The organism is Gordonia phthalatica (assembly GCF_001305675.1).
Taxonomy (GTDB): domain Bacteria; phylum Actinomycetota; class Actinomycetes; order Mycobacteriales; family Mycobacteriaceae; genus Gordonia; species Gordonia phthalatica.
Window position 1 is genome coordinate 57672 of the sequence record NZ_CP011853.1, and the last position, 57148, is coordinate 114819.

The 57148-nt window shown below is 65.6% G+C and carries 53 protein-coding genes, 1 tRNA gene and 4 pseudogenes (2 of these 58 only partly in view); 31 read left to right on the forward strand and 27 right to left on the reverse strand.

The features are described 5' to 3' along the window. Positions 1-236, forward strand: the final stretch of a protein-coding gene (locus ACH46_RS00255; RefSeq protein WP_051317669.1) for a helix-turn-helix transcriptional regulator. 496 nt of this gene lie to the left of the window's left edge; only the last 236 of its 732 coding nucleotides appear in the window; its start codon lies beyond the left edge, outside the window; it ends in the stop codon at positions 234-236. Between the two features lie 682 nt (positions 237-918). Beyond that, positions 919-1887: an IS481 family transposase gene (locus ACH46_RS00260; RefSeq protein WP_101852925.1), complete on the forward strand. Its 969-nt coding sequence runs from the start codon at positions 919-921 to the stop codon at positions 1885-1887. A gap of 230 nt (positions 1888-2117) precedes the next feature. Here ACH46_RS00260 and ACH46_RS00265 read toward each other — a convergent pair whose 3' ends face one another. After that, positions 2118-3725: a recombinase family protein gene (locus tag ACH46_RS00265; protein ID WP_024476692.1), complete on the reverse strand. Its 1608-nt coding sequence runs from the start codon at positions 3723-3725 to the stop codon at positions 2118-2120. A gap of 37 nt (positions 3726-3762) precedes the next feature. Here ACH46_RS00265 and ACH46_RS00270 point away from each other — a divergent pair, with 37 nt between their 5' ends. Both ACH46_RS00270 and ACH46_RS00275 read left to right on the forward strand, forming a co-directional pair. Beyond that, the gene (locus ACH46_RS00270; RefSeq protein ID WP_062391171.1) at positions 3763-4782 is read left to right on the forward strand and encodes a C-terminal helicase domain-containing protein; all 1020 of its coding nucleotides are present in this window, start codon (positions 3763-3765) and stop codon (positions 4780-4782) included. Positions 4783-5190: 408 nt separating this feature from the next. After that, positions 5191-6582, forward strand: a complete 1392-nt coding sequence (locus tag ACH46_RS00275) for an IS1380 family transposase (RefSeq protein WP_062391172.1) — start codon at positions 5191-5193, stop codon at positions 6580-6582. 139 nt (positions 6583-6721) lie between these two features. On the opposite strand, the gene ACH46_RS00280 is transcribed toward ACH46_RS00275, so the two are convergent. From ACH46_RS00280 to ACH46_RS00295, 4 genes are all read right to left on the reverse strand, one after another. Then, on the reverse strand, positions 6722-6967 hold the full coding sequence (locus ACH46_RS00280; protein WP_062391173.1) for a hypothetical protein: 246 nt from the start codon (positions 6965-6967) through the stop codon (positions 6722-6724). A gap of 310 nt (positions 6968-7277) precedes the next feature. Continuing rightward, complete coding sequence (locus ACH46_RS00285; RefSeq protein ID WP_062391174.1) at positions 7278-8621, reverse strand: DUF1214 domain-containing protein; 1344 nt, start codon at positions 8619-8621, stop codon at positions 7278-7280. Positions 8622-8836: 215 nt separating this feature from the next. After that, on the reverse strand, positions 8837-9778 hold the full coding sequence (locus ACH46_RS00290; RefSeq protein ID WP_062391175.1) for a TauD/TfdA dioxygenase family protein: 942 nt from the start codon (positions 9776-9778) through the stop codon (positions 8837-8839). Positions 9779-9967: 189 nt separating this feature from the next. Continuing rightward, positions 9968-10783 carry a helix-turn-helix domain-containing protein gene (locus ACH46_RS00295; protein WP_236995110.1) on the reverse strand — a complete coding sequence of 272 codons (816 nt, stop codon included), beginning with the start codon at positions 10781-10783 and terminating at the stop codon, positions 9968-9970. A 479-nt stretch (positions 10784-11262) separates the two neighbouring features. Between ACH46_RS00295 and ACH46_RS00300 the strand changes: the two genes are divergently transcribed. From ACH46_RS00300 to ACH46_RS00330, 8 genes are all read left to right on the forward strand, one after another. Next, positions 11263-12375, forward strand: coding sequence for an NDMA-dependent alcohol dehydrogenase (locus ACH46_RS00300; RefSeq protein WP_062391177.1), 1113 nt, complete (start codon positions 11263-11265; stop codon positions 12373-12375). A 39-nt stretch (positions 12376-12414) separates the two neighbouring features. Continuing rightward, complete coding sequence (locus ACH46_RS00305; RefSeq protein ID WP_062391178.1) at positions 12415-13866, forward strand: aldehyde dehydrogenase; 1452 nt, start codon at positions 12415-12417, stop codon at positions 13864-13866. A gap of 30 nt (positions 13867-13896) precedes the next feature. Then, on the forward strand, positions 13897-15132 hold the full coding sequence (locus tag ACH46_RS00310) for a thiolase family protein (RefSeq protein WP_226995707.1): 1236 nt from the start codon (positions 13897-13899) through the stop codon (positions 15130-15132). A gap of 64 nt (positions 15133-15196) precedes the next feature. Then, positions 15197-15448, forward strand: coding sequence for an AMP-binding protein (locus tag ACH46_RS20715; RefSeq protein WP_236995142.1), 252 nt, complete (start codon positions 15197-15199; stop codon positions 15446-15448). An 81-nt stretch (positions 15449-15529) separates the two neighbouring features. Continuing rightward, positions 15530-16921, forward strand: coding sequence for an IS1380 family transposase (locus ACH46_RS00315; RefSeq protein WP_062391172.1), 1392 nt, complete (start codon positions 15530-15532; stop codon positions 16919-16921). A 51-nt stretch (positions 16922-16972) separates the two neighbouring features. Further along, positions 16973-18430 (forward strand): SIR2 family NAD-dependent protein deacylase, encoded by a 1458-nt coding sequence (locus ACH46_RS00320; RefSeq protein WP_157850971.1) that lies wholly within the window; start codon positions 16973-16975, stop codon positions 18428-18430. Next, the gene (locus ACH46_RS00325; protein ID WP_157850972.1) at positions 18427-19296 is read left to right on the forward strand and encodes a sce7726 family protein; all 870 of its coding nucleotides are present in this window, start codon (positions 18427-18429) and stop codon (positions 19294-19296) included. Before ACH46_RS00320 ends, ACH46_RS00325 begins: the two co-directional genes overlap by 4 nt. Beyond that, complete coding sequence (locus ACH46_RS00330) at positions 19289-20221, forward strand: sce7725 family protein (RefSeq protein WP_226995896.1); 933 nt, start codon at positions 19289-19291, stop codon at positions 20219-20221. Before ACH46_RS00325 ends, ACH46_RS00330 begins: the two co-directional genes overlap by 8 nt. A gap of 100 nt (positions 20222-20321) precedes the next feature. On the opposite strand, the gene ACH46_RS21170 is transcribed toward ACH46_RS00330, so the two are convergent. From ACH46_RS21170 to ACH46_RS00345, 3 genes are all read right to left on the reverse strand, one after another. After that, positions 20322-20675, reverse strand: coding sequence for a hypothetical protein (locus ACH46_RS21170; protein ID WP_157850974.1), 354 nt, complete (start codon positions 20673-20675; stop codon positions 20322-20324). A gap of 95 nt (positions 20676-20770) precedes the next feature. Beyond that, a complete protein-coding gene (locus ACH46_RS00340) occupies positions 20771-21796 on the reverse strand; it encodes a PDDEXK family nuclease (protein WP_062391184.1) in 1026 nt (341 codons plus the stop codon). Positions 21797-22237: 441 nt separating this feature from the next. Next, complete coding sequence (locus ACH46_RS00345) at positions 22238-22726, reverse strand: LppP/LprE family lipoprotein (RefSeq protein WP_157850975.1); 489 nt, start codon at positions 22724-22726, stop codon at positions 22238-22240. Between the two features lie 174 nt (positions 22727-22900). Here ACH46_RS00345 and ACH46_RS00350 point away from each other — a divergent pair, with 174 nt between their 5' ends. Beyond that, positions 22901-23302, forward strand: coding sequence for a nuclear transport factor 2 family protein (locus ACH46_RS00350; RefSeq protein ID WP_062391186.1), 402 nt, complete (start codon positions 22901-22903; stop codon positions 23300-23302). 84 nt (positions 23303-23386) lie between these two features. Here ACH46_RS00350 and ACH46_RS00355 read toward each other — a convergent pair whose 3' ends face one another. The 3 genes from ACH46_RS00355 to ACH46_RS00365 are packed head-to-tail and all read right to left on the reverse strand — an operon-like array spanning position 23387 to position 27505. Beyond that, complete coding sequence (locus ACH46_RS00355) at positions 23387-25249, reverse strand: DUF3556 domain-containing protein (RefSeq protein ID WP_062391187.1); 1863 nt, start codon at positions 25247-25249, stop codon at positions 23387-23389. A 9-nt stretch (positions 25250-25258) separates the two neighbouring features. Then, positions 25259-26722, reverse strand: coding sequence for a class I adenylate-forming enzyme family protein (locus ACH46_RS00360; RefSeq protein WP_062391188.1), 1464 nt, complete (start codon positions 26720-26722; stop codon positions 25259-25261). Between the two features lie 12 nt (positions 26723-26734). Further along, on the reverse strand, positions 26735-27505 hold the full coding sequence (locus ACH46_RS00365; RefSeq protein ID WP_062391189.1) for an SDR family NAD(P)-dependent oxidoreductase: 771 nt from the start codon (positions 27503-27505) through the stop codon (positions 26735-26737). 214 nt (positions 27506-27719) lie between these two features. Here ACH46_RS00365 and ACH46_RS00370 point away from each other — a divergent pair, with 214 nt between their 5' ends. Continuing rightward, positions 27720-29012, forward strand: coding sequence for a PucR family transcriptional regulator (locus ACH46_RS00370; RefSeq protein ID WP_193392927.1), 1293 nt, complete (start codon positions 27720-27722; stop codon positions 29010-29012). A gap of 23 nt (positions 29013-29035) precedes the next feature. Here the strand turns inward: ACH46_RS00370 and ACH46_RS00375 are convergent, their stop codons facing one another. Next, complete coding sequence (locus ACH46_RS00375) at positions 29036-29404, reverse strand: PLD nuclease N-terminal domain-containing protein (protein WP_062391190.1); 369 nt, start codon at positions 29402-29404, stop codon at positions 29036-29038. A 161-nt stretch (positions 29405-29565) separates the two neighbouring features. Here ACH46_RS00375 and ACH46_RS00380 point away from each other — a divergent pair, with 161 nt between their 5' ends. Together ACH46_RS00380 and ACH46_RS00385 are read left to right on the forward strand one after the other, a co-directional pair. Next, a complete protein-coding gene (locus ACH46_RS00380; protein ID WP_062391191.1) occupies positions 29566-30567 on the forward strand; it encodes a diaminopimelate dehydrogenase in 1002 nt (333 codons plus the stop codon). 100 nt (positions 30568-30667) lie between these two features. Then, positions 30668-31537 (forward strand): universal stress protein, encoded by an 870-nt coding sequence (locus ACH46_RS00385; RefSeq protein WP_062394784.1) that lies wholly within the window; start codon positions 30668-30670, stop codon positions 31535-31537. 107 nt (positions 31538-31644) lie between these two features. Here the strand turns inward: ACH46_RS00385 and ACH46_RS00390 are convergent, their stop codons facing one another. The 3 genes from ACH46_RS00390 to ACH46_RS21430 form a co-directional block, all read right to left on the reverse strand. Next, positions 31645-33072 (reverse strand): aldehyde dehydrogenase family protein, encoded by a 1428-nt coding sequence (locus tag ACH46_RS00390; RefSeq protein WP_062391192.1) that lies wholly within the window; start codon positions 33070-33072, stop codon positions 31645-31647. A gap of 130 nt (positions 33073-33202) precedes the next feature. Beyond that, positions 33203-34024: a DUF4190 domain-containing protein gene (locus ACH46_RS21030; RefSeq protein ID WP_157850976.1), complete on the reverse strand. Its 822-nt coding sequence runs from the start codon at positions 34022-34024 to the stop codon at positions 33203-33205. Between the two features lie 23 nt (positions 34025-34047). Continuing rightward, on the reverse strand, positions 34048-34200 hold the full coding sequence (locus tag ACH46_RS21430) for a hypothetical protein (RefSeq protein WP_193392928.1): 153 nt from the start codon (positions 34198-34200) through the stop codon (positions 34048-34050). A 68-nt stretch (positions 34201-34268) separates the two neighbouring features. Here ACH46_RS21430 and ACH46_RS00400 point away from each other — a divergent pair, with 68 nt between their 5' ends. After that, entirely contained in the window at positions 34269-34799 is a 531-nt protein-coding gene (locus ACH46_RS00400; RefSeq protein WP_062391194.1) for a peptidylprolyl isomerase, read from the forward strand. Positions 34800-34950: 151 nt separating this feature from the next. After that, positions 34951-35670, forward strand: coding sequence for a rhomboid family intramembrane serine protease (locus ACH46_RS00405; RefSeq protein ID WP_062391195.1), 720 nt, complete (start codon positions 34951-34953; stop codon positions 35668-35670). 39 nt (positions 35671-35709) lie between these two features. Here the strand turns inward: ACH46_RS00405 and ACH46_RS00410 are convergent, their stop codons facing one another. Continuing rightward, positions 35710-36150: a PH domain-containing protein gene (locus ACH46_RS00410; protein ID WP_226995708.1), complete on the reverse strand. Its 441-nt coding sequence runs from the start codon at positions 36148-36150 to the stop codon at positions 35710-35712. Between the two features lie 74 nt (positions 36151-36224). Beyond that, complete coding sequence (gene crgA / locus ACH46_RS00415; RefSeq protein WP_062391197.1) at positions 36225-36503, reverse strand: cell division protein CrgA; 279 nt, start codon at positions 36501-36503, stop codon at positions 36225-36227. 55 nt (positions 36504-36558) lie between these two features. Between crgA and ACH46_RS00420 the strand changes: the two genes are divergently transcribed. Continuing rightward, positions 36559-37212, forward strand: a complete 654-nt coding sequence (locus tag ACH46_RS00420; RefSeq protein WP_062391198.1) for an aminodeoxychorismate/anthranilate synthase component II — start codon at positions 36559-36561, stop codon at positions 37210-37212. Positions 37213-37224: 12 nt separating this feature from the next. Here ACH46_RS00420 and pknB read toward each other — a convergent pair whose 3' ends face one another. The 7 genes from pknB to ACH46_RS00455 all read right to left on the reverse strand — a co-directional run bounded on the left by pknB (position 37225) and on the right by ACH46_RS00455 (position 46801). Further along, positions 37225-39081 carry a Stk1 family PASTA domain-containing Ser/Thr kinase gene (gene pknB, locus ACH46_RS00425; RefSeq protein WP_236995143.1) on the reverse strand — a complete coding sequence of 619 codons (1857 nt, stop codon included), beginning with the start codon at positions 39079-39081 and terminating at the stop codon, positions 37225-37227. A 72-nt stretch (positions 39082-39153) separates the two neighbouring features. Continuing rightward, positions 39154-40512, reverse strand: a complete 1359-nt coding sequence (locus tag ACH46_RS00430) for a serine/threonine-protein kinase (protein ID WP_062391200.1) — start codon at positions 40510-40512, stop codon at positions 39154-39156. Next, positions 40509-42011: a peptidoglycan D,D-transpeptidase FtsI family protein gene (locus tag ACH46_RS00435; protein WP_062391201.1), complete on the reverse strand. Its 1503-nt coding sequence runs from the start codon at positions 42009-42011 to the stop codon at positions 40509-40511. The genes ACH46_RS00430 and ACH46_RS00435 overlap by 4 nt, the downstream gene beginning before the upstream one ends. Further along, positions 42008-43432, reverse strand: coding sequence for an FtsW/RodA/SpoVE family cell cycle protein (locus ACH46_RS00440; RefSeq protein WP_062391202.1), 1425 nt, complete (start codon positions 43430-43432; stop codon positions 42008-42010). The genes ACH46_RS00435 and ACH46_RS00440 overlap by 4 nt, the downstream gene beginning before the upstream one ends. Continuing rightward, complete coding sequence (locus tag ACH46_RS00445; RefSeq protein WP_062391203.1) at positions 43429-44859, reverse strand: PP2C family protein-serine/threonine phosphatase; 1431 nt, start codon at positions 44857-44859, stop codon at positions 43429-43431. Before ACH46_RS00445 ends, ACH46_RS00440 begins: the two co-directional genes overlap by 4 nt. After that, positions 44856-45320, reverse strand: coding sequence for an FHA domain-containing protein FhaB/FipA (locus tag ACH46_RS00450; protein WP_062391204.1), 465 nt, complete (start codon positions 45318-45320; stop codon positions 44856-44858). Before ACH46_RS00450 ends, ACH46_RS00445 begins: the two co-directional genes overlap by 4 nt. 101 nt (positions 45321-45421) lie before the next feature. Further along, complete coding sequence (locus ACH46_RS00455; RefSeq protein ID WP_062391205.1) at positions 45422-46801, reverse strand: DUF3662 and FHA domain-containing protein; 1380 nt, start codon at positions 46799-46801, stop codon at positions 45422-45424. Positions 46802-47063: 262 nt separating this feature from the next. On the opposite strand from ACH46_RS00455, the gene ACH46_RS00460 reads away from it, so the two are divergent. Both ACH46_RS00460 and ACH46_RS00465 read left to right on the forward strand, forming a co-directional pair. Continuing rightward, positions 47064-47146: transfer RNA gene (locus tag ACH46_RS00460), tRNA-Leu, on the forward strand. Between the two features lie 903 nt (positions 47147-48049). Next, positions 48050-48907: pseudogene (locus tag ACH46_RS00465) on the forward strand (IS30 family transposase); the annotation flags it as partial. 122 nt (positions 48908-49029) lie between these two features. On the opposite strand, the gene ACH46_RS00470 reads toward ACH46_RS00465, so the two are convergent. Together ACH46_RS00470 and istA are read right to left on the reverse strand one after the other, a co-directional pair. Then, positions 49030-49782, reverse strand: a complete 753-nt coding sequence (locus tag ACH46_RS00470) for an ATP-binding protein (RefSeq protein WP_062391206.1) — start codon at positions 49780-49782, stop codon at positions 49030-49032. Beyond that, positions 49782-51368: an IS21 family transposase gene (gene istA / locus ACH46_RS00475; protein WP_062391207.1), complete on the reverse strand. Its 1587-nt coding sequence runs from the start codon at positions 51366-51368 to the stop codon at positions 49782-49784. The genes ACH46_RS00470 and istA overlap by 1 nt, the downstream gene beginning before the upstream one ends. A 150-nt stretch (positions 51369-51518) precedes the next feature. On the opposite strand from istA, the pseudogene ACH46_RS00480 reads away from it, so the two are divergent. The 5 genes and pseudogenes from ACH46_RS00480 to ACH46_RS00500 all read left to right on the forward strand — a co-directional run. Next, positions 51519-51704, forward strand: a pseudogene (locus tag ACH46_RS00480) (IS30 family transposase); the annotation flags it as partial. 53 nt (positions 51705-51757) lie between these two features. Then, on the forward strand, positions 51758-52489 hold the full coding sequence (locus ACH46_RS00485) for an IS3 family transposase (protein WP_062391209.1): 732 nt from the start codon (positions 51758-51760) through the stop codon (positions 52487-52489). Positions 52490-52542: 53 nt separating this feature from the next. Then, positions 52543-52636: pseudogene (locus ACH46_RS21540) on the forward strand (hypothetical protein); the annotation flags it as partial. 154 nt (positions 52637-52790) lie between these two features. Beyond that, positions 52791-53021 (forward strand): annotated as a pseudogene (locus tag ACH46_RS00495) (transposase); the annotation flags it as partial. An 84-nt stretch (positions 53022-53105) separates the two neighbouring features. Further along, positions 53106-53390 carry a hypothetical protein gene (locus ACH46_RS00500; protein ID WP_062391210.1) on the forward strand — a complete coding sequence of 95 codons (285 nt, stop codon included), beginning with the start codon at positions 53106-53108 and terminating at the stop codon, positions 53388-53390. A 4-nt stretch (positions 53391-53394) separates the two neighbouring features. Here the strand turns inward: ACH46_RS00500 and ACH46_RS00505 are convergent, their stop codons facing one another. Beyond that, a complete protein-coding gene (locus tag ACH46_RS00505; RefSeq protein ID WP_062394787.1) occupies positions 53395-53745 on the reverse strand; it encodes a MerR family transcriptional regulator in 351 nt (116 codons plus the stop codon). A gap of 59 nt (positions 53746-53804) precedes the next feature. On the opposite strand from ACH46_RS00505, the gene ACH46_RS00510 reads away from it, so the two are divergent. The 5 genes in view from ACH46_RS00510 to ACH46_RS00530 are tightly spaced (at most 32 nt apart) and all read left to right on the forward strand, a layout consistent with a single transcriptional unit that may run on beyond the window. Then, positions 53805-54407, forward strand: a complete 603-nt coding sequence (locus ACH46_RS00510; RefSeq protein ID WP_226995710.1) for an RBBP9/YdeN family alpha/beta hydrolase — start codon at positions 53805-53807, stop codon at positions 54405-54407. A 22-nt stretch (positions 54408-54429) separates the two neighbouring features. Then, positions 54430-55536: a DUF6670 family protein gene (locus tag ACH46_RS00515; protein WP_417935310.1), complete on the forward strand. Its 1107-nt coding sequence runs from the start codon at positions 54430-54432 to the stop codon at positions 55534-55536. After that, on the forward strand, positions 55529-56179 hold the full coding sequence (locus ACH46_RS00520) for a TetR/AcrR family transcriptional regulator (protein WP_226995711.1): 651 nt from the start codon (positions 55529-55531) through the stop codon (positions 56177-56179). The genes ACH46_RS00515 and ACH46_RS00520 overlap by 8 nt, the downstream gene beginning before the upstream one ends. Positions 56180-56211: 32 nt before the next feature. Then, on the forward strand, positions 56212-56670 hold the full coding sequence (locus ACH46_RS00525; protein WP_062391213.1) for an SRPBCC family protein: 459 nt from the start codon (positions 56212-56214) through the stop codon (positions 56668-56670). Next, positions 56667-57148: the 5' portion of a hypothetical protein gene (locus ACH46_RS00530; protein ID WP_062391214.1), read on the forward strand. Its footprint extends 142 nt past the window's final position; 482 of the gene's 624 nt are visible here — the first part of the coding sequence; its start codon is at positions 56667-56669; its stop codon lies beyond the right edge, outside the window. Before ACH46_RS00525 ends, ACH46_RS00530 begins: the two co-directional genes overlap by 4 nt.

Consider the following 57148-nt stretch of genomic DNA (forward strand, 5'->3'; position numbering starts at 1 on the left):
AGATGGCGCGCCTGATCCGCGAAACCGATCTGCTCATCGGCACGATCACCGAACGGGTCGGCTGGTGCCACCACTGCGGGCAAGCCTCGCGCATCTTCCGCCGCTACATGGGCGTGACCCCCATCGAGTACCGGCGCTACGGCCCACCGTCCGCGAGCCGGGCGGGGCCGGGCGTCGGCATCGCCACCGCACGCGCCGACGACTCCCGTGGGAACGGGTGCGCACCTACCTACTGACACCTGCCCACACGACCGGAGGAACCCGACGATGAGCACCGCCACCACGCGACCGCGATACGCTCCGGCGCGCCTGCATGTCGGGGTGGGGGTGACGGTTCCGGCAAATTGCCGGAACCGTGCGACCAGGGCTTTTACTCCCGGCCGGGGTGGTTCCGTCGAATCGGCGGCACCACACTCGCGGGGCGACGGTCGGGGAAAATTTCCCACACCGTCCAGCCTGCGACCTCGGCCCGCTGTGCTGCTCGTTGTGGTTCTCGTGACGGTGGTGGCAAATTGGCACCACCGTCCGACCAGGAGTTTCGCCGTTGCCCCCGCGAACCAAGCCGCATCCGCTGCGACCTCACCGCGACCGTTCACGGTGGTGTCGAATCGCCACCACCGTCGGACCTGCGCTTTCGCTCCGCTCGGCTGGCCGTCACGGGCGCGAACGGTGCCGCAAAATTTGCGGCACCGTTGAGCCGGTTCACGAGGGTACCGAATCGGCACCCCCGTGACATACCCCGTTTGGGGTCGGTCGCAGGTAGCTCCCTGTGGATAAGTCTGCATATAGTACCTCAACTCGATGCCAGGTACTAGATGTACCCGGCCATGAGGTTGGTGGCGTTTCCGGTCTTGTGAAAGGGGAGAACCTCCGGGCTTAGTGGAGATGTCTGACGTCTTCACGAACTCGGAGGTTCTCGTGTCCCACCGTAATGCCCGCTTGACCGTGCACGGCAGGCTGCTCATCGTCCATCGTGCCGGTGCCGGGTGGAAGCAGGCGCATATCGCCGCGGCAATGGGCGTGTCCCGACGCTGCGTGAAGCGGTGGCTGGACCGCTACCGCGCCGAGGGTGAAGCCGGTCTCTACGATCGCTCCTCGCGGCCTCACCACGTCGCCAACCGCACCCCCGATGCCAGGGCCGCGGCGGTGGTCGCGATCCGGAAGAAGGAACGAGTCGGCCGTGACGAGGTCGCGGCCCGCACCGGGGTGCCGGCGCGGACGGTGTCGCGCATCATCGCCCGGTCCGGGCTGCCTCGTCTGGTCGATCTGGACCCGATGACCGGGGAGCGGATCCGCGCGTCGAAGACCACAGCGGTCCGCTATGAACGCGAGCAGCCCGGCGAGCTGGTGCACATGGACGTGAAGAAGCTCGGTCGCATCCCCGACGGCGGCGGGTGGAAGGCGCACGGCAGAGCGATGGGCTCCACAGCCGCCCGGAAACAGACCGTCGTCGGCTACGACTACGTGCACTCCGTCGTCGACGACCACTCCCGGCTCGCATACTCCGAGGTCCTCCCCGACGAGAAGGGCCCGACCTGCGCCGCGTTCCTCGAACGCGCCATCGGCTACTTCGCCGCGCACGGCATCCCCCGCATCGAGCGGCTGATCACCGACAACGCCTGGGCCTACCGATGGTCGCTGCGCGGCGTCTGCGGCGCGCACGGCATCCGGCAGAAGTTCATCAAACCGCACTGCCCGTGGCAGAACGGCAAGGTGGAGAGGTTCAACCGGACCCTGCAAACCGAATGGGCCTACCGGCAACCGTTCACCTCGAACGACGACCGCACCGCAGCACTTGACCCCTGGCTCGAGCACTACAACACTGGACGACGCCACTCAGCCCTCGGAGGCAACCCCCCGATCAGCCGACTGCAACCAACGTCCTGACCCCGTACAACTAGATGTTGTGGTTTGCCTGTCGTACCTGTCTACATGGATACCTCGACGCAGACCACCACAACCACGCCCGAACCAGCCTCGACCGATGCCCCCGAACCACTCGGCGCACGCCTCGCGCGGGAGAGCCGCGCAGCGCAGGGCCTGCCTCCGGTCATCGCTGACCCACGGGTGCGTGAGCAACTGCAAGCCCTCTGCGGCCTGCCGAAGGCGCGGGGGCGTTAGGCGCGCCAGACGAACTCGACCCGATGTGCGAGAATCCCCGCCCGGTACACCTCACGGCGGGCATGAAACGCTTCGACGGTCTCATTGCGCCGCCTCGCCGGTGTCGCGCCGTTCATCCCCCTGGGCAGGGCGTGAACGAGGACGGCTTCAAGGACGAGACTGGCGGCCTGGTGCTGCCACATCGGGGTACGGTCGGCCCACTCCTGTGCGACGGTCGTCATATCAATCGACGGGCCAGTGTGCTCCGGCACCGTGGCGGCGTACTCGCGGCGGGTGCGTTCGATGCGTTCGGCGATCCGTGAGCGTTGCCGCACCCACATCGACTTGTCGATCAACCCGTCGTAGTAGTCATCATCGAGCCGGGCGAGGCGTTCCCGGTCGGCATCGAGCGTCGCGGCAAGCCCCACTCGTGCGGCCTGATCCGCGCCCGGAGACTGGCGCTTGGCGGGGTTGAGGGTGATCTGCTCGAACGTCGCGAGCACGGCTTCCTCCACGAGTTTGGTGAGGTCGCCGGAACGGATCGAGCGGTTGCACCCGCCCGGCACCTGTTGCACACACTGATACACCTGGCCGCGATGCAGCATGGCGCGTCCGCAGGTCGAGCAGCGGATCAGACCCGAGAACGGATACAGCCGTTTCGCCGCCCCACTGCCGGGCTGATGGAAGTTTCGGGCCTGCTTGCGGGCATCGAGCACATCGGAGACCTGCTGCCAGGTGTCCTCGTCCAAGATCGCGGGCCACGCGGCGGTCGTCTGCATCAGGGAGGTTTTCGACCGGGTGCCGTCCGGCAACAACGGTCGATACTCCCGTACCCCCTTGATCGAGGGGTTGCGCAGCACCAGTTTGAGTGTCCGATCCGACCACCGGCACCCGTGCGTCGTACGGATACCCCGCCGGTTCCAGTCGGTGAGAATCCGGTACAACGTCTCTCCGGCCAGCACCCGCCGCGCGGCTTCCCGCACCAACTCGGCAGCCTCGGGGTCGATCACGAGCGTGTGGTTCTCGGCGCGGTAGCCGAACGGCACCTGCCCACCATGCCAAGTGCCCTCGATGGCCTGCTGCTTCGCCGCCCGAGCGACACGGCGGGCGGTGTCGGCTGAGGACTTGTTCGCCATCGCGACCAGCACCCGCGCCATCGCCACATCAGAATCCGTATCCAACCTCAGCGAGCCGGTCACGGAGCGGACGCTGAAGCCGTTGAGTACCTTGGCGTCGATCAGGTCTTCCAAGTCTCTCGGGTCGCGCACCGCCCGATCCAGGTCGTAGGCGATCATCACCCCGGCGCGCTGCTCGCTGAGGTGCTTCAACATCGCGCGGAACTCCGGGCGCACCACGCGCCGCACCCGCTCACCCGTCGGGAGTGTGATCGTGCGCTGCTTGAACGCCGACGTGTCGTTCTCCCGGTACACCTGGGCGACTTCCCACCCGTGCGCTGCCGCATACGCCCGGCAGTCAGCTTCCTGCCGGTCAACACCGCGCTCGGTGCCCTCGGGATCATCACTGATCCGCACATACACCACCGCCCGCAACGACGGCGACGCCTGCGCCGTCGCCTGGTCGTTCGGCTCATTGCCTGCGGTTCGTTCCTGCTGATCGTGGCTCATCTCAGCCACCGCCTTCCTAGCTCTCATCGAGAGGTAGGTGCGTTTACAGAACCTCGGCTACGCCTCCACCGTCCACCGCGCCCAAGGAGCCAGCGTCGATACCGCACACGCGCTGGTCGATCCCGAAACGTCGTCGCGGGAGCTGTTCTACGTGGCGATGACGCGCGGCAAGCACCGCAACCACGCCTACGTGATCGTGCCCGACCCGCACGAGATCGAGCCGCATCTCGACCAACCCGAGCCGCTGACCCTGACAGACCGGCTCGCCAAGGTGCTTGCGCGCAGCGACGCCGACCTCTCCGCGACCGAGACGCTGACGCGCGAGGTAGACCGTCACGCCTCGCTGTCCACGCTGCTCGCCGAGTACGACGTGCTCTCCCGAGAAGCACAGACCGACCGCTGGGCCGCCCTGCTCGACATCGCGCCGTTCCCCGAGAACGTGGCCGACGACGTGTTCACCAGCCCCTACTACGAGCACTTGGAGAGCGCACTCGCACGTCACGAGGCAGCCGGCCACCTTGCAGCCGTCGCGCTCACCGCGCTCGCACCGAGACTCACGCCCGGCGAAGACCAGGCCGACCCCGCCGCGCAGCTGGCCAACATGCTCGACCAAGCAACCCAGAAACTCCGGCCCGGCAAACGAACCAGAGCGCGGGTCATTGGACTCATCCCCACGCCTGCCGAGCCGATCGCAGATGACATGCAGACCGCGCTCAACGAGCGGCAGGCGCTGATCGAGGCTGCTGCGCGAAAACTGCTGCACGACGCCCGAGAAGCGGGAGCCGCATGGGTGGCGCGGCTCGGGCAGCTGAGTTCACGACCCGAAGCGCGAGAGCGGTGGGAGGCACACGCCGCCACTGTCGCGCTATACCGCTACCGCTACGAGATCACCGGCCCGGCACCGCTGGGCGACCCGAACATCGTGCGTGGCCCTGACCAAGCGGCCGAGTACCGAGCAGGCCAGGCTGCGTTGCGGCACATCAAGGCGAGTGTTCGACGCGATGATGAGAGAGGATCCCAGTCGACCGTCCGCAGCACACTACGACGTGGGCTCTGACCCTCGACCTCATCAGGCGCGCGACGACACGCCACGCGTAGAACCACTCGGTGACGACGTTGTGGCAGGTGGAAAACTGCTCCGCCGGGCGTGTCACCACGGAACCGACGACGCGGGACGATGCCGGAGGATACCCTATGTAGCATGGGTACCGCGTACGACTTCCTCAGCTCTCATCTGAAGACGATGGCTGCGCCGTACCTGTTTATCGGCTCCGGGATTTCAAGACGGTACGCTGATCTGCCCGATTGGGAAGGTCTCCTTAGACACTTTGCTGCATTTACTAGCCTCCGCCTTTCATCGGTGAATTCGACTCGCCCGGCCTGAAGCATGAAGAAAGGTGCTCTCACCTGCGATAATCGTTCTTGCGACAGTCCGATTACGTCAGAGCGAAGGAGCACCTTCCTGGTGAGCAACTCTACCGTGTTCTACCCACAGATCCTTGCCGCCGGGGACGGCAAGAACCTCGTGTCCCACGCCGGAACCATCCTGCTGACCCGCACAGTCGAGGTCAGCGGCCTGGCAACAGAGTTGTCGACAGCGTTGGCGCCGTGGCGCAAACCTTTGGCCTGGCACGATCCGGGCAAGATCGTCGCCGATCTCGCGGTGGCGTTGGTCGCCGGCGGCGACTGCCTCGCCGACATTGCCACCGTCCGCGATCACCCCGAGGCGTTCGGGCATGTCGCCTCCGACCCGACCGTGTCTCGCCTGATCTCCGCCCTCGCCGCCACGCCAGTCGAGGCCATGTCAGCGATCGCTGCTGCGCGCGCCGCGACCCGGGCACGGGTGTGGTCTCTGGCCGGCACAGCCGCTCCGAACCACGGCATCTCGGCGAGGAATCCGCTGGTCATCGATCTCGATGCGACTCTGGTCACCGCCCACTCCGACAAGCAAGCGGCAGCAGGAAACTACAAGGGCGGCTACGGATTTCATCCGATGACCGCGTTCATCGACCACGGACCGGGCGGTGCGGGTGAAGCCGGGACGATCCTGCTGCGGCCGGGCAACGCCGGATCGAACACCGCCGCCGATCACATCGCCACCACCCGCACCGTGTTGGCACAGATCCCAGGTCTACCAGCACGTCCCGGCCGGAAGGTGCTGATCCGCACCGACTCGGCGGGCGCCACCCACGACTTCCTCGACTACCTGCATAAACAACGACTCTCGTACTCGGTCGGGTTCGGTCTGGACGCCCGGCTCGGTGAGATCATCGACCGACTCCCGAAACAGGCATGGACCCCGGCCTACAACAGTGACCGCGAGCCGCGCGAAGGTGCTGACGTCGCCGAGTTGACCGGAGTCATAGACCTGACGGGATGGCCGCCCGGGATGCGAGTGATCGTGCGGCGGGAGAAACCGCACCCCGGTGCACAACTGCGTATCACCGACCGGAACGGGTGGCGGCTGACCGCGTTCGCGACCAATACCAAACTCGGGCAGCACGCCGACCTGGAACTGCGGCACCGCCGACGCGCTCGGTGCGAGGATCGGATCCGGCAGAGCAAAGACTGCGGCCTGATGAACTTGCCGCTGCACTCGTTCGCGCAGAACCAGATCTGGACCGCGATCGTGGCGTTGGCGTTCGACCTGAACGCATGGATGCAACTGCTGGCGTTCACCAGCACAAACACGCGAACCTGGGAACTCAAGACGCTGCGACTTCGGTTGTTCTCGATCGCAGCTCGTCTGGCCCGTCACGCCCGCCGGCGGCGAATTCGGTTCGATACCCGCGCCAAGTACACGGGCCTGCTCATCACCGGACTCCACCGCCTCGACGCCTTCACAAACAGCAGCTGACCAGCACACCGCTCCTATCCGAACGATCTGAAAGGCACCCTCTCCGGGCCCGTGAAACCCGGCCGCGAACCGGCGGCACCCGGCAGACCTGTCGTACCCGACCGACATAATCAGCGCTGCCGCAATCAATCCGAACCGCTCAGGACAGGAGAAGCCCCCGACGAAAGATTGAGGCTAAGGCGATCACGCAAAGCAGGACCTTCGATCGCACCCGGTTCGCAACGAAGCCGACGACAATCGCCGAGATGCTGAACAGCGCGAAGAAGCCACTGGAAAGCAGGCCGTACTGCTCGGCGGTGAGTCCAAGGTCGGCTATCAGGGGTTTAGCGGCCAAACCAAGTATGGCCTTGTCGCCAAAGTTGATTAGCATGAAAAGCAACAGCATTCCGGTGACGATCCATGCCCTCCGGCGGTCCGGGGGCGCGCTCGTCGTGTCTTTAGTGGGAATTCTTATAGCGGTCATTTCTGGCTCTTTTCTGAGAATGACGGGATGACGCAGTTGTGGGGGATCGCGGCGATTCGGCATTGACGGCGTCGGGTGCCATATTCACGCCAATCGGCACTAGGAGGTCCAGATTTAGTGTTCTGCATCACGATGAGAATCGGATTGAATTTGTGCGCCAATTCCGTGCATTTAACCGTCGCGGACGGGCACTTCTGTGTGTGGCGCTATCGCCGATAAGGCGAGAATCAGGTCAGGTGGTTTCCACGAAATCGCCTGGGCGCCAGGAGCCGTCGAATGCTGACGGTTGAGGTTGGTAGATGCGGAGGAAAGCGAACCACTGACCGCCGGGATTGGTCTGTATCCAGCGATCGGCTCCTCCGTTCGGCTGCACCGGCCCGAAATGCAGATCGACTGATTCATTGCCGGTCGATTCGGTCAATTCGACCACTGAGCGGAGTGCGGCTTTACCCTGCGCCGTTCGAATCTGTGATCGGCTCGCGGAGTCGTAAATGGTAATCGACCAGAATTGCCCGGCCGGTACCGGCAGCGGAACCGTCAGGCGGTACGACTTCCCGCCAACCAAGAAGGCGCCGGCACTGTCGCGATAAGCAGACCAATAGAGCGAACCGACGCCGGGGGAGCGGAGCAGCATTTTCGGCGTGACGCCGATGGCCTGTGAGAACCAGCGCTCTCGCGCCTCGAGGTCCATGCCGTGCGACGTCTCGAAATTCGCGTCGCCACCGATGTGTAGCCATTCCCAGTGCCGGTCGTCCCACACGACCCGTTCGGCCCGGGTGCTGGCGTACCCGCTGGCCAGGAGTGCGTCGCGGCCGGCCCGGGCCGCGTGCTCGAGCAACTCGCGTTCAGAGGAGTTCGGCGCAAAGGGTTCATCGTGCGTGATGCCGAGACTCGCCGCGAGGGCGTACATGACGCGGTACTCGTCGATCGGAGGTTCGGTGGAGAGCACCCGGTGCAGGTGCTCCCAGAACTGGATGTTGTCTTCCCACGGCACCGGGGTGTTGTGGATGTCTTGATCGTCGACGAATGCGAGGGACGGCGGTGCGGACGCTTCCGCCATCGGGTAGACATTCAGCAGGCGCAGAGCGGCGAGGGCATCGTCGACCTGGCCGTTGGCCGGTACTGTCCGGACCAGGAGCCACAGCTCAAAGGTCCGTGCCTGAACTGCGTGGTACCCGTCCGGAACGGTGCCTTCCCAGCCCGGCGGCAGGATGAGATGGCGACCTCCACTGCCCGCGTCGGGGCCGGCCAGCCCGAGGTCCTGGACGGCACGGTAATTGTGGTCGTTCACGAAACCCATGTATGGACCCGCCGGTATCTCGACCACCATCGGCCCTGCGGTCCGCAGATTGAGGTTCATCGTGAGATAGGGGGTGTCGGAGTTGCCGGTGAATGCGGTGGTGCTGGGGGTCAAGGCGACGAGGTAGGCATCCCGGTTGTCGGCGAGGCCGAGTTTCCGGTGCCCTTCCAGGGCCGCTTCGGCGGATACGATCGGGTAGAAGAACCGATAGACCTCGACGGCACGGTGGAACTCTGGTGACGAACGGAGATCATCGTGCTTCGCGATGAGATCCATGCTGGTCAACTCCTGTGTGTAGGCGGCGGCCCGTGCTGAAATCACCACCCCGGCCGGGTGTCGTGACGCACGTGCGGAATATGTCTAGGCCAGCGGAAGGTCGCTGAGCGGTCGAAAAGTAGTGAGGTTCCGACCCCACCAGACAGCAAAGGCCGGGTCCTGATCTCCGTGTGAAGCTCGGAACCTGGCCTCGCTGATGAGTCGTGCGGTGGGTGCTACCGGGCGGAAACGCCGATCGGAACGTCGCCGACGATCGAGATCCGCTCCATCACACGCGGCATCGGGAAGTAGTCGCTGGCGGCGTAGTGCTGGCACGTGCGATTGTCCCAGAACGCGATCGTGTTCGGCTGCCACTTGAGGCGAACCTGGAACTCCGGCCGCGCGACGTGCCGGTACAGGCGGGTGAGGATGTCGGTCGACTCATCGTCGGACACGCCGAGGATTCGGGTGGTGAAGGCGAGATTGACGAACAGGACCTTGCGGCCGGTCTCGGGGATCACCCGAACCACGGGGTGGTGCTGGGGCGGGAAGTGCGGGCGGAGAGCTTCTGCGGTCTCCGGCGGCATAGCGACACCGAAGACATCCATCCAGTCGTGCTCGGCGACGAGATGCTCGATCCGTTCCTTCAACTCCTCGGGGAGGGTGTCGTACGCCGCACCGGTATCGGACCACAGGGTGTCGCCGCCGACCGGCGGCACCTCGACCGCGCGCAGGACGGCTGCGTGCGACGGGTGGGTGTGCCAGGAGACGTCGTTGTGCCATCCGTTCTCCACGCCGCCGCCGTTGGCCATGCTCCGGTCGAGGGTCTGCACGTCGACGTCGGTCTGGTCGTCGCCGAGGTGCTTGTAGAACGGGTGCTGCTCAAGTTCGCCCCACAACTTCGCGAATTCTCGCTGGTCGACACGGGTGATGTCCTGGTCTCGGAAGAAGAGCACCTTCCAGTCGAGTTGAGCGCGTCGGATCTCGGCGAGAGTGTCCTCGTCGATGTCGCCTCCGAGGCGGACTCCAGAGATCTCGGCGCCGATGGTCGGTGACAGGGGACTGACGGTGATGCGGGTGTAGCCGTCGGTGCTGGCCGGCGGATGTGCCACCAGTGGGCCGGAGGGGGAGTAGTCGTGAAGCAGCTTGTAGTGCGCGGAGAACGTAGGGGTAGACATCGCAAGCCTCCTGAGATCGGTGCGGAGTTCGTGCGGCTGAATCAGCCGAGCAGTGCGGTCGGGCGAAATCGACCGGGCTCACTCAGTGTGCTGGATCACGTCACCCTTGGCTTGGACGGCTGCGCCACTGCATTGGACTTCCGCGAGACAGGTCGACAACCCGAAGGTCAGTGCGACAGACGGGGCCGGTCAGGAGGCCGGGAGGAGGAGGTGCTCGCCTGTTGTGGCGGTGAACTCGGTCGCCGTGACCTCGGTCGTGCGATCTCGCAATTCTGCGCGAAAAGCCGAGGGGGACAACCCGAACTGCTGCTTGAACGACCGGGTCAGGTGGCTGGCGTCGGAGAAATTCCACCGTGCCGCGATGGCTGCGACGGAGTGTTGCGTCGCCTCGAGATCGGCGCGTGCCCGCATCAGCCGACGACGTCGCACCACTGCTCCGAGGGTGTCACCGTTCTCGGCAAACACTCGGTTGACGGTGCGCACCGATACTGAATGCGCGGCCGCGACCTGAGCGGGAGTGATGGCATTGTCGCGCAGGTGGGCGTCGATCCAGCTCTCGATCGCAGTACGCAGCGCCACTGCGGTGCCGGCGCCCGGTTCGCCGCCGGGCTCGGAACGCAACATGCCCGCGATCAGTTCCAAGGTCGCGTTGCGCGCAGACGACAGAGACTGCTGTGGCAGCGCCTGAACACTGTTCGTCAGCACCCCGAGGTAGTCGCCCAGCAGTTGGGACGCCGGGGAGCTCAGGAGTTTCCCGGATCGGGTCTTGGGGCCGCGAATGAGGTCGAAGACCTGGCCGGGGATCATCAACGACCGCTTCCGGACCATCCTGTCGATCTCGAATTTGGCGGGTTGGTGAGAATCCCACAGCACCATGTCGCCAGCGGTGAGTTCCATGCGCGAGTTGCCGACCGTGAAGACCTCGTCGCCCTCTTGGATGGCGATGAGGACGGCGAAGTGATCGTCGCTGTCGGCGATCAAGGACTTGGTCCGCGCCACAGACATCGGGCCACACACGAACTCGACTATCGAAAGCTCGTTGATGCCGAGGTACGAGACTCCCTCCTGTCGAGGTCGGCTCGTCGGTTCGGCAGAGCGGACTGCAAGCGGCACTCCAACGGTGGCCATCTTGCCTTCCCAGAGCGAAATCCGTTGGTCGAACGGGATCGCCTCAAGCCGAGACACGTCCGTTCCGAGCATGCGAATCACCTCCTGGTCACCACTATTGAACCAGTGTGCCTTGCATCACGGCACCGGTTCAACCTCTGTCGCGCAGGTTCAGGCGCCTGGCGCGCAGGTTCACGTCGGGCTCCTGCGGCGGAGTGGTGGGGACGGTCGATCGGGCGGTCTGAGCAGCGCATTCGCAACCTGTCGCGCGGGTTCAGTGTGGTGACGCTCCTGTCCAATCTTTCGCAGGTGAGACCCAGCACACTCATTTTCAGCACATCAACCCCCGCTGAGCCGGGCAACCAAGGAGAACCCCCATGAAGATGGATGCAGCAGTCCTCTGGAACTGGAACGACGACTGGAGCGTCGAGGAAGTCGAGCTCGACGGGCCCAAGGAGGGCGAGGTCCTCGTCCGGTACGTCGCCAGCGGCCTGTGCCACTCCGATGAGCACGCGCGCACCGGATCGATGCCCACGGCCACGCCGATGGTCGGCGGTCACGAGGGCGCCGGGATCGTCGAAGAGGTCGGGCCGGGCGTCCACGACCTCAAGCCGGGCGACCACGTGGTCTGCGCGTTCATTCCGGTGTGCGGCAAGTGCCACTGGTGCGCGACGGGACAGTCGAACCTGTGCGACAACGGTGCACTGATGCTCCAGGGCACCATGCTCGACGGCAGCTTCCGCCGGCGGGCCCGCGGCCAGGACGTTGCCGCGCTCGGCCTGCTGGGGACCTTCGCCGAGTACGGAACGGTGCCGCAGCAGTCGCTGGTCAAGGTCGACAAGGACATTCCACTCAACCGTGCCTGCCTCGTGGGCTGTGGCGTGACGACCGGTTGGGGCTCCGCGGTCAACTCGGCCAAGGTGCAGCCCGGCGACACGGTGATCGTGATCGGCTGCGGCGGAATCGGTTCCGGTGCTCTCCAGGGTGCGCGCATCGCTGGTGCCGCGAACATCATCGCCGTCGACCTGGTGCCGGAGAAAGAACACGCCGTGAAGGTCCTCGGTGCGACGCACTTCTGCACGACGTTCGAGGAAGCCACCGCACTCGCGGCCGAGCTCACTCGCGGTGTCATGGCCGATTCGGCCATCCTCACCGTCGGTGCCGTGAGCGGGGACATGATCGCCCCGACCCTGGGTATGGTCCGCAAGGGCGGCATCGGTGTGGTCACCGGTTCTGCGCCGTTCACCTCGACGTCCGCCGATATCTCGCTCGCGGAGCTGATGCTGTACCAGAAGAGCCTGGTGGGCAGCCTGTACGGCGCACGCAATCCGCGGGCGGACATCGTCAGCCTGCTGAACCTGTACCGCAACGGCCAACTTCTGCTCGACGACATCGTCACGGCCGAGTACCAGCTGTCGCAGATCGGCCAGGGCTACGACGACATGATGGCCGGCAAGAACCTCCGCGGCGTCATCAATTTCGACAACTGACCCGACTTCCTTTCCCGTTCTTACTCAGGAGACTTCACCATGCACGTCTACGACACTCTCTTCATCGGCGGCAAGTTCGTCCCGCCGGCCTCGACGGAAACTGTCGACATCATCTCGTCGAGCACCGAGGAGGTCATCGGTCGCATTCCGGCTACGACCACTGACGACATCGACGCCGCGGTCGCCGCAGCGCGCTCGGCCTTCGACGATCCGACCGGCTGGTCGACCTGGGAGCCCGCCCGTCGCGCCGAGGTCCTGGATCGGTTGGCCGACGAAATCGAGGCTCGAGTGGAGGAGCTGACTCCGCTCGTCGCGCAGCAGAACGGCATGCCGATCACCCTCGCGCACCAGCTGGAGTCGGCACTGCCCGCCGGAATCTACCGCTACTACGCCGAGCTCGCCCGCACGACCGAGTTCGAAGAGGTTCGCCCCGGCGTCCTCGGCGGCCGCGCAGTGGTCCGCCACCTGCCCGTCGGCGTCGTCGGCATGGTGATTCCCTGGAACTACCCGAACCTGATCTGCGCCACCAAGATGGGACCGGCTCTGGCTGCCGGTTGCACGGTCGTGATGAAGCAGAGCATCGAGACCTCGCTCGACTCGTACATCATGGCCGAGGCGATCCAGGCTGCGGGCGTTCCTGACGGCGTCATCAACTTCGTCCCCGGCGGCGGGGCCACCGGAGCACACCTCGTTGCTCACTCGGACATCGACAAGGTGAGCTTCACCGGGTCCACGGCAGTCGGTCAGGAGATCGGCACCAAGTGCGGTGAACTGATGCGACCGGTGACCCTCGAACTCGGCGGCAAGTCTGCCGGAATCGTCCTCGATGACGCTGACCTCGCGGCGAGCGTGGAGAACCTGTTCGTCGCGACGCTGGTGAACAACGGCCAGACGTGCGTGCTGAGCTCGCGGGTGCTCGCCCCGCGGTCGCGCTACGACGAGGTCGTCGAGACCCTCGCCGGACTGTTCTCGAGCGTCAAGGTCGGCGACGCGCTGGACCCGGAAACCCAGGTGGGCCCGGTGGTATCGAAGCGTCAGCTCGACCGCATCCGGGGCTACATCGCCAAGGGCATCGAAGAAGGTGGCCGCGTGGTCGTCGGTGGCGCCGATCGTCCGGAGGGTCTCGACAAGGGCTGGTTTGTGCAGCCGACTCTGTTCGCGGACGTCGAACCCGACAGCACCATCGCGCAGGAAGAGATCTTCGGCCCCGTCGTCCTGGTGATGCCCTACGACGACATCGACGATGCCGTCCGCATCGCCAACGGGACCAAGTACGGTCTCGCGGCAACTATCTGGACCTCGGATGAGGAGAAGGGCCGGGAGCTGAGCCGTCGCATTGAGGCCGGCACCGTCGGCATCAACCACTTCATGACCGAGCCGGTCGCGCCGTTCGGCGGCATGAAGGCGAGCGGTCTCGGACGCGAACTCGGACCGGAGGGTCTGGCGTCGTGCCAGCACCTGCAGACCGTGTACCTGCCGCCGGCCTCCTGATCGCTCGACAATTTCTAGAACGGAGCTGACGTGAGTTCAGTAGAGCAATTGTGGGTGGCCGGCGTTGGCATGACGGAGTTCGGTGTGCATCGAGCCCTCAGCGTTAAACAGCTGGTGGCCTCGGCAGTCGGCGACGCCTTGGCGGACGCCGGCGCCGAAACCGGATCGCTCGACGTGGCATTCTTCGGAACTGCCACCCAGGGCCGTCTGGAAGGGCAGACGTCCGTTCCGGGTGAGATTGCGCTGCGTGAGATGGGAATCGGCGCGATCCCGGTGTTCAACGTCGAGAATGCGTGTGCGACGGGCGCATCCGCGTTCGCACTGGCGTGTGCACACCTTCGTGCCGGGCTCGCCGATGTCGCGCTCGCCGTCGGTGTCGAGAAGATGCACACCGACGATCCGGCCGCGGCGATGGCCGTGTTCGAGGGCGGATTCGACGTGAACGATCGAGCGGGTCTGGATCGCGATTTGGCGATCCTCGGCGGAGCGTCGGACACCTCGGACGTTGGCCGACGGTCGATCTTCATGGACATCTACGCCGCGATGGCGCGTTCGCACATGGGATTGTATGGCACTACGGCAGAACAGATCGCCGCCGTTGCTTCCAAGAACCATGCTCACGCCATCGATAACCCACGAGCGTTCTACCGCAAGAACTTCACGATCGAGGAGGTGCTGGCGGCCCGTCCGCTGGCCCCTCCGATCACGGTGCCGATGTGCTCCCCGGTCACCGACGGTGCGGCCGCTGCCATCGTGTGCACGGAGGCGGGCCTCAAGCGTTTGCGTGCCGCCGGTGTGCCGGTGCGGGTCCTCGCGTTCTCGGTGGCGACCGGCACCGACCGCGACATCACAAATTTCGAGAACCACGTCAGCTCGCGCGCCGCTCAGAAGGCATACGAGCAGGCCGGCGTGGGGCCCGAAGAGGTCTCGGTGGCGGAGGTGCACGACGCCACCGCCTTCGGCGAACTGCTGCAGTCCGAGCTCATGGGGCTGGTGCCCGAGGGCGACGGCGGGCCGGCGGCGTTGCGGGGGGATACCACGATCGGGGGCCGGATCCCGATCAACCCGTCCGGTGGTCTGGAGTCGAAGGGACACCCCATCGGCGCCACCGGACTGGGGCAGGTCTTCGAGCTGGTCGAACAGCTCCGCGGTCGGGCCGGCAGTCGTCAGGTCGAGGGAGCGCGGATCGCGCTGGCCGAGAACGGCGGCGGATTCCATCGCGGCGAAGAAGCCGTAGCCAGCGTCATCATCCTGGGAAGTGAATAGAAGAATGATTACCGACTTCTTTGATCGCGGTTGGTCGATGGACCCGACCGCAGTCGCCTATCAAATGGGTGAAGAGACTTGGACGTACGAGCAGGCGGGTCGGCTCACGCACCGAGTGGCTAACGGCTTGCTGTCGTTGGGCCTGGAGCGCGAAGCCAAGGTTGCAGTCCTGTCCCCGAACTCGCCGGCGTCGTGGCTGTGCGTGTTGGGAATCTGGCGCGCCGGTGCGGCGTGGGTGCCGCTGAACCCCGGGAACCCGGTAGCGGATACCACTAGCCTCCGCCTTTCATCGGTGAATTCGACTCGCCCGGCCTGAAGCATGAAGAAAGGTGCTCTCACCTGCGATAATCGTTCTTGCGACAGTCCGATTACGTCAGAGCGAAGGAGCACCTTCCTGGTGAGCAACTCTACCGTGTTCTACCCACAGATCCTTGCCGCCGGGGACGGCAAGAACCTCGTGTCCCACGCCGGAACCATCCTGCTGACCCGCACAGTCGAGGTCAGCGGCCTGGCAACAGAGTTGTCGACAGCGTTGGCGCCGTGGCGCAAACCTTTGGCCTGGCACGATCCGGGCAAGATCGTCGCCGATCTCGCGGTGGCGTTGGTCGCCGGCGGCGACTGCCTCGCCGACATTGCCACCGTCCGCGATCACCCCGAGGCGTTCGGGCATGTCGCCTCCGACCCGACCGTGTCTCGCCTGATCTCCGCCCTCGCCGCCACGCCAGTCGAGGCCATGTCAGCGATCGCTGCTGCGCGCGCCGCGACCCGGGCACGGGTGTGGTCTCTGGCCGGCACAGCCGCTCCGAACCACGGCATCTCGGCGAGGAATCCGCTGGTCATCGATCTCGATGCGACTCTGGTCACCGCCCACTCCGACAAGCAAGCGGCAGCAGGAAACTACAAGGGCGGCTACGGATTTCATCCGATGACCGCGTTCATCGACCACGGACCGGGCGGTGCGGGTGAAGCCGGGACGATCCTGCTGCGGCCGGGCAACGCCGGATCGAACACCGCCGCCGATCACATCGCCACCACCCGCACCGTGTTGGCACAGATCCCAGGTCTACCAGCACGTCCCGGCCGGAAGGTGCTGATCCGCACCGACTCGGCGGGCGCCACCCACGACTTCCTCGACTACCTGCATAAACAACGACTCTCGTACTCGGTCGGGTTCGGTCTGGACGCCCGGCTCGGTGAGATCATCGACCGACTCCCGAAACAGGCATGGACCCCGGCCTACAACAGTGACCGCGAGCCGCGCGAAGGTGCTGACGTCGCCGAGTTGACCGGAGTCATAGACCTGACGGGATGGCCGCCCGGGATGCGAGTGATCGTGCGGCGGGAGAAACCGCACCCCGGTGCACAACTGCGTATCACCGACCGGAACGGGTGGCGGCTGACCGCGTTCGCGACCAATACCAAACTCGGGCAGCACGCCGACCTGGAACTGCGGCACCGCCGACGCGCTCGGTGCGAGGATCGGATCCGGCAGAGCAAAGACTGCGGCCTGATGAACTTGCCGCTGCACTCGTTCGCGCAGAACCAGATCTGGACCGCGATCGTGGCGTTGGCGTTCGACCTGAACGCATGGATGCAACTGCTGGCGTTCACCAGCACAAACACGCGAACCTGGGAACTCAAGACGCTGCGACTTCGGTTGTTCTCGATCGCAGCTCGTCTGGCCCGTCACGCCCGCCGGCGGCGAATTCGGTTCGATACCCGCGCCAAGTACACGGGCCTGCTCATCACCGGACTCCACCGCCTCGACGCCTTCACAAACAGCAGCTGACCAGCACACCGCTCCTATCCGAACGATCTGAAAGGCACCCTCTCCGGGCCCGTGAAACCCGGCCGCGAACCGGCGGCACCCGGCAGACCTGTCGTACCCGACCGACATAATCAGCGCTGCCGCAATCAATCCGAACCGCTCAGGACAGGAGAAGCCCCCGACGAAAGATTGAGGCTAGCCAACGAGTTCTACTCGGTGTGGTGGTCCGATAAGCGATTCTCAGATTCGAGAGACAGGTATGGTATTGAGGTTACTGATCCCTCATCAGCGCTAAAGATCGAAGTGGCAAGGTACTTCGAAGAAGCGATTGAAGGATTCGAGCCGACGGCCGAGTACGCTTCCGAGTTCTCGCTCTTGCAGAGCGCAAATGTCGAAGGAGTGATAACGACCAACTTCGACAGGCTGATGTCCGTTGTTTACCCTGACTACACCGTCTTTACTGGCCAAGATGAGTTGCTGTTTGCCGATCCACAAGGTATCGCGGAAATCTACATGATTCACGGGTCTTCGCAGCAGCCGCGTTCACTCGTTCTGACGGGGGAGGACTACGAGGACTTTGAAGAGCGAGATGCGTACCTTGCCGCCAAGCTGATGACCTTCTTCGTCGAGCACCCGATCGTTTTCCTTGGCTACAGCCTGAGCGACAACAACGTACTTGAGATACTTCGTTCGCTGGTGAAGGCGATGCGTGGCACCAACGCGAGCAAGCTTAAGGAGCGCCTTCTTTTCGTCAACTGGGACTCGGAAGCTTCCCCAGAGATTCGCTCTCGAACCGTGCAGATCGAAGGTGGTCAAATCGAGGCATTTGAGATCGTTGTCCCTGACTTCATCGACGTCTTTCGAGCGCTAGGAATCAAGGAGAGGGCGCTTCCGGCTCGTGTTCTACGTCAGCTCAAGAATCAGATTTACGAACTCGTGAAGAGCAACGATCCTGACGGTCGACTCGTGCAGGTTTCCGACATTGAGTCAGCTTCGGATCAACTCGACGTGGTGTTTGGTGTTGGTGCCAAGATGACAGTCAAAGGGATCATTGGCCTGTCTCGCTGGGACCTTGTTGATGATGTGCTTGGTTCGCCAGACCGTGGGCTTCCCAGTGACCAGGTGATATCGGAGGCGTTCGGGAGTTCCTTCGCTAGCAACTGGTATGTGCCCTACTGGAAGCATCTCCGGCAAGGTGGATTCCTTGACGAGGCGGGGAGCTTGCTGCCGCAGGTTGAGGTCCCATCCAAAATTCATTCCTATATATCCCGAGAAACCAAGAACCTGGGAAAACGCTCTCTCCCGGATGGTGTGACCTTTCAAGACGTGCTCGATCGCGAAGGAGAGGACTGGATTCTTGGCCACCCTTGGTCTTTGCTCGACGAGACCCGCGACGGTGAGGGCTTGCGAGAGTACCTGAACAACAACCGAAGCTATCGTCAGCAGTCCTACTACCTCACGCAGTACGCCAAGTTGGCCGTGACCCTCGACTGGCTGATGTACGGACCCCCGAACGAGGCCAAATCATGAGCGTTGTAGAGAGCCAGGCGGCAGCGGCCTCGGCATTGCTTTCGGCACCCGTCCTCCGATCAGCGATGCGAGACGGCCCAGCATCGAAGTTAGCGAATCGCACCATTTCAAGTCTCGTTGCGAGTGGTCTAGCCACCGGTGCATCCACCGTTCGTACTCTGATCTGGCGATGTGACCGATGGCTTTCGCGCCACTACCGTAACGATCTCGTCTACCGCAGAGCCGTTCTCGGTCAGATGATCCCCTGGAGCGACGGCATCCTCCTTCCGGAGTTCAGGGTCGGCCGCTCCATCGTCGACTTCTTGGCCGTGACAGACACGTTGCACGCCGTCGAGATTAAGAGCGACCTCGACAACACTTCCCGACTCGATAGCCAACTACACGACTACAGGAAAATTGCACCCTTGGTATCTGTTATGGCATCAAAGCGCGTAGTGGAACGAGTGCTCGCTGCCCGGGAGTTCGAGACTGTCGGTCTTCACTGGCTTGATGCGAACGGTCGCGTGGAGACTGTCCGCGATGCGGAGTTTAGCCGTGAATACCTTGATTCAGAGGTCTTAATGCGGTCACTTCGTCGCGCAGAGTATCTCAGAGTCCTGTCTGCTCTTGGCTCTACTGTTCCCGATCTCCCGAACACGCGGGTGTTCTCATACGCACTAGCAGCTTCCCGAGATCTGGACCCGCTGATTTTCCACAACGCGGTAGCCGATCAGCTGAGAGAGCGAAAGCCGCGGGCTGGCCGTACATTGATCGCTCGATTGCCCGAACCGGTGCGGCCCGCCGTATTGAAGCTCGATCCGACGAGGCAGCAGATATCCAGTCTTCAAGACTGGATGAACCAGGAGGTTGCAAATGTATATGCCTAGGCTGAGGGCACGACAGCACGAGGTATTTGCTGTTCGAAACTGCGCCTCAAGTTTCGCTGCATCTTCGCGTGTCACACCGATTCTTGAGCCGGTGGCCGCGCCAAATGACCTCTTCACACGCAGGCTGGGAGCGATAGCCGAAGAGGGGGCCAGTTGTGACCTCGTCCTTAACCCTTCGGTCGGTGATCTACGTTCGAAGGGTAGTTGGAGAGAACTTGGCGACTATTACCTTGAGAACGCTCTTCTCGAGCACCACGGACTTGCCGTCCTCTCCAATGCCGACGCTGATCACGCAGCGATGTCGCGCTGGATCAGTGAGGCTAGGGGCGCTGGGCACCAGTTCACGCTCGATATCGTTCATGAACTGGATCTTTCCGTGACCCTGCAAGGTGCGACGTATCACGGAGTTCGATGGAACATTGCCGAAGATCGGACGGTCCCGGCGTCATATGGTCTGCCCCTCGGAGGCCTTCCGGTGGTCTGGGCGAACGACCCGTTTCCTTCCTTGCCGCGCAATCGAGAGTATGTCGGTCGTGAAGAGGGGATCTTCAGCACTCGCGTTGCTGGCTACAAGAGCGCAGGTTACCTCGGCGTCAGCGACTTCCTCACACTTGGAAGGGGATATCAGCCAGGCGGCGGTCCAGCCTATGCGGTAGTTATTCACTTCACTTATGAATCAGGTGATGTCGTCCGTCTGAAGCACTTCTGCTCTGAAAGCAATGAGACTCAGGATGACCCGGCTGGGAAGTTCTTCGAGGCCCTTGAGAAGCTCATCGACTTCGTTGACGAAAGGTCGCTCCCAACAAACCTAGGAATCGACGGGTTCCGCGATCTGTATCAGCGTCAGCACTTTCCCGGGCTTGGCAAGGTCAAGGAGTTGTCGATTATGAATCACATGTTGGTCATGCAGGACGCGATTATCTAGATTTCGTGTCGAGATGACTCAGTCGGAGAGGACACGGAGATGCCAGCGTACGACTTTGCACGAGGATCCCAGCCTTCCCAACTAGAAGCGAGACATCACTTCAGTCGTCAGACTGTGATTCGTTGGCTCGCTTGACGACGCCCTTGGCGACCGGCTTTAGAGGTCTCCAGTCGATGCCGCTGCCTCGCCAGTAGCGGTCGCATTCCGCCTCGATCTCAGACTTCAGTTCGTCCAGTTGCGCGTAGCTCGCTTGCTCAGACTTGGACAGACCTGGACCCTTCATCTGTTCTCTGTACGCATCAAGCTTCTCTTGAATTCGGCGCAAGGCTATACCAGCAGCGCTACTAAAACCCCTTATGTGGCCGTCATCACGATGATCGCTCAATACCTGTCGAGCAGACTCCTGCACAGTATCTCGCAGGAACTCACCTGCCTTTTGAAAGTGATTATTCACCGCACTCCTTCCTCGATTCTGCTAGCCAGCCGAGGCTAGCAGCGTAGGTCAACTTGGCTTCGTCGCACCGATGCCGTGGCGAACGCCGTCGCGGTTCAAAACGGAGTCTCGGCGTTCGTGGACCACGGACTGGTTGGCGTTGGCGGCAACGCACCTTCTGGTAGCGGTAGGTTTGCGACGACGTAGAGGTTCAAGATGTCGTCGCGATCCATGAACATGATCTGGCTGCGCTTGTGGGCGTCGAGTGCGTTGCCGAGCCAGTTGCGCGCCGCCTTGGTGATCTCGCCACCCGCCACGATGAAGGCATGATCGACCAGTACGCGACGATTGGTCTCGGGGTCAAAGATCTCGTGCGCCAGCATCATGAGCGCCTGGTTGTGGATCCCAGCCATGTTGGCGTTACCCGTCTTGGTTACCCCCGAAGCGTCGAGCTTGCCCCTCTTCGCCTGGATTCCGAAGTAGAGAATGTGCTGCGTCGGCAAGGTGTAGCGCATCCAAATGTCCTTGCCGTACTCCAGAGCCTTATCCTTGTGCCCGGCGGCCGTGATGCGGTGGTAGCCAAGTTGTCTGAACATCGGGAGTAGCACCTCCTCGATGAGGTCATCCTCGCTGCACTGGTCGAGGTACGCCGTCAGGAGTTGCCGCCGTTCCAGCTCAGCCTTGCTGAAGGGTCGGTGGGGGTTGGTGGCAAGGATGGTCACGGTCTGGGTGCCGACATGACGCAGATAGCAGTGGTTGTCCTCGCCATAGAATGCCTCGAAACCTTCGCGGCCAAGGACCTCGTTGAGTTGCGCGAGCGCCCGTGGACGGTCTGACCCTTCGTTGAGCCGATCGGCCGGGCTCATCAGCTGATCGATGAGGCGACAGAAGATCTCTGGCGGGCGGTTGGGTCCGTCGTGCGGTTCGGCCAGCATCTGTTCCAGCACATCTGCCACCCAGCGGTGGCGAGTGGAACCGTCATGCTGGTACTCCGTCTCCAGCTCTTGGAAGAACGAGGTGATGTACATGCTGGACCGGTAGGGGAAGTACTTGGCTTCGTCCTCATTTTCGGCGTCGTCACGGCCCGTGTTGCCCACGATGAGGTCAGCAAGAGCTTCGAGGTTGCGGCGCTTAAACTTCACGGTGCCATTATCGCAAGTCAAGCCGACAAGCCTCCGGACTCAGCAACGCTCGTGTGCCGCAGCTCGTGCACGGTCACCTCGGAGTGTGCAGCACAAGGAGACGTCAGAACAAGTCTCTCGTGTGCGTCCAGACGGTCATCCGATGCACGTTGAACCGCCGACAGATCGAGACCACGCTCTCACCGTTCGCGCGGGCTGTTCGGATAGCGTCCACTTGGCTCTCCGTGAGGGGTGTTCTAGCTCGTCTCCTAGGGTTCGCGACGACTCCCGGCTCATCGTCAGCGGCACCGTCCGGCTGATCGCCGAGCACGAGCTTCGCCTGATTCCACGCGGAACTCAGCCGCTCGAACCGCTGCCAGGTGTTCGGTTTGAGTCCACCCGCGTCCACAGTAAGAAAACGAAACCCGGAAGCGAATCTCGCTTCCGGGTTTCTGCGTTCCGCTACCGCAGCACCTGCGGCGGGAGCGGTTCGATCGGGAACGGCGGGATGAACGGCAGGAGCTGGTAGTGGACGGTCGCGTGACCGCGCGGGTGCGCCGTGGTGTCGTCGCCGATGAGCCACCGGAACTCGACGGTCACCTCGCCGGGCCAGGCGCTGCCGCTGACGTGGGTGAAGGCCGTCGACTTCGGGGTCGCGGTGTTCACGTAGCGGTGATGGTCGAAGAACAGGATCTGCGTCGGAGAGCTACCGGTGGCGCCTTCCGGGAACACCTGAACCCAGTTCAGGGAGCAGTCCATCGAGGAGCCCTGCTTGTACACGCGCCAAGCGATGTCGCGGCCGGGGAACGGGGCAGGCAGTCGATGGACGGCGGCGTCGACGGCGCGCGACGGGAGTTCGGCACAGGACGCCGAGGAGGATCCGAACGACGGTGACGGCTGGGCCGCCGCCTGTCCGCTCCCGACGGCTCCGGCACCGATCGTGGCTGCCATGACTGAGAACGCGATCGCGCTGATGGCTGTACGAACTCGCATCTTTGTACCCTTCGTCAATCCGTGTGCTGGGTACGTCGGATACGAAGGTCTAGGCGTTCCGTCGTGTCATTCAACGGAATGACACCTTCCGACCTGCCTACAGTCGAGACGACCGTCGAAGAGAGGCACGAGATGACACCGTCCCAGACCATGCCGCCCGTGATCGAGGAGTGGCACCGCCTGATCGCTGAGCCTGATGCCGCACGACTGCGCGGGTTGATCGCCCCGGGCGCGGTCTTCAAGTCGCCGGCCGTCCACACACCGCAGGAGGGCGGCGATGTCACCTTCGCGTACCTGTGGGCCGCACTGGGAGTGCTCGGTCCGACGCTGACCTATCGGAGGCAGTGGTATGCCGAGGACTCAGCGGTCCTGCAGTTCACCGCGGAGGTCGACGGACTCTCGCTGGAGGGCGTCGACATCATCACCTGGAACGACGCCGGCCTGATCGTCGACTTCACCGTCATCGTCCGGCCGTACAAAGGACTGCAGGCGCTCATCGCGGCGATGGGTGCGGCGCTGCAGAGCGGAGGCTGAGAGCCGGTCACGCACACCTACCGAATGAGACGGATAGCGGCAGCGGGCCCCGCTGGGTCCGCTGCCGCTGTGTGACTGCTGTCGTCAGGTGGTCGTCCGGCCTGCCGAGCCACCGGTGAGGGTGCTCTGGCGGACGTAGCCCGGGGCGGTCCAGGAGACCGCGAGGGGGACGGGGCCGTTGGGCAGCCACGGCTGCTCGTTGACGCAGTCCGGCACCTGCCAGCTTCCGCGTTCCACGACGCCCAGCGCGGCGTCGATGACCCGGTACTGCTGAGGCGTGCTGGTCTTCCACGGCGTCGGCTGCGATTCGCAGTAGGTGACGACCAGGTCGCCCGGCTTCAGGTCGAGGCGCTTCTGGACCGCCGCGATCAGCCGCTCGTCGTGCAGGTGACCGTCGCCGAAGTTCCAGCCGAGGATGGTGTTGCACATGAACTCGCCTTCGCGAATGGTGCGACCCTCGATGTCGTCGAGGTGCTCGTACATCGCCGACAGCAGTCCGCGGCCCTGGCTGTGCATCGACCGCCAGGCGATGGCCTTCTGCACGGTCCGGTCGGCCTCGTCGAGCGGGTACGGGGTCGGCGCCATGCGCTGAAGCTGGTCGATCTGGTTCTCGACCAGGGGCAGTTCGTTGAGACGTTCCTCGATGCCGGGCTTCATCGCCCAGACCGCCGAGGCCCAGTTGCCCGAGTACTGCCGCATGGAGGGCAGGAAGGACACGAGGTCCGGGCGGAGGTTGCCGAGGATCGGTCCGAACAGGCCGAGCGCGAACACCGGGATCAGGATCCATGCGTTGTGGAAGTTCCAGATGCTGTATGTGGCGACGTCGAAGCCGGCGCCGAAACCGCCCCACAGCACGACTGCGATGTAACCGAAGTAGACGTTCCACTCCAGTGGAACGGCCAGCGGGAAGGTCGAGGTGATGAAGATGTGGAAGACCAGCATCAGCAGTGCGGCGACCGTGGCCACCGTCGCGTTGGTGGTGACGAGCAGGAGCAGCGGGATGACGATCTCGACCGCGGTGCCCGCCACGTGAGCCATGAACCACGACAGTCGGCTCGGGCGCAGGTCGTCGGGTGCCCCGCGGTAGTGGGCCTTCTTCACGACGTTCAACTGGCCGGGGCTGTTCGAGATCATCGGCGGGATCACGTTGATGAAGTGCTCGCCGAGCTTCGAGACGCCGGCGCAGACCCAGACGATCACGATGATGATCTTGAAGACGATGACGAGGTTGACGAAGTCCGCTTCGGTGGCGCCGTCGCGGAGGACGAGTGCTCCGAGGATCGCCGACCACAGCATGATCGGCAGGTACTGCTCCGCACGGGCGGCCAGGAAGATCACCTTGTCGCGCAGACCCATCAGCGGCATCAGGACCAAGATTGGGATGAACGCGTAGGCGGGGATCAGCTCCTGGGCTGTGGTGCCGTCCGGGACGTGGGTGACGGGGACAGCGTTGATCGCCAACGGGTACACCAGGCTCGCGAGAACCCCGAGGTAGAGGACGACGTCGACCACGGTACGTTCGTCGCCGCCGGTCAAGGGGACCTTCCGCGCCCACGGCGCCATCCGGATGGTGCCGGGCCGGACCCAGAAGCGGATGTTGCCGAGCATCGGGACGAAGTGTCCGCAGAGGGGACCGAAGGCGCCGGCCAGACCGATGACCTCGAGGAGCATCAGCCACACGGCGAGCTTCTGATAGACGACGATGTGCGTGAACCAGGTCGAAGGATCGGTGAACTCCACGCCCGACGTCGTCCACGACGTGATCGCGAGACCGACCGCGAAATACAGGCCGAGCATCTTGAGGACGTAGACCACGTGGAGCATGCGCGGGGTGTTGAATCCCAGCGTCACCCACGACGTCGTGAGCACTCGCAGGCGTTCGCGAAGCGGGAGCGTGAGGAACTCGCCTGCGGGCATCGGCTCCGGTTCCGGTGTGAAGAATCCCATGTCAGCCTCCTAGGCAGTGGCGGATGCGCTGTGTTTGCGCAGGGTGGGCTTGTCGAGCTTGCCGACGGGATTCTTCGGCAGTGTCTCGAGGACGGTGATGTCGACCGGAACCTTGACCTTCGTCAGGTGCTCCGCGCAGAGGGCGCGCAACGCCTCGACGGTGGTGGTGCGTTCCGGGTGCAGGGCGACGAAGGCGACCGGGACCTCTCCGTAGACCGGGTCGGGGCGGCCGACGACGGCGACCTCGACGACGGCGGGGTCGTGCGCCAAGACGGTCTCGATCTCCTTCGGGTAGAGGTTCTCGCCGCCGCGGATGATCATGTCCTTGATCCGGTCGACGAGGCGCAGATAGCCGTCCTCGTCGAGGATCCCGACGTCGCCGGTGTGCAGCCAGCCGTCGCCGAGGGCCTCGGCGGTGGCGTCCGGACGGTTGAGGTAGCCCAGCATCACGTTGTCGCCGCGGATGACCACCTCGCCGCGCTCGCCCGCGGGGAGCAGGGTGCCGTCGGTGCCCATGATTCCCACGGTCTGGCCGGGGAGTGCGACGCCGACGGTGCCGATCTTGCGCGGACCGTCGATCGGGTTGGCGGTCGCGGCACACGTGCATTCAGTGAGTCCGTAGCCTTCGAGCAGCGGGAACCCGTACCGGGCCTCGAACCCCTCGAGCAGTTCCTGGGAGGCGGGGGCAGCTCCGCAGATCGCGAACCGGACCGACGACGTGTCGAACTCCATCTCGGTGGGCAGTGCCAGCAGGTGGCTGAAGATGGTCGGCACCGCCGAGAAGTAGGTGGGCCGCAACTCCTGGATCGCGGTCATGAACTCGACCGGGTGGAACCGGCTGAGGATCGAGAGACGACCACCGCTGCGCATCGTCGCAAGGAAGCTGACGCAGATGGCGTTCACGTGGAACAGCGGGAGGACCAGGAGGCAGTGGTCCTCCGAACTCAGACTCAAGGAGTCGTCCATCATCGACGACATCGCCGAGACGTTGGCGTGGGTGAGGATCACGCCCTTGGGCTTGCCGGTGGATCCGCTCGTGTAGATGAGCAGGGCCGGCGCGTTGTTGTCGGTGATCGGTGCGGCGGCGGGGCGCTGGGCGACGGTCCGCAGGTCGTCGACCTGCAGCAGTGTCCGACCGGCGGTCGGCGCCGTGGCGTCGTTCGCGACCACGAGGGCGGCGTCGGCGTCGCGGATCTGATACTCGGCCTCGGTGGCGGTGAACACGGGGTTGATCGGTGTCGCGGTGGCACCCAGGCGCCACGCGGCGACGATCGAGGTGAGCAGCTCGATCCGGTTCGGCAGCATCACTGCGACGACGCTGCCGCGAGCGACACCGAGGTCCGCGAACTGTTCGGCGGCGGCCGCGACTCGGGCGGCGAAGTCGTCGTACGTCAACTCCTCGCGGTCGTCGCGCAGGCATGGGCGGTCGCCCCATTCGGCGGGACGTTCCCAGGGCAGGTACGGGTTCGGCATCGGGTCGTCTCCTCAGAACAGGCCGGCGTTGAGGCCGCCGTCGAGGACCACGCCGCTGCCGTTGCAGAACGACGAGTCCTCGCCCGCCAGGAACAGGACGGCCTTTGCGACCTCGTCGACCGTGCCGAACCGGCCCTGACCCTGGGCGATCATGCCGGCGAAGCCGCCTTCGGGAAGGCCGAGCTTCTCCTCGAAGCCCTGCACCTGGGCGGTGACGAGCTGGGTCTCGATGAAGCCGGGGAGGACCGCGTTCACGCGGACCCCGTGGGCGCGGAGTTCGATGGCAGCCGTCTTGGTGAGGTTGACGACGGCGGCCTTCGAGGCGCTGTAGGTGCCGATGAGCGGGGTGCCGGCCAGAGCTGTCACCGAGGCGACGTTCACGATGGTGCCGCCGCCGCTCGCGATGATCGCCGGTGCCGCGTAGCGGATGGAGAGGAAGACTCCGTCGAGGTTCACCGACATGAGGTGCCGCCAGGTCTTCAGATCCAGTTCGACGATCGGCGAGAAGTCTCCGATGCCCGCGTTCGGCACCATCACGTGCAGTGCGCCGTAGGTCGCGACCGTCTGCTCGACGAGCGACTTGACTTGCTCCTCGTCGCGGACGTCGCACGCGATGGCGGTGGCGTTGGCCAGCTGGTCGGCGGCGGCCTGGGCTGCGGCGGCGTCGAGATCGGCGACGACGACGTTCGCGCCGGCGTCCGAGAGGTGCTGGGCGATGGCGAAACCGATACCGTTGGCTCCGCCGGTGACGATGGCGGTCTTGCCTTCGAGGTTGTGCGACATGGTGTGTGATTCTCCTGAGTGTCGTGCGTTGTGACTGACAACAACGCTAGGAGTATGGGTGACCGATGCCACTGTGCTGAGCGCACGAAGATGGGTTGATCGTTTGGTGATCGACGGACCGTCTGCGGAGCCGCACTCGGTGGTGCGATGATGTGCGGCAGGTCACCTCGGATCTCCCAGGCTGATATCGAGGCGTGAGAAGGAGGGTCACTGCATGACGACGCGTCGCACCGTCGCAGAGGTCCAGAAACAGGCGAAAGCGCGGGTCAGCGAGGTGGCGCGCACGATCGGCGAGCGAGTGCCCGAACTCGCGACCGCGATGCACCTGGAGATCGCGGAGAACATTCCGGCTCTGCACGGGGACCCGCTGATGCTGGAACTGCTGCGCGCCAGCACGGAGAGCAATGTGGAGACCTTCGTGCATCTCGCACAGCACGGGCTCGCGTTGGACGACGTGGAGCCGCCTCCCGCCGCGACCGCCTATGCACAACGTCTCGCGCAGCGTGACATCTCGTCGATCGCCTTGATCAGTGCCTACCGACTCGGGCAGCGCAGCATGGTCGACCTCGCCTTCGCGGAGATCCCGCTCGAGGGTACCGATCCCGAGGTCGCCTATGCGGCCGTCCGGCTGATGCACGAGCTCGCCTTCGGCTACATCGATCGAGTCTCGGAGAAGGTGGTCGTCGCCTACGAATCCGAGCGGGAGAGCTGGTTGGCCAACCGCAGCACGGTCCGGGCGACGACCCTCGCCGGGCTCCTTTCGGGCGAGGAGATGGACGTCGGAGACGCCGAGTCGGCGCTGGGCTATCGCCTCCGCCAACGACATCTCGGAGTCGTGCTGTGGGAGAGTGCCCGCGACAACTCGACCAGCGCGCTGCGTCGGCTGGAGTCCGTGGTCGGGTCCGTCGCGCAGGCTGTCGGAGCCGTGGGCCAGCCGCTGTTCATCCCGAAGGACCGGTCTCTGGCATGGGCGTGGATTCCGCTGGGACGCGGTTCGACCGAGGTGGATCACGAGGCGATCCTCCGCCGGGTGGATGAGGAGACCAGCGGGAGCATTCGTGTCGCACTCGGCTCGGTCGGTGCGTCGACCGCCGGCTTCCGAGAATCTCACGGACAGGCGGTGCGTGCCTACTCGGTCGCGACGGTCGCCCGGGACCGGGCGCTCACCGTCACGACCTACGACGACCCGGGCGTCCGCACCGTCGCGATGCTGGTCGGGGACCTCCCGGCGGCGCGGTCGATGGTCGTCTCCACCTTGGGCCCGCTCGCCGCCGACGATGAGGCGGCCGAGCGATTGAGGGAGACCCTGTCGGTGTTCTACCGGGAGAACGGCAGTTATCAGGCGGTCGCTCGAATCCTGCACCTGCACCGGAACTCGGTGAAGTATCGCGTCGACCGCGCGACGGAGATGCGGGGCCGGCCGATCGAGGACGATCGCTTCAACGTGGAGCTGGCCCTGCTCGCCTGCCAGTGGCTGGGGCGGGCGGTGCTCATCGATGCTGACTAGGCAGTGGACTCATCCAACGCGACCTAGCCTTCGTCGCCCGGGTCCCCGTCCTTCATCTCCCGCGCCCGACGCCGCTGCTCCTCGACACGCGCACGCGCCTTGCGCCGGAACTCCTCGTCCTCGCGCGCAGCGATGGCCGCCTTGTACTCGGGTCGCTCGTACTCGGGGAAACCCGTGGTCCGGGGTTCGGGACGAGGAGACCCCGAGAACGTCGGCGGGCCCTCGGGACGGCCGATCGCGAACCAGATCACCGAGCCGACCAGCGGCAGCAGGAGCACGATGAACACCCACGCGATCTTCGGGAGTTGCCGCACGCGGTACTCCTCCGCGAGGATCACGTCGATCAGCGCCACGACCCACATGGCGAAGACGATGAGACCGATGAACGGCATGGCGACCCCCGTGAAGCGACGAACAGTGCACCGATCCTAGCCCGATCGATGCCGACGCGGCGTGCGTCGAGGGTCCGGCATCACGCACGAAGCGGCCGATAGACTCGGACACGGCCGACCGGGCGGGTCGGATCACCGCAGACTTCGCAAAGGACCTTTCAGTGAGCACACGCATCCGCGTCGGCATCGTCGGATACGGAAACCTCGGCCGCGGTGTCGAGACCGCGATCGGACTGAACCCGGACATGGAGTTGGTCGGCGTCTTCACCCGCCGCGATCCGCAGAGCGTCCAGACCGTCGGTGAGAACACGCAGGCGTTCACGATGTCGGAACTCGACCGCGATCGGGACGACATCGACGTCCTCATCCTGTGCGGCGGCTCGCGCAGCGACCTCCCGGAGCAGAGCCCCGCGCAGGCCGGGCGCTACAACATCGTCGACAGCTACGACAACCACGCGCACATCCCCGAGCATTTCGCCGCCGTCGACGCCGCCGCGCAGACCGCGGGCACCACCGCCGTCATCTCGACCGGATGGGACCCGGGGCTGTTCTCCCTGAACCGCGTGTTCGGCGAGTCGATCATTCCGCAGGGAGCCACGTACACGTTCTGGGGCCGCGGCCTCAGCCAGGGGCACTCCGACGCCGTCCGCCGCGTGCCCGGCGTCGCCGCCGGCGTGCAGTACACGCTGCCGTCGGAGACCGCGATCGAGCGAGTCCGGGCCGGTGAGAACCCCGAACTGTCGACGCGCGAACGCCACACCCGCGAATGCTTCGTCGTCCTCGAGGAGGGCGCCGACGCCGAGCAGGTGCGTACCGACATCGTGACGATGCCCGACTACTTCGAGCCCTACGACACCACCGTCCACTTCATCACCGCCGAGGAGCTCGCACGCGATCACCAGGGCATGCCGCACGGCGGCTTCGTGATCCGCAGTGGCCAGACGTCCGGGGGTACGACGTCCGAGGGCACCAAGCAGGTCATCGAGTACAGCCTGGCGCTGGAGTCGAACCCGGAGTTCACCGCCAGCGTCCTCGTCGCATACGCGCGCGCCGCGGCCCGCATGAATCGGGCGGGCGACATCGGCGCCAAGACCGTGTACGACGTGGCCCCCGGACTGCTGTCGCCGCTGTCGCCGGAGGAACTCCGTAAGAGCTACCTCTGAGGCCCTGGACCAAGGTCCCCGACTTCCCTGACCAGGACATATTCCCCGACGCCTCTGGCACGCTGGAGGAAGCGGGGGACGTATGGGAAGGATCGAGGAGATGACGGTTCATTCGGCGGTTTCAGTGGCGGTCGACGGATCGGATCAGGCACTGCAGGCGGTGCGCTGGGCGGCCAAGTCGGCTGAGCGTCTCAATCGGCGTCTCGACATCGTGTCGGTGTTGCCTCCGGTCGCGACGGTCTTCGGTCGCCTGTCAATGCAGTCCGACGAGGAGGCGATGCACGCCGCCCGGCAGAAGGCCGAGTCGGCGGTCGCGACGGCTGCGCAGACGGCGGTGAGTGCGGCGTCCGCACCCGTCGAGCACCGGGTCATCGAGGGCAAACCGGCCCTGGCCCTGCGCGCCGTCTCGACGCGGTCGCACATGCTGGTGGTGGGTCGACGCGGCCTCGGTGGCGTCCGCGGCCTGCTGCTCGGCTCGGTCAGCACCGACCTCGCGGCCAACTCCGACTGCCCGACGGTCGTGGTGCCGTCGGGCGGAGGTCGTGACAGTGGGCCGGTGGTGGTCGGCTTCGACGGTTCGCCGGCGGCCGACGCGGCGCTGGAGCGGGCGTTCGATGCGGCCGCCACCCTGAAGGCTCCGCTGACAGTGGTGCACTCGTACGGCGGATTCACCGACGAGGTGTTTCACGGCTACTCCGGTCAGGTGCTGGAGAATCTTCGCGGGAACGCCGAGATCGCGGTCGCGACGCAGATCGCGGAGCACAGCGAACGACTGCCCGACGTCGAGGTCACCATCGACCTCACCACCGAGCCCCCCGCCGAGCATCTGGCGACGCTGTCGGAGACGGCGCAGCTGGTGGTCGTGGGCACGCGCGGCCGCGGCGGTTTTCGCGGCCTCACACTCGGGTCGACGAGTCAGGCCGTCCTGCATGTGGCGCAGAGCCCGGTGATGGTGGTCCAGAACCGCTAGCACCGACCGTCCCGAGCACTACCAACGCGTACACCGCGCTGACACCGGCGAATGTCCGATTCTCGACGGGGTTACGCGTTGGTAGTGCTTTCCGGTCCGGGGCCGGGTCAGGCGCCGAAGCCCATCAGCGACTTGACCTCGAGGAACTCGTCGAAGGCGTAGTCGCTCCACTCGCGGCCGTTGCCGCTGCGCTTGTAGCCGCCGAACGGGGCGGTCGGATCGATGGACGCCGAGTTCAGGGTGATGGAACCCGCCCGGAGCTTGGAGCCGACGTACCGGACCTGCTCCAGGTCCTCGCCGGAGACGTAGCCGGCCAGACCGTACTCGGTGTCGTTGCCGATCTTGATGGCCTCGTCCACCGAGTCGTAGCCGATCACCACCAGCACCGGGCCGAAGATCTCGGTGCGGGCGATCTCCATGTCGTTGGTGACATTCGTGAACACCGTGGGCTTAACGTAGTAGCCGGTGTCGAGACCGTCCGGGCGGCCCGCACCGCCGACGATCGGCTTGGCGCCGTCGGCGATCGCGCGCTCGATGAGCCCCTGGATCTTCTCGAACTGCGCCTCGGACACCACCGGGCCCAGCCGGACACCGGTGGTCGGATCGCCGACGGTCAGCGGGGCGGCGGCTTCGGCGGCAGCGGCGGCCACCTCGTCGAGTCGGTGCGACGGCACCAGCATGCGGCTGGGTGCGTTGCACGACTGCCCGGAGTTGACCATCATCGCCGCGACGCCGGCCTTGACGTTCTTGGCGAGGGAGGCGTCGTCGAGCAGGATGTTCGGGCTCTTCCCGCCGAGTTCCTGGGCGACGCGCTTCACCGACGGTGCGGCGCTCTTGGCCACTTCGACACCCGCGCGGGTGGAGCCGGTGAACGAGATCATGTCGATGTTCGGGTGCGCGGACAGCGCCGATCCGACGCCGGGGCCGTCGCCGTTGACGAGGTTGAACACTCCCGCCGGGACGCCGGCGGCGTCGAAGATCTCGGCGACGATCGCGGCGGAGAAGGGTGCCACCTCACTGGGCTTCAAGATCATGGTGCATCCGGTCGCGAGGGCGGGCGCCACCTTGCACATGACCTGGTTCAGCGGCCAGTTCCACGGGGTGATGAACCCGCAGACGCCGATCGGCTCCTTGACGATCCGGGAGGTGCCGCGGTCCTCGGAGAAGGAGAACGTCTTCAGCGATTCGGCGGCCGTCGCCAGGTGCGCCATGCCGATCGGGACCTGAGCCGCGGCGGCCAGGCCTGCCGGGGCGCCCATCTCGGTGGTCACGGCGGCGGCGAGGTCGTCCGCACGTTTCTGGTACTCGCCGAGGATGGCGCCGATCAGTGCGATGCGGTCGTCGACGGTGGACGACGACCACCCCTCGAAGGCGTGTCGGGCAGCGATCACGGCGGCGTCGACGTCGGCGCTGCTGCCGAGCGCGACGGTGCCGGCGGGCCGCTCGGTGGCCGGATTGATCACGTCCAGGAGCTTGCTGTCGCCGATGGGATCGACCCACTGGCCGTTGATGTAGAACTTGGTCAAATCAGTCATTGTCACTCGTTCCATGAGGTGCGCGCATCGCCCCGCGGGGCGCGGACACCCTCCAAGCTACATCGGGGTGGGACGCACCAGGAGAACTTGTTTCAAGTCGTCGTGAAAGACGCGTTGACCTGCAATGACGTCAGATCAAGATCCACAGGTAGGCCAGCAGGCCCAGGACCAGGAAGACCAGCCACAGCCAGCCGATGATGATCGCGGCGGTCGCGAACTCGCGCCCGTACTCGCCGTTGCCCTTGTCGATGCGTGCACGGGTTCGGTAGCCCAGCCACAGGCCGAACGGGAACAGGAAACCCACGGCCGACAGCAGGAACGCGACGATCGCGTTGGTGCTGAGGCGCTGTGGAGCGGATTTGGTCGCGGTGAGAGAGGCCACGGGCTCGGATTCCTTGGGGGCTGAGGGGGAGTGCTCCGCGTCGAGCGATGCCTGGTCGGTCGATGCGGGAGCGGTCGACGGTCGGACCGGTGCCGCGGACTCGCGCACGGCGGAGTAGGCGAGGGGGCGTTCGGTCGGCTCGGCGTCGACGCGGTCCGCGGGCGGGGCGGGTTTCGGCGCTGCCGGAGTAGGGGCCGGCGTCGGAGGCCGGGGTGCGCCGGAGGCCGCTGGTGTCCGCGGTGGCTGCGCCGGGAAGGCTGGACCGCTCGCGGGCGGTCGGGGACCGGAGTGGCTGGGACCCGCCGGTCGCGGCGGCGCCGCGGGGATGGGGCCGGCCGCGGGAGCATCGCGGTGGGGCTCCTGTCGGACCACCATGGGCGGGACCGGGGGGATCGGCGGAACTTGATGCGGGTTCACCGGCTGCCGCGGCGCGGGCCGATTCGGCGGGGCCGAACTCGGAGCGGTCGGTGCCTTCTCCCACGGTGCCGGCGGCCGACCGGGAGGTGGGGACGCCGGGCCGGGCCCCTGCGGTCGGCTGGGGCCCTGCTCACGTGGATCGTCGGAAGTCACGCCTACAAATTACCCGGAGAACCTCAGTCGTTGCTGAGGCCACGCACGTCTTCGATGCGCGGAACGGTCGGCGAAGCGGGCGGATGCGCCGTTCGCGACTTTCGCAGGACCACGACGAGGCCCGTCAGGAGCAGGGCGAGCGCGGACGCGAGAACCACCAGCAGTTTGTTCGGCATCCATCCAGCGTGCCAGGTGAGACGGGGCCGACGCCAGTACGGGCGGCGACGGCTCGGGACATGGTTTCATGGACGGTGTGAGTGAGCAGAACAAGACCGCGACCCTCCACACGAATCGCGGCGACATCGTCATCGAACTCTTCCCGAACCACGCGCCGGTCACCGTCGAGAACTTCGTCGGCCTGGCGGACGGCTCCAAGGAGTACTCCACCAAGAACGCGAAGGGCGAGGCCAGCGGCCCGTTCTACGACGGCGCCGTGTTCCACCGCGTCATCAACGGCTTCATGATCCAGGGCGGCGACCCGACCGGTACCGGTCGCGGCGGCCCCGGCTACCAGTTCAAGGACGAGTTCCACCCGGAACTGCAGTTCGACCGCCCCTACCTGCTGGCCATGGCCAACGCCGGCCCGGGCACCAACGGTTCGCAGTTCTTCATCACCGTGGGCCCCACCCCGCACCTGAACCGCCGCCACACCATCTTCGGTGAGGTCAAGGACGCGGCTTCGCAGGCCGTCGTCGACGCGATCGCCACCACGGCGACCGACCGCACCGACCGCCCGGTCGACGCCGTCGTCATCGAGAGCGTCGAGCTCAGCTGAGTTGACCGCCACCTGTTACCGGCATCCCGACCGCCCGACAGCGTTGTCTTGCACACGCTGCGGGCGGTCGGCCTGTCCGGAGTGCCTCCGCTCGGCGTCGGTCGGCCAGCACTGCCTCGAATGCGTCAACGAGTCGAGCTCGGCGGCGCGGGTGAACGCGGCGGCCCCGACCATCGATGTCGCGTCCCACACCAAGCCCTATGTCACCTACGCGCTGATCGCGATCAACGTGCTGATCTTCGGCGCCGTCGTCCTGCAGGCCGGAGGGTTCACGAACCTCGGCCGGTCGACGATCATGCAGCAGGGCGCGCTGATCAGCGGCGGCGGCTTCGAGAACGAGTACTGGCGCTTGGTGACCTCCGGCTTCCTGCACTGGTCGGTGACGCACCTGGCCGTCAACATGTTCTCCCTGTATCTGATCGGCGCCGATCTCGAGCGTCTCTTCGGCCGCGGTCGCTACCTGGCGGTGTACCTCGTCGGTCTCCTCGGCGGCAGTGCCGCGGTGATGGCGCTGGAGCCGGGCCTCAAGGCGACGGCGGGAGCCTCCGGAGCCATCTACGGCCTGCTCGGCGCACTGCTCGTGGTGGTGCTGAAGTTGAAGCTGCCCGCAACCACCGTCATCGCCGTCATCGTCATCAACGTGGTGCTCTCGCTCAGCATCCCCGGCATCTCGTTGCTCGGCCACCTGGGTGGACTCGTCTTCGGTTCTGCGGCGGCCGCCGCAGTCATCTGGCTGCCGGTCAAGATCCTGCCGCCGGAGAAGCAGACCTATCAGCAGGTCACCAAGATCGGGTGGTACGGGCTCACGGCCCTCGCGGTGATCGCACTCGTCATCGGGACCTCGTTCGCCGTCGAGGCGAGCCTCGGGTGATACGGCGGCGAGCCTCGGCTGACGTGATCGGGTCGTCGGCTACTCGGCGTTGAAGCCGGCGACCCGCAGCTTCTCCACGACGACCGTCGGCTCTTCGCCCAAGTCCCAACGGCCGAACACGAGAAGGCGATCGTCGGGGAGATCGATCACCAGCTGCCTGGTGCGTCCGACGATGCGGCGCGTGTGCAGCACGGACACCCGCTCCACCTCTGCGGTGTCGATCTCCCACGTACCGCGGAACAGCGTCTTGACGACCAGGCGCGGACCGGAGAGCAGCGTCAAACGCGGTCGTCTCAGCAGTGAGACCAGTCCCATGCCGAACGCCGCGAGTGCGGCGACGCCGATGAAGACCACCGCGGGTGGATCGGCGTACGACGCCGCGGCGGCCGCACCGAGTGCGACGCCCACGCCGAGCAGGGCGATCGCCGCGGGAAGCGGCGTCGCCCACTGTTCATGCACAGCCTTGTCGGAGTTATCCACAGGAGTTGTCCACATTGGGGATGAATTACACACATGTAATTCCTCCGCGTGGCGGACATCGTCGGGGATTCCGGTCAGCGCCACCCCATCGTCATCAGCAGGCCGACGACCATGAATCCGAAGCCGATGAGCATGTTCCACGGACCGAGGTTGCTCATCCAGTCGAGCGCCGAGTACTTGTTGGTGGAGGCGCCGAGGTAGTACACCATCAGCCACACCAGACCGAACAGCATGAGTCCGAACATGACCGACTGGTACAGCACGCCGGACGGGCCGGCCTTCACCTTCACCGGGGTGCGATTGGCGGTGTTGATGGTGTAGTCGGTCTTCTTCCGAACTTTTGACTTAGGCATATGTCTACGGTAACTGAGTCGAGCCCCGGGAGGGGAACCCGTTAATCTGGATGACGTGCGCATCCTCGTCATCGACAACTACGACAGCTTCGTCTACAACCTGGTCCAGTACCTCGGCCAGTTGGGTGTCGAGGCCGTGGTCTGGCGCAACGACGACGAGCGGTTGGCCGATCTCGAGGCCGTCGTCGACGAGTTCGACGGCATCCTGCTGAGCCCCGGCCCGGGCACCCCGGACCGCGCGGGCGCCACCGAACCGATCATCAGGATCGCCGCGAAGGCGCGCAAGCCGCTGCTGGGCGTGTGCCTGGGCCACCAGGCGATCGGCGAGGTCTTCGGCGGCACTGTGACCCGGGCGCCTGAACTGCTGCACGGCAAGACCTCGCTCGTCGAGCACGACGGCACCGGTGTCCTGGAGGGACTGCCGCAGCCGTTCGTCGCCACCCGTTACCACTCGCTGACCGTGGAGCCGGAGAGCATCCCGGACAGTCTGGTCGTCACGGGGAAGACGGAGAACGGCATCGTCATGGCGATGCGGCACCGCGAGCTGCCGATCCACTCGGTCCAGTTCCACCCGGAGAGCGTTCTGACCCAGGGCGGTCACCGCATGCTCGCCAACTGGCTGCGCATCTGCGGCTTCGACGTCCCCGAGGCGCGGATCGCCGAGCTGGAGAAGCAGGCGGCCGACGCGCTGTCCGGCAGCGCCTCCTAGCTGGGATTCCGACTAGCCCGGAATCAGGCTCGCCCGGCCGATCACGACCTCGATCGACGAACTCTTCCGCAGCTTGGTGCCCGCCGACGGGGTCTGGCCGACCACCTTGCCGTCGTCCTTGCTGGCGAGCCCCACGCCGCGTTCGCGCTGCGTCAGCGTGTTGGCCTCCCAACCGGCCCGCTCGAGGGCGGTCTGCGCCTCGGCGAGGGTCTTGCCGCGCAGGTTCGGCATCACGAACATGTTGCCGCGGGAGATCTGCACCTGGACGATGCTGCCGACCTCGACGTTCGTGCCGGGCTCCGGCGAGGTGCTGACGACCTCACCGGACGGCAGTTCGGAGTCCACCTGAACGGTCGCCATCTCGAGGTCGAGGCCCTTGAGGGTGGTGGCCGCCTCGTCGCTGGTCTGCCCGCGCAGGTCCGGGAGACTGACCTCCTTGGGGCCCGTGCCGACGTAGACGATCACGCGGGCGTTCACCGGGGCGGACTGGCCGGTCCGCGGATTGGTGCGGACCACTTTGCCCTTGAGGTTCATGGTGGACTCGGTGTCCTCGGTCTTCACCTCGGTGAAGCCGAGCACCCCGAGTTGCTTCTTGGCCTCGTCCGGGGTCTTTCCACGCAGGTCGGGCACCGATTGCCGCTGCGGGCCCGAGGAGATGTACAGCGTCACCTCGGAGCCCTTGGCGGTCGGGACGTCGTCACCGGGCGCCGTGCGGGTCGCGAGACCCTCGGCGATGTCGGAGCTCGGCTCCTTGGTCTGTTTCACCGAGAAGCCGGCCTGCTCCAGGTTCGCCTGGGCGGCGTCGGCCGCGAGTCCGGCGACCTTCGGCACGGCGATCAGCGGTGCCGACGACGACCACGGCGACCACGAGAACAGTCCGATCAGCATCACCAGGATCGCGGCGATCGCGACGGCGATCCGGACGCGGCGACTGCGGAACACTCCGCTGCCGGCCGGCACCTCCGTCTCGTCCTCGCGGGTGGAGCGGGTCCGTCGACGGCTGTGCAGTGATTCGTTGCGGACGGCGATGCGCGGCGCGTCGATGAGGGCGGTCTGCTCCTCGTCGGTCAGCAGCATCGGGGCCGACGGCTTGCCGCCGGCGAGGACCTTGATCAGGTCGGCGCGGAAGTCGGCAGCCGTCTGGTAGCGGTTGGCCGGGTTCTTGCTCATCGCCTGCATGATCACTGAGTCCAGCTCGGGGGTGATCTCGGGCCGGATGGACGACGGCCTGCGCGGATCCTCGTGAACGTGCTGGTGAGCGACGGCGATCGGCGAGTCGCCGGTGAACGGAGGCTCCCCGGTGACGAGCTCGAACAGCACGCAGCCCATCGAGTAGATGTCGCTGCGCGGATCCACCTTGATGCCGCGCGCCTGCTCGGGCGAGAGGTATTGCGCGGTGCCCATGACCGCGGACGTCTGCGTCATGGTGGCCGACGTGTCGTCGAGGGCGCGAGCGATGCCGAAGTCCATCACCTTGACCGCACCCGTCCGGTCGATCATCACGTTGGCGGGCTTCATGTCGCGGTGGACGATGTTGTTCCGGTGCGAGAAGTCCATGGCGGCGGCCACGTCGGCCATCCACGTCATGGCCTGTTTCTGGGCGATGTGCCCGGAGGCGCGGAGGATGTCGCGGAGGGTCTCGCCCTCCACGTACTCCATCACGATGAACGGCAGCGGACCCTCGTCGGTCTCGGCCTCACCGGTGTCGAAGACCTGCACGATGGTCGGGTGGTTCAGCTTCGCGGCGTTCTTGGCCTCACGGTGGAACCGCATGTAGAACATCGGATCCCGGGCCAGGTCGGGCCGCAGGATCTTGATCGCGACGTCGCGGTGCAGCAGCAGGTCGCGCGCGAACTGGACCTCCGACATGCCGCCGAAGCCGAGCGTCTCACCGAGCTCGTACCGCTCGGACAGATAGTGCGGATCGTCGTTCAAGGACAGTCACCCCCCGTTTCCGGGGAAGCCGGGGATCGTGAAGGTGAAACCGGGTCGAGGCGTGGTCGTCGTCTCGGTCGGTGTCGTCTCGTCGGTCGGTGTCGTCTCGTCGGAGGTGGTGGTCTCCTCGGACGTCGTGGTCTCCTCCGAGGTGGTCTCCTCCGACGTCGTGGTGCGGTCCGGCGACGTCCGTGTCGGGGTGTTCTCCTGCGTCTCGGTGACCGTCGCGGTGGTGTGTGTCGGGGCCGGCGGCGTCTGCGACGGGCTGGACGTCAGCCAGTACACGACGATCGCGATCGCGGCCAGCAGCAGCAGGGTGGCGATGGCCGTCAACACCTTGTGGGTGGTGCTCCAGCCGCCGTCGTCGACCGACTGCCGGTGTACGGCGGCCGTGCCGGTGCGCGTCGAGGGCTGGGAGTGGGCAGCGGTGCGCGGCGGCACCGGCGAGGTCATTGCGCGCGTGCCGATCGGGGCGGCGGCCGCGGCGGCACCGCCTGCTGCGGCAGCGGTCCGCGGCACCGGCGGTCGATGACCGGCGCGCACCTGGGCGACGGCGTCGGCGAACTCGCCGCCCGTCGCGTAGCGCTGGGTCGGATCCTTCGACAGCGCGATCTCGATCAGCTCGCGGACCGGCGCCGGAACGCTCTGCGGCAGCGGCGGCGGAGGCTCCTGGATGTGCTTCATCGCCACGGTGATGGCGCCGTCGCCGAGGAAGGGCCGTCGACCGGTCAGGGCCTCGTAGCCGACGACGCCGAGCGCGTACACGTCGGACGCCGCGGTGGCCTCGCCGCCGGTCGCCTGCTCGGGCGAGATGTACTGGGCGGTGCCCATCACCATGCCGGTCTGCGTCACGGGGGCCGCGTCGACGGCCTTCGCGATGCCGAAGTCGGTGATCTTCACCTGGCCGGTGGGCGTGATGAGGATGTTGCCGGGCTTCACGTCGCGGTGCACCAGGCCGGCGGTGTGCGCGGCCTGCAGTGCACGACCCGTCTGCTCCAGCATGTCGAGGGTGTGCGGCAGTGACAGCTGTCCCATGCGGGAGATCACCGAGTTCAGCGGCTCACCGTCCACCAGCTCCATGACCAGGTAGGCGAGCGGGTCGCCGCCGTTGCGGTCGGGCGTCTCGCCGTAGTCGAAGACGCCCGCGATGCCGGGATCGTTCAGTCGAGCGGTGGTCTGCGCCTCCGTGCGGAAGCGACGCAGGAACTCGGAGTCGTTCGAGTACTCGGCCTTCAAGACCTTCACGGCCACTCGACGACCCAGTCGGGTGTCGAGGGCCTCCCACACCTGGCCCATGCCACCCGTGGCGATCAACCGGACCAGTCGGTACCGGTCGGCGATGATGGTGCCGTTCTGCAGGCTCATCGAGCACCTCCCGCGTATGCGTTCATGACAGCGCGTCCGATCGGTGCGGCAGCGACGCCGCCGTACGAACCCTGTCCCCTGTTTCCATTTTCAAGAATGACTGCGACCGCGATCCGGGCATTGGAACTCGGTGAGAAGGCGATGTACCAGGCATACGGCGTCTCGCCGCCGTCCGCCGAGTCGGAGTGCTCGGCGGTGCCGGTCTTCGACGCGATGCCCGACTGCGCGTCGGCGGTGTGCTGCTCGGACAGGATCATCATCTCGGTGATCTTGTCGGCCTCCTCCGCGGACAGCGGGCGACCCAGCGCCGATGGCGACGTGGTGGAGATGGTCCGCAGATCGGCGGTCTGCAACTTGTCGACCAGGTACGGGCGCATGCGGACGCCGCCGTTCGCGACGGTCGCCGCGATCACCGCGTTCTGCAGGACGGTGAGGCGCACGTCGCGCTGACCGATGGCCGACTGACCCAGTGCGGCACGGTCGGCGATGTCGCCGACGGCCGACGGCGCCACCCGCATCGGGATGCCGGGCGGGTTCTCCCCGACGCCGAACAGCTTCGACGTCGCCGTGAACTGGCTGACGCCGTCCTCCGGCATCTTCGCGGTCATCAGGTCCACGAAGGCGGTGTTGCACGAGTACTGGAACGCCTGCGTCAGCGTCACCGTGCCGCCGGACGAGCCGGGGCAGGTGGACCCGCTGTCGTTGGAGAGCGTGGTGTTGGTGCCGGGCAGGGTGATCCTCGAGGACGCCGTCAGTCGGGTCTGCGGTCCCAGACCGGCCTTCAGCGCCGTGGCGGTGGTGACCACCTTGTAGGTGGAGCCGGGCGGGTAGATGGCGTCGATGGCGCGGTTGGTCATCGGCTCGTCGCCGCCGTCCGCGTTGTACATCTTCCATGCCTTCTCGGCGTCGCCGAAGTCCTGCGACGCGAGGCTGTTCGGGTCGTAGCTGGGCGTCGATGCCATGGCGAGGATCTTGCCGGTGCTCGGCTCCAGCGCGACCACCGCGCCGCGACAGTCGCCGGCACAGCCCGCATTCTTCAGTTCGCGGTAGGCCACGCGCTGCAGCGTCGGGTCGATCGTGGTGACGACGTTGCCGCCGCGCGGGTCGCGTCCGGAGAACATGTCCATGAACCGCTGGGTGAACAGGCGGTCGTCGTTGCCGTTGAGGATGGTGTCCTCGGCGTACTCGATGCCCCGGTCCGCGCGGTACACGAACGAGAAGTACCCGGTGACCGGCGAGAACACCGACGGATCCTTGGTCGGGTACCGACGCAGATACTTGAACTTGTTGTCGGTCGGGACCGACTCCGCCAGGATCGTTCCGTCGGCGGCGACGATGACGCCGCGCTGGCGCGCGTACTCGTCGAGCAGGACGCGCGAGTTGCGGGTGTCGGAGCGGAGGTCGTCGGCCTTGAAGACCTGCACGTAGGTGGCGTTCGCCAGCAGCGCGATGACCATGACCATCGCCGCGATCGCGACCTTCTGGATGGGACGGTTCACTGTTTACGCACCACCCGCGTGGACATCGCGTCCAAGGGCACCGACCGTTGCTTCGGTGCGTCGGGTTCGCGAGCCGCGTTGGAGATGCGGATCAGCAGGGCCAGCAGGATGTAGTTCGCCAGGAGCGACGAGCCGCCGTACGCCAGGAAGGGCGTGGTCAGGCCGGTCAGCGGGATCAGCTTCGAGACACCGCCGAAGACGACGAACACCTGGAACAGGATGGTGAAGCTCAGGCCGGTGGCGAGGAGTTTGCCGAAGCTGTCGCGGACGGCGATCGCCGAACGCAGACCGCGGACCGTGATGACCAGGTACAGCATCATGATCGCGGCCAGACCCACCAGGCCGAGCTCCTCGGCGAACGAGGTGAGGATGAAGTCGGTGTTGGCGAACGGCACGATGTTCGGGCGCCCGGAGCCGAGCCCGGTGCCGAACATCCCGCCGGTCGCGAAACCGAACAGGCTCTGCGCGATCTGGTAGCCGTAGGTGTCGTACTGGGCGAACGGATCCTGCCAGATCGCGACGCGGATCTGCAGGTGGTCGAACAGCTGGTAGGCGACGACGGCGGCGAGCGCGAACAGCGTGATGCCCAGCATCAGCCAGCTGACCCGCGATGTCGCGACGTACAGCATGGTCAGGACGGTCGCGAAGATCAGCAGCGGGGTGCCGAGGTCGTTGGCGGCGGCGAGGACGATGGTCGCGACGGCCCACGCGCCCAACAGGGGACCGAGGTCGCGCAGGCGCGGGAAGTCGATGCCGGCGAACTGCTTGCCCGCAGTCGTGAACAGGTCGCGTCGGGACACCAGGAATGCGGCGACGAAGATGATGATCGCGATCTTCGAGAACTCGGCGGGCTGGATGCTGAAACCGGGCACCTTGATCCAGTTGCGCGAGCCGTTGACCTCGGCCATCGACGCAGGCAGGACCATCGGGATCGACAGGAAGATGATGCCGCCGAGGCCCAGCGTGTACGCGTACCGGGACAGGGTGCGGTGGTCGCGGATCACGATCAGCGTCACGCTGAACGCGATGATGCCGAGGACCAGCCACATCAACTGCTGGTCGGCGTTGTGCGTCATCTCGTCGGCCTTCACCAGCTCGTCGCGGCGCGACGATCCGAGGTCGAGGCGATAGATCATCACCAGACCGAGTCCGTTGAGGAGCGCCACGCAGGGCAGCAGCAGCGGGTCGGCGAACGGAGCGAACTGACGGATCACCAGGTGCGCGACGCCGAACAGCACCACGAACGCGATCGTGTACTTGAAGAACTCGAAGCCCAGACCGACGTCTTGAGCGCCCTGCACGGTGAGCAGAGCGCCGATGACGACGAAGACGGCGAACGAGAGCAGCACCACCTCGGTGGTGCGGCCGGAACTCTTCGGCGGGGGAGCCGGAGGGGCGTGCACGGCGGGCGCGGACGTCATGCGGCGTCCCGGCAGGTCGGTTGGCCGTCGGCGCCGGTGGTGGGCACGGGCGACGGGGTCGCGGTGGTGGGGGCCGGCTTCTCCGGGGTGCGGTCCTCCGGCTTGCGATCACCGGGCTTGGGCTCGGGGGCGGGCGGCGCAGGCGGCGCGCACTTGGGGAGGAAGGCCAGCTGACGGACCCGCTCGCGGGTGGTCTCGAGGTCGTCGTTCTTGATGCTGTTCGACGTCACCGCGCTCCGGCCGATGCCGGTGAGGTCCTTCACCTTCAGCGGGCTGCAGTCCGAGGTCGAGTCCGCGGGCTGGAAGTCGATCTGCGGCTGTTCCGCGTTCGGGTCGTCGACGCAGGCGCGCTCATTGGGCGACTGCACCGTGAAGAACAGGAGGGTGTCGGGACTGCCGGAGAAGATCTCCACATTCCCGTCGACGGCCGTGACGAAGGTGCTGGCCATCGCCTTGGAGCGGACCACGAAGAAGGCGGTCACCAGCAGGGCGATCGCCGCCAGCACGGCGATGATCACCAGCGGCCAGCGCCAGCTGCGCTTTGCTGCGGGCTCGTCCTCGTCGTCGTGGATCGTCGGTCGGGCGGGTTTGGGTGCCGGTGCGCGCAGGGCGGCGGCACGACCGGCCGCGGTGGCCGGGTTGGGCACGTAACCCGCGGCGTCGTCGTCTCCTGCGGCGCCGCCGACGATGGGGGTGGAGTCGCCGAACTCGTTGTCGACGACGTCGGCGACGACGACGGTCACGTTGTCTGGGCCGCCGCTGCGGAGCGCGAGCTCGATGAGACGGTCGGCGCACGCCTTGTGGTCTTCGATCGATCCGAGGGTGTCGGCGAGGGTCTCGTCGCTGACGACGTCGGAGAGGCCGTCGCTGCACAGCAGGTAGCGATCACCGGCGCGAGCTTCGCGCATGATCAGCGTCGGCTCCACCTCCTGGCCGGTCAGCGCGCGCATGATCAGTGACCGCTGCGGATGCGTGTGCGCCTGCTCGGCGGTGATGCGGCCCTCGTCGACGAGACTCTGGACGAAGGTGTCGTCGCGGGTGATCTGGCTCAGTTGACCGTCGCGGTACAGGTAGCCGCGGGAGTCGCCGACGTGGCACAGACCGATCCGGCTGCCGGCGAAGAGGATGGCGGTGAGCGTGGTGCCCATGCCGTCGAGTTCGGGCTGCTTCGCGACCTGCGCGGCGATGGCGTTGTTGCCGTCGGCCGTGGCGCGTTCGAGCGCCGACAGCAGGTCGCCGCCGGGCTCGTCGTTGTCGAGGGGGCGCAGGGCTTCGATCACCAGCTGGCTGGCGACCTCGCCGGCGGCGTGGCCGCCCATGCCGTCGGCCAGGGCCAGGAGTCGAGCGCCGGCGTAGACGGAGTCCTCGTTGTTCGAGCGGACCAGACCGCGGTCGCTTCGCGCGATGTAGCGCAGTACCTGGGTCACGGGCGCAGCTCGATCACGGTCTTGCCGACACGGATCGGCGTGTTGAGCGGGGCGCGGACCGCGGTGGTCACCTTGGTGCGGTCCAGGTAGGTGCCGTTGGTGGAGCCGAGGTCTTCGACGTACCAGTCGTCACCCCGCGGGGACAGGCGGGCGTGTCGTTCGGAGGCGTAGTCGTCGGTCAGGACGAGCGTCGAGTCGTCGGCCCGCCCGATCAGCACCGGCTGGGTGCCGAGGGTGATGCGCGTGTTCGCGAGCGCACCGGCCGTCACCACCAGGTAGCGCGCGGTGCCGCGGGGTCGGCCGGCTCGCTGCTTGCGTTCGGCGCGTCCCGAACGCACAGTCGTGCGGTTGCCGCCGGCCGCGGCGAGATCAGAGCGCATGGCTCGGATGATGGCGTACACGAAAAGCCAGAGCAGGATGAGGAACCCGAATCGGATCACCTGCAGCAGGATGCCCTGCATCTACCCCCATCACCTCCCTCACAGACGGGTCACCGGTCTCCCGGATGCATTCAGCGGTCGAGTGACGGTGAATCACTCGACCGCATCTTATGCGGAATCTTCTACTGGAACCGCACCGTGATGTCCGAGTGACCCAATCGAACCCGATCGCCGTCGGCGAGTTCCCAGCTGCTGACCTGAAGGTCGTTGACCGTGGTGCCGTTGGTCGAGTTCAGGTCGGTCAGCATCGCGGTCTGGCCGTCCCAGCGGATCTCGACGTGACGACGCGAGACGCCGGTGTCGGGCAGGCGGAACTGCGCGTCCTGGCCGCGGCCGATGACATTGGAGCCCTGGCGCAGCGAGAAGGTGCGGTTGCTGCCGTCCTCGAGGACCAGCGTGATGGCCGACGGCGCGTAGCCGGCGGGCTGACCGTAGGCCGGAGCCGGGGCGTAACCCTGCTGCTCGTAGCCCCCGGGCTGCTGCTGACCGTAGTCGTACTGCGCCTGCTGCTCGTATCCCTGCGGGGCATAGCCCTGGTCGGCCGGCTGTGCGTAGCCCTGCTGCTGGTACTGGACCTGGTCGTACTGGGGCTGTCCGTAACCCTGCTGGTCGTAGGGCTGCTGCTCGTATCCCTGCGGCGCGTAACCCTGCTGGTCGCCGTAGCCCTGCTGTTCGTACTGGGGCTGCTCGTACTGCGGCTGCTGCGGCTGACCGTAACCGTGATCGGCCGGCGCCTGACCGTAACCCTGCTGGTCGCCGTAACCCTGCTGGCCGTAGGCCTGGGGCTGCTCGTAGCCACCGGGCTGCTGCTGGCCGTAGTCGTACTGGGGCTGCTGCGGCTGGCTGTAACCCTGCTGGTCGTACTGGGGTGCCTGACCGTATTGCGGCTGCTCGTAGCCATGCTGGTCGGCGGGCGGCTGCTGGCCGTAACCCTGCTGCGGGTAGCCGCCCTGCTGGTTGTAGTCGTACTGCTGGTTCGGGTCGCCCTGCGGGGCGTATCCCTGGTGCTGACCGCCCTGGTCGTTTCCGGGGGGATTTGTCATGGCTCGGGCTCCTCGGTCGTGACGTTGGGGTTGGTGTGGTTGCCGGTTCACCGGCGCACCGGGCGGGGCCACAGGTCGCGCCGAGACATCTGGGTCGACGACGCCGCGCGTGCGGAACTGTCCGGTGTGCAGTGACGGTTCTGGATCGAACTCTACGACGACAGACCCGTAAGTCTGCCATCCATTGTCGCGGATGAAGTCTTCCAAGTGTCGAGAGAAGGTCTTGCGATTCAGTTCGTACTCGGCCGAGACGCTCTCGAAGTCCGAGTCGCTCAGTATCAACGTGTAGCTGTTGGCCACCAGCGTCGAACCGTCGCCCAGATCCTCGGCCGAGGTCTCGGCCTCCCGCTGGAGTGACTGCTCGATCTCCTGGGGTGCGACCTTTCCGCCGAAGACGCGGGCGAACCCTCCGTCTACAGCGGACTCGAGCTTCCGCTCGATCCGGTCAAAGAAACCCACGGGATACCGGACCTTTCTGTCATGTGGCGTGTCGACGTGCATACCTCGTCAGGCCATGTTACCGGCCGGAAAGTCTCGGCGGTTGCCGACGAGCTTCTCCTGTACCGCGTGTCACAGCCGTTACATCTGCGATCGGCGACCGTCGCGGAGTAGTATGTGCAGGTCAGCGGGTGTAACGGTGATCGATTTTTCCTTTGCCCCCGGATGCGTGCTATCTTTTTCAAGTCCACACGGACGCCGGTCATTCGAATGACCAAGCCACGGGCGAGTGGCGGAATGGCAGACGCGCTGGCTTCAGGTGCCAGTGTCCTTCGGGACGTGGGGGTTCAAGTCCCCCTTCGCCCACAGAGAGCGGTTCAGGACGAATCGCGACAAGAGGTCAGGTTGCAGAATTGCAGCCTGACCTCTTCTTTTGCGTGGTGTCGCGGTGTCGCCGTGCAGGTGTTGCCAGTTTGGGGACATATCTACGGAAGTCCCGGTCGACGGCCTGTAGGTGAGTACTGCCCGGCTGTGGCGTCCGGGCAGTGAATCGGTTTCAGCCCTTCCTATTTTCGTTGGATACCGTTGCAGCCTTCGCGGTCGACCCCGTTGTCGTAGGCGGCCTCACCCGACCTTCTGGTCGCCGATGGGGGCTTCCTTGACGGCGTTGTGTTGGCGGATTGGATTGCTTGGGTCGGATGGGTTGCGTGGGAGGACGAGCTGCAAGTTTGGTACGCCGTCTGATGATCTGATGTGCCATGCGCTTCGTGCAGCCGGTAAGTAGGGCCACCGCAGAACGTCCGCGATAAAATCGGAAAGTCGACGGATACCGGGCTACGAGGCAATGGGACTGTGATCAGCGCCACTCCAAGTGGTGAAATAGTAAAGCCGTAGTAATTTCCGACCTGTTCCAGTCGGCCTGCATGGGGAGATGCGATCAGGCTGTTGAAGGGGATCGTCGGGCGCCGGTGGAGTGTATCCGTCGTCGGCTCGGTCAATCGTGATGTGTCCGGCCGCGGTTAGTTGCATCGGGGACTCCGCAGAGTCATCGAACTCCTGTTCTCTCGGCGCGGTCGCGACCGCCCGTGCCTTCATTGAGCGTGGGCCCCGTGGATCAGAAACTGTGGCTCAAGAAGAATCGCTGTGTCGACGAGGAGGCCGCGGTTTTCCGACTAGACCTGGCGGTGTCATACCGTCGTAGCAACACTGCAGGCCACGAGGGGTTGCGGGTAGCGCGGTAGGGGACCCTGGGTGGGGCTGGGACGGATGATGTTGACGGTGGCGGACCGGACGGAGATCGCGGTCGGACGGCGTGCGGGGATGACGGTCACGGCGATCGCCGAGCAGATCGGGCGCGACAAGTCGGTGGTGTCTCGCGAGATCAAACGCAATGCCACCAGGACGGGCGCGTATCAGGTGGTGCACGCCGACAAGCACGCCCGCGCACGGCGGGCCCGTCCGCAGACGCGGGCGATCGATGCTGACTCGGTGCTCGCCGACCGGGTACGGTCCGACCTGCGCAGGTCGCGGACGCCGCGCCAGATCGCGGGGAGGTTGAAGCTCGAGGCCCAAGACCCCACAGTGGATCCCATGACGGGTTCACCGAACGCGCAGGGCCGCCGCGTGTCACACGGGTCGATCTATCGGTGGATTTATGCTCTTCCGAAGGGAGAGTTGGCTGCTCAGGGCATCCTGTTGCAGTCCAAGCGCACCGCGCGTAAACCCCGCAAGTCAGTCGGTGAGCGGTCGGCGCGGATCGTGGGCATGGTCAGCATCGACGACCGCCCCGAGACCGCGGCCGATCGGCGGGTGCCGGGCTGGTGGGAAGGAGATCTGATCGTCGGGAAGGCCGGCCAGTCCGCGGCGGTGACCTTGGTCGAGCGCACCAGCCGGTACACGCTGATCCTGGGTCTGCCGGACGGGAAGAAAGCACCCGGCGTTGCTGATGTGCTGATCGATCACCTGCGAGGACTGCCGGAGTTCATGCGACAGGGCCTGACGTGGGATCAAGGCACCGAGATGGCCGAGCACGCCAGCGTCACCGTGGCCGCCGAGTTGCCGATCTACTTCGCTCATCCCCGCTCGCCATGGGAACGCCCGACGAATGAGAACACCAACGGCCTGATTGAGTATTCGGCGTGGTGAGCGCCAGTGAATATTGCGGTTGAGCGCCACGCGTTATTGCCTGTGAGCGCCACCAGTGGCGTCGGTGAGCGCCGCCTGTGAGGGCGGTGCTCACCGACTGGTGGTTATCTCCGTGTCTGGGCGGCAGCGTGTTCGCGCATGTTCATTTCCCCGGTCGTGATCCAGGTCGTGGTGTGCACGATGCGGTCCATGATGGCGTCTGCGTGCACGCCTGAGCCGAGGCGGTGGTGCCAGTCCTTCTTCGGGTACTGGGTGCAGAACACCGTCGAGACGGAGTCATGGCGGCGTTCGAGCAGCTCCAATAGCATGGTCCGGATGTCATCTGTCGGTGGATCCAGTAGCCATTCGTCTAGGACCAGCACGGTGAACGCCGCGTACTTGCGGAGCCATTTCTCGCGTCCACCGGGCTTGTCTCTGGCCGCGGCCCATGCTTCTTCCAGATCGGGCATCCGGATGTAGTGCGCGCGGTATCGGTGCTGGCACGCGGCCTTGGCCACCGCCGAACCGAGATACGATTTGCCGGACCCGGTGAACCCTTCGAACACGACGTTCTGGTGGCGTTCGATGAACTCGCACGTGGCCAGCGCGAGGAGCTTGGTCCGGTCGAGTCCCTGCTCGTCGATTAGGTCGATCGTACGCAGATCGGCGTCGGGATAGCGAAGGCCGGCGCGGCGGATCAGCCCGTCGACCTTCTGGTGGGTGAACGCCGCGTGTGCCTGGTCGACGGCGATCTGGACCCGTTCGGCGAATGCCATTCCGAGCGCCAGGTCGTCGTCTTGCCCTTCGAGCGCGTCCAGTAGCGTTACCGCGCCCATCTCTCGGAGTTTGCGTTTGGTCTCAGCATCGAGCCTGCTCATCATTGTCCTTCCGCGTAGTAGCTCGCTCCGCGCACAAAACCCGAACTTGGTGACCCGTCGGCGCCGTCGAGGGGTCTTGGCACGCCCGATCTCGACAGTGGTTCGGCGGCTAGGGCGAGGTCTTGGCCGGAGTCGAGGATCGGTCGCAGGTGTGCGTAGCGGGGCGAGCGCACCGCGCCGGCCAACGCGATCTGTGCAGCGTTCTCGACACGTTCGCCGGAGAAGCGGCGTGTCAGCCGCAGGACCGCCAGCGCGGGATTCAGGCCCTGTTCAGCCACGGGTACGGACTCGAAGATCCGGTCCACCACGATCGTGGTGTGTGGCCCGGTCCGGGCTGCCCATGCCCGTACTCTGTCCGGGTCCCACTGTCGATAGCCGGGGCCTTCTGGCCGGTCGGCGTCGTTGGTGCGGTGCTGGTTCGTCATCGAGGGCGGTACCAGCAGATGGCTGGTGAGGCGTCTATCTGCGGCGAAGACCTCGAGCATTGTGTCGGTCACGCGCAGATCTACCGCCGTGCCGACGTAGGTGTACGGGACCGAGTAGAAGTTCTTCTCGAACACCACGTGTCCGTCTTTGCGGACCCGTCGTGCATACACCCACCGACTGATCTCGAACTCGACCGCCGGCAACGGCCGCAACAACGACTTCTCCTCGGCTTCGAAAACCGATTGCCGCGACCCGGCCCGCTTCTGAAACGATGCGGCGTTGTAGCCGTTGACCTGCTCGTAGACCGCCGACCGCAACTCGGCCAACGTCGCGAACTGACAATGGCGCAGCGCAGCGATCACCACGGTGGCGATGTTGCCGACGGTGTTCTCCACGCTCGCTTTGTCTTTCGGCTTGCGGACTCGGCCCGGGAGAACCGCTGCCGAGTAGTGAGCCGCGAGTTCGCGATAGGCGTCGTTCAACACAATCTCACCATCGGCAGGATGGGCGATGACGCCGGTCTTGAGGTTGTCAGGAACGATCCGCGGAACGCTCCCACCAAACCACGAGAACATCGCGATGTTCGCCCGCAACCACGTGTCCTGCTTCATGTCCAGGGTCGGCTCGACGAACGCGTACCGCGAGAACGGCAGACACGCCACGAACAGGTACACCCTGCTCCTCGAGGCGGTGACCGGATCGGTCAACACCATCGTCTTGCCCGACCAGTCGACCTCGACAGACTGGCCAGCCTTGTGCCCGACCCGCGAGGCCAGACCGGCGACGAGGACATACTGCTGATACGACTTGCAGAACCGGTCATAGCCCATCACCGGCGTTCGGGCAGCGGTGTACGCGTCACGGTACTCGCCGTGCAGCAGCTTCAGCGTGACCCCGACCTTGGCCAGTTCACGATGAACCTGCCCCCAGTCCGGCTGCGCGTACACGCTGTGATGCTCACCGCGCCCGGGGAACAGACGCTCATAAACATCTGCATCGGGCAGGTCTGCGACGTCGTCGAACGTGACGCCCCCGGCATCCGCGGCAGCGATGACCGCGTCAACCGAATGCCGCGACATGCCCTGCCTGGCGATCTGCCGACGCGAGAGTCCCTCGCTCCGCAGACGAAGCACCAACTTCGCCTTGATCTTCCGTACCATTCTTCGTTGCTCCTTCTGCCGCGTGATAGGGCACACGGCAGAAGGAGCCTAGGAAAACATGGTGGCACTCAACCCCAATATCGACGGCGCCGACATCCCCCAACCGCCATCACAGCCCCGCGGCGTCGAACCGGACAACACATGGTGCTCACCGAACCGAATACTCACCTGATCCGCGAGTACCTGCCCAAGGGCACCGAAATCCCATCCGATCAGCTGTACCTCGAAGCGATCGCCCGCGAGCTCAACGAGCGGCCACGGCAGTGCCTGGGCTTCTACACTCCACGGGAAGTCTTCGAACGCCTACTGAAGGACAACGTTGCTTCCACGAGTTGACACCGCCCCGCGCTGAATCCGAACATTCCAAGTGGCGTCAGAAGATTGGCGACATGATCGAGGCGTTCTTTGACGCCTCAGAGCAGACATACGGTTATCGCCGGATCCACGCCGACTTGCTCGACAACGGCATTTCGATCGACGATGACACCGTCCGCAAGATCATGCGTGAACGCGGCCTGACACCCTGCCAGCCTGGCCCGAAGCGCCTGGTGGCCACCATCGCTGCCGACGTCGGCGACCTGCCCGACCTGGTCCGGCGAGACTTCACCGCCCAGGCTCCCGGCCGCAAGCTGTGCGGCGACATCACGTACATCAAAACGTGGGAAGGCTGGCTCTTTTTGGCCACCGTGCTCGATTGTTTCAGCAAGAAGGTCGTCGGATATGCAATGAGTGATCGCATGACGTCAGATTTGGTCGTCGCCGCCCTCGACAAGGCTGCCGAGAACGTTCCTTTCATTCCCAAAGTCACAATATTTCACAGCGACCGTGGGAGTCAGTACATGTCAGCAGACTTCGCCAACTGCGCCACGATGTACGGCGTCAAAAGATCCGTTGGTCGCACAGGCGTCTGCTACGACAACGCATGGGCCGAGTCGTTCAACGGCACTTTGAAGAACGAGTGCGTCAACCGAAAACAATACCCGACACGCGAGCGTGCAATAAAGGACATCACGCGATACATCGAACTGCGCTACAACAGCAGACGTCGTCATTCCGCACTCGACTACTCGACACCTAATCGGGTAGAGTCTGAATGGTTCAGCCGCAACACTGCGGCGTAACGATTTCTCTGACAATCGACTGTCTACGAAACGCCGGGCACCTCACCGACTGGGTTCAGGACCACTGGGGCATCGAGAACTGCCTGCACTGGATCCGCGATGTGACCTTCGGTGAAGACGCCTCCCGCGTCCGAACCGGCAACTCCCCACACGTGATGGCGAGCCTGCGCAACATCGCCCTCAGCATCCTGCGCCTACGCAACATCACCAACATCGCAGCCGAACTCCGCACCCGACAACGATTCCCAGATCAAACCATCAAAATCGTCCTCACCTCATGAAACACGACCTTTCCGGAACCCTGCCGGCTGGCCTCGAAGAACTCGCGCAACTCGGGCGCACCCTGTGGAACCGCCGCAAGGAAATCCTGGCGTACTTCGACGTCGGTGTTTCCAACGGACCCGTCGAAGCCATCAACGGACGACTCGAACACCTCCGCGGAATAGCCCAAGGCTTCCGCAACCTCGACCACTACATCTTGCGGTCCCTACTGCACTCCGGTCAGCTCGCCGGCCGGATCAACGCACTCTGAAATCCGAAGAGCCGGCAATGGGCCCGCGGTCGTCGCTGCTTCCGGTAGACAAGAGTGCACATTCGCAAAGAAAGTGAGATCCACGTGACCGAGTCCAACTCCTCGCGCAAGTCCACCCTCGTGACCGTCGCCGGTGCCGGCCTCTCGGCCACCGGTCTCGCGCACTTCGTCGCACCCGACATGTTCCGCGGCATCACCGCGCCCGCGTTCCCGAACAACACCGACCAGATGCTGAAGGTCAACGGCGGCATCGAGACGGTGGTCGGCGCCCTCATCGCGGTTCCGCGCACCCGCAAGGCGGGCCTGATCGGCCTCGGACTCTACGGTGCCCACCTCGCTGGGAACATGGCGAAGGCGCAGCTGGGCTGACAGCTCAGCCGGGGCGACGAGTCAGGGCCTCGAGCCGCTGCCTCGTCGCGCGGATCTGTTCCTCGGATTCGCGCAGTCGGACGTCGAGGGCGTCGAGCTCGGCGCGGAGGTCAGGGCACATCTCGACGGTGATCTCGTGGTCACCGCGCGCACACTCCAGGTAGCGGCCGATGACATCCGTGTTCAGTCCGGCGTCGAGCATCATCCGAATCTGCGCGACGCGGACGAGATCGTCGTCGCGGTATCGGCGGTAATCGTTGCCGTCCCGGTCGGGGATCAGGAGACCGCGGTCCTCGTAGTGGCGCAGGGCGCGCGTGCTCACTCCTGCGCGATCAGCGAGTTCCCCGATTCGCATGCCCATCCACCTCTCCGACTTGACCTTCACGCTGACGTGAAGCCATAACGTTCTGAACCATGGCAGCAGAGACAACCATGGCAGCAGAGACAACGTCGCCGCGCGCGGCGATCATCCATGGGTACCGGGCGACCCCGGACGACCACTGGTTCGGCTGGCTGGCCGAACGATTGCGCGGCGAGGGCGTCGCCGTCGACGTCCCTGCACTGCCGAACACCGATGCGCCGCGGCCGGAGGAATGGGCGGCGACCCTGTCGTCCGTGGTCGGGGTTCCCGATGAACAGACCACCGTCGTCGCGCACAGCCTCGGTTGCCTGGCCGTGCTCCGCCACCTGGGCTCCCTGGCGGGCCAATGGCGGCTGGGGCGGTTGGTGCTGGTGGCAGGCTTCGTCGACCCGTTGCCGATGCTCCCGGAACTCGACGACTTCATCCGTGCCGGAGTATCGCTCAGCGGCATCGCTGAGCACGTGGGGGGACTGACGATCGTCAGGTCCGACGACGATCCGCTGGTCCCGAGCGGGCTCACGGACCGGCTGGCCGATCTGTTGGGCGTCCCCGCGCAGGTACAGCCGAGCGCCGGCCATTTCCTCGCCGACGATGGCGTCACCTCGTTACCGATCGTGTGGCGATCGTTACAACAGAGAGTGACACCAACTAATTGACTGAGTGGTAAATTACGATACCATCAATTCCATGCAGATCTCCCGGATCCTCTCGACCGCCGTCATGCGTTCGCTGCCGCTCGTCGACAAGCGACTCGCATCGTCGACCACCCCGCTCCCTGCGGGCTACCCGATGCGACCGCACCACGACTCCAAGCTGTGGGCGTGGACGCATTACGGCGTCTTCATCCCGTCGCTGCCGTCGCCGCATCGGTTCCTCAACACGATGACGTTGATCGGCGCGACGGGCACCGAGATCTTCGACAACGACATGCTCGCCGCCGCCGACGTCCGCAACACCAGCACCGTGTTCTCGTCGACGGCGGCGGGGGAGAACCACCACTACCGCGCCTACGACCTCTCCCGCGACTGCGAGTTCGCCGACGACGGCAGCTCGCTCCGCTGGGGCGACCACCTCCACCTCACGATCAGTGGCGACGTGACGTCCGGTGGTGAGGTGATCGTGCGCGGCCGGTACGACGACTTCTCGGTGGACGTGACGGTCCGGCCGACCGACGCGGCGTCGTTCTTCGTCGACACGCCCATCTACCAGCACCTGAGCCTGCTGGCGCCGTACACCGGCACCATCACCGACGCCTCCGGCACCACCGAGATCTCCGGCCTCGGCACCTTCGAGTACGCGCGGGCCCTCGGCCACCAGGCGCTGAGCAGCCGCCCGCTGCCCGCGAACCTGAAGCTGCCGATGGACTTCTTCACCTACCAGATCATCCAGCTCGACGAGCAGACCCAGCTCCTGCTGACCGACGTCAGCGCGCGCGGCCAGAACGCGTGCCGCCTGGTCCACGTCCGCACCCTCGGCAAGCCCGCCGAGGTCTACGACAACGTCGACTTCACCACGACCTTCCGCGCCGAGCCGGAGGTCGACGAGTTCGGCCGCGAGATGCGGATCCCGGAGACCCTGACGTGGACGGTGCGCGACGGCGGCCGCGAGATCCTGCGGATCGACGGCACCGTCGACTCTCCGCTGCGCTACGGCCATGGCCGCGGCTACGCGGGCGCCTACAGCTACACCGGCGTCTACCGCGGCGTCGACGTCGCGGGCGACGGCTACATGGAGTGGGTCGACGCTCGGCAGGATGTCGATGTCCCGAAGCAGAACCGTGCCTGACCAGACCGTGCCTAACAGCACCGTGCCTGACAAGCCGGGTCGCGCGGGCACCAAGGGCGTCCCGCGCGAGGTCCGCGAACAGCAGATCATCGACGTCGCCACCAGGTTGTTCGGCGACCACGGTTACGCCAACGTCCCACTGTCGAAGATCGCGGCGGCCGCTGGCGTCTCGAAGCCGCTGATCTACGCGTACTTCGACTCCAGGGACGGACTGCACGCCGCATGTGTCCGCCGCGCGGGGGACCGCCTCGTCGAGGCGGTGGCCGCCGCGCAGGACACGCCCGCCGTCGCGGGCCGCGCCGTGGCGACACTCACCGCCATCTTCCAGGCACTCGACGGCTCCACCCAGAGCTGGAAGCTGATCTACGACGCGACGCTCCCGCGGCCCAGCGACGCCTACGACGTCGCCCGCAAGTATCAGAACGCGCTGAACGGTATGGGGGCGTCGGGCGTCGCGGAACTCCTCACCGAGGCCGGGGTCACCGACCCGCAGGATCACTCGCTGATGCTGACCCTCTGGTTCCAGCTCGTCTCGACGACCATCGCGTGGTGGCACGACAACCCGCACGACTCACCCGCCGAGATGACCGACCGCTTCATCCGCGTCTTCGGGACGCTGTCCGGCGCCCGGCTCGACCGCTGATCACACCCCACGACCATTCACAGGAGAACACCATGGGAAACCGAATCTCTGCCAACGTCATCCGCACCACCGCCCTCTCGCGCGACGCCGCCTGGCAGGCCGTGTCCGATCACGCCGACATCGTCAACTGGGCACCTCGCACCAACGTCGAGCTGACGCCGTCGACCGGTGACGACCCGAACGGCGTCGGCGCGGTCCGCCGCATCAGCGGCCTGCTGCTGCCGGCCACGATCGTCGAGCGGGTCACCGAGTTCACGCCGACCGAGCGGCTGTCGTACGCGGCGGAGGCCGGCGTCCCGTTCCGGAACTACGAGGCGACGATCGTCCTGCGCGACCGCGCCGACGGCGGCACCGAGGTCGCCTGGTCGGCGACCGCCGACGGCCGGTTCCCCGGCGACGACGTCCTCCTCCGCGGCCTGGTCCTGGGCCTGCAGACCCTGCTCGGCCGACGGATGAGCGCCATCGCGAAGGCCGGAGGGGCGCAGTCATGATCGGTGTCCGCACCCGGTACGCGCTGGGCATGATCGTTGCGACCACCCTGCTCTACTGCTTCGGCGACCACTTCTTCCACGTCCGCATGGGAATGCTCAGGTACAACTGGGCGCCGCTGGTCGACGGCCAGTCGGTGTGGGTGTACCTGTTCTTCCTCGGCGGCTCGATCATCATCTGGTTCCTCGGCATCGCCTTCGCGCGACTGTGGACGGACACCGAGGCGACGGTCCCGTCGTGGCGCTACATCGGCGGCACGTTCGTCGCGCTGATCGCCGTCTATCTGTGCTCCGGGCTGATCGGCGTCGAGCATCCGCACCTGTACTTCTGGATCATGCTGGTCACCTTCGCGCTGCGCCTGGTGATCGAGGAGCGCACGCATCGCGCGGGCATGCTCGCGGCGGCCGTCGTCATCGCCGTCGGCGCGTTCATCGAGGGCGGCGTCGCGTGGCTGGGGCTGTTCACCTACGCGCACGTCGA

Excerpts from the sequence above, each read along its gene's own strand:
- ACH46_RS00265 (WP_024476692.1), bottom strand. The coding sequence starts at position 3,725 with ATGAGCCACGATCAGCAGGAACGAACCGCAGGCAATGAGCCGAACGAC.
- ACH46_RS00280 (WP_062391173.1), bottom strand. The coding sequence starts at position 6,967 with ATGCTGTTGCTTTTCATGCTAATCAACTTTGGCGACAAGGCCATACTT.
- ACH46_RS00285 (WP_062391174.1), bottom strand. The coding sequence starts at position 8,621 with ATGGATCTCATCGCGAAGCACGATGATCTCCGTTCGTCACCAGAGTTC.
- ACH46_RS00290 (WP_062391175.1), bottom strand. The coding sequence starts at position 9,778 with ATGTCTACCCCTACGTTCTCCGCGCACTACAAGCTGCTTCACGACTAC.
- ACH46_RS00295 (WP_236995110.1), bottom strand. The coding sequence starts at position 10,783 with ATGTCTGTGGCGCGGACCAAGTCCTTGATCGCCGACAGCGACGATCAC.
- ACH46_RS00300 (WP_062391177.1), top strand. The coding sequence starts at position 11,263 with ATGAAGATGGATGCAGCAGTCCTCTGGAACTGGAACGACGACTGGAGC.
- ACH46_RS00305 (WP_062391178.1), top strand. The coding sequence starts at position 12,415 with ATGCACGTCTACGACACTCTCTTCATCGGCGGCAAGTTCGTCCCGCCG.
- ACH46_RS20715 (WP_236995142.1), top strand. The coding sequence starts at position 15,197 with ATGGGTGAAGAGACTTGGACGTACGAGCAGGCGGGTCGGCTCACGCAC.
- ACH46_RS00325 (WP_157850972.1), top strand. The coding sequence starts at position 18,427 with ATGAGCGTTGTAGAGAGCCAGGCGGCAGCGGCCTCGGCATTGCTTTCG.
- ACH46_RS00330 (WP_226995896.1), top strand. The coding sequence starts at position 19,289 with ATGCCTAGGCTGAGGGCACGACAGCACGAGGTATTTGCTGTTCGAAAC.
- ACH46_RS00345 (WP_157850975.1), bottom strand. The coding sequence starts at position 22,726 with ATGGCAGCCACGATCGGTGCCGGAGCCGTCGGGAGCGGACAGGCGGCG.
- ACH46_RS00350 (WP_062391186.1), top strand. The coding sequence starts at position 22,901 with ATGACACCGTCCCAGACCATGCCGCCCGTGATCGAGGAGTGGCACCGC.
- ACH46_RS00355 (WP_062391187.1), bottom strand. The coding sequence starts at position 25,249 with ATGGGATTCTTCACACCGGAACCGGAGCCGATGCCCGCAGGCGAGTTC.
- ACH46_RS00360 (WP_062391188.1), bottom strand. The coding sequence starts at position 26,722 with ATGCCGAACCCGTACCTGCCCTGGGAACGTCCCGCCGAATGGGGCGAC.
- ACH46_RS00365 (WP_062391189.1), bottom strand. The coding sequence starts at position 27,505 with ATGTCGCACAACCTCGAAGGCAAGACCGCCATCGTCACCGGCGGAGCC.
- ACH46_RS00370 (WP_193392927.1), top strand. The coding sequence starts at position 27,720 with ATGACGACGCGTCGCACCGTCGCAGAGGTCCAGAAACAGGCGAAAGCG.
- ACH46_RS00375 (WP_062391190.1), bottom strand. The coding sequence starts at position 29,404 with ATGCCGTTCATCGGTCTCATCGTCTTCGCCATGTGGGTCGTGGCGCTG.
- ACH46_RS00385 (WP_062394784.1), top strand. The coding sequence starts at position 30,668 with ATGACGGTTCATTCGGCGGTTTCAGTGGCGGTCGACGGATCGGATCAG.
- ACH46_RS00390 (WP_062391192.1), bottom strand. The coding sequence starts at position 33,072 with ATGACTGATTTGACCAAGTTCTACATCAACGGCCAGTGGGTCGATCCC.
- ACH46_RS21430 (WP_193392928.1), bottom strand. The coding sequence starts at position 34,200 with ATGCCGAACAAACTGCTGGTGGTTCTCGCGTCCGCGCTCGCCCTGCTC.
- ACH46_RS00400 (WP_062391194.1), top strand. The coding sequence starts at position 34,269 with ATGGACGGTGTGAGTGAGCAGAACAAGACCGCGACCCTCCACACGAAT.
- crgA (WP_062391197.1), bottom strand. The coding sequence starts at position 36,503 with ATGCCTAAGTCAAAAGTTCGGAAGAAGACCGACTACACCATCAACACC.
- pknB (WP_236995143.1), bottom strand. The coding sequence starts at position 39,081 with ATGTCGGAGGTCCAGTTCGCGCGCGACCTGCTGCTGCACCGCGACGTC.
- ACH46_RS00430 (WP_062391200.1), bottom strand. The coding sequence starts at position 40,512 with ATGAGCCTGCAGAACGGCACCATCATCGCCGACCGGTACCGACTGGTC.
- ACH46_RS00440 (WP_062391202.1), bottom strand. The coding sequence starts at position 43,432 with ATGACGTCCGCGCCCGCCGTGCACGCCCCTCCGGCTCCCCCGCCGAAG.
- ACH46_RS00450 (WP_062391204.1), bottom strand. The coding sequence starts at position 45,320 with ATGCAGGGCATCCTGCTGCAGGTGATCCGATTCGGGTTCCTCATCCTG.
- ACH46_RS00470 (WP_062391206.1), bottom strand. The coding sequence starts at position 49,782 with ATGAGCAGGCTCGATGCTGAGACCAAACGCAAACTCCGAGAGATGGGC.
- istA (WP_062391207.1), bottom strand. The coding sequence starts at position 51,368 with ATGGTACGGAAGATCAAGGCGAAGTTGGTGCTTCGTCTGCGGAGCGAG.
- ACH46_RS00485 (WP_062391209.1), top strand. The coding sequence starts at position 51,758 with ATGATCGAGGCGTTCTTTGACGCCTCAGAGCAGACATACGGTTATCGC.
- ACH46_RS00505 (WP_062394787.1), bottom strand. The coding sequence starts at position 53,745 with ATGCGAATCGGGGAACTCGCTGATCGCGCAGGAGTGAGCACGCGCGCC.
- ACH46_RS00510 (WP_226995710.1), top strand. The coding sequence starts at position 53,805 with ATGGCAGCAGAGACAACCATGGCAGCAGAGACAACGTCGCCGCGCGCG.
- ACH46_RS00525 (WP_062391213.1), top strand. The coding sequence starts at position 56,212 with ATGGGAAACCGAATCTCTGCCAACGTCATCCGCACCACCGCCCTCTCG.